At 55.9% G+C, this 57671-nt stretch carries 48 protein-coding genes and 2 pseudogenes (2 of these 50 only partly in view); 26 read left to right on the top strand and 24 right to left on the bottom strand.

The window, feature by feature from the left end:
• Positions 1-850: the 3' portion of a flavocytochrome c gene (locus tag AC6I8E_RS20505; RefSeq protein ID WP_312216202.1), read on the top strand. The gene continues 1931 nt to the left of window position 1, outside the view; 850 of the gene's 2781 nt are visible here — the last part of the coding sequence; its start codon lies off the left edge, out of view; the stop codon is at positions 848-850.
• 63 nt (positions 851-913) lie between these two features.
• Positions 914-1876: an FAD:protein FMN transferase gene (locus AC6I8E_RS20500; RefSeq protein ID WP_497824740.1), complete on the top strand. Its 963-nt coding sequence runs from the start codon at positions 914-916 to the stop codon at positions 1874-1876.
• Here AC6I8E_RS20500 and dcuR read toward each other — a convergent pair.
• Entirely contained in the window at positions 1870-2589 is a 720-nt protein-coding gene (gene dcuR, locus AC6I8E_RS20495) for a two-component system response regulator DcuR (protein WP_013196205.1), read from the bottom strand. The two genes, AC6I8E_RS20500 and dcuR, sit on opposite strands and share 7 nt — an antisense overlap.
• Entirely contained in the window at positions 2586-4220 is a 1635-nt protein-coding gene (locus AC6I8E_RS20490) for a sensor histidine kinase (protein WP_497824739.1), read from the bottom strand. The genes dcuR and AC6I8E_RS20490 overlap by 4 nt, the downstream gene beginning before the upstream one ends.
• Positions 4221-4525: 305 nt before the next feature.
• Between AC6I8E_RS20490 and mqo the strand changes: the two genes are divergently transcribed.
• The gene (gene mqo / locus AC6I8E_RS20485) at positions 4526-6175 is read left to right on the top strand and encodes a malate dehydrogenase (quinone) (RefSeq protein ID WP_313677314.1); all 1650 of its coding nucleotides are present in this window, start codon (positions 4526-4528) and stop codon (positions 6173-6175) included.
• Between the two features lie 71 nt (positions 6176-6246).
• On the opposite strand, the gene AC6I8E_RS20480 is transcribed toward mqo, so the two are convergent.
• Positions 6247-6558, bottom strand: coding sequence for a VF530 family protein (locus tag AC6I8E_RS20480; protein ID WP_041456564.1), 312 nt, complete (start codon positions 6556-6558; stop codon positions 6247-6249).
• A gap of 207 nt (positions 6559-6765) precedes the next feature.
• On the opposite strand from AC6I8E_RS20480, the gene AC6I8E_RS20475 reads away from it, so the two are divergent.
• On the top strand, positions 6766-8079 hold the full coding sequence (locus AC6I8E_RS20475; protein WP_013196209.1) for an MFS transporter: 1314 nt from the start codon (positions 6766-6768) through the stop codon (positions 8077-8079).
• A gap of 103 nt (positions 8080-8182) precedes the next feature.
• Here AC6I8E_RS20475 and AC6I8E_RS20470 read toward each other — a convergent pair whose 3' ends face one another.
• From AC6I8E_RS20470 to AC6I8E_RS20455, 4 genes are all read right to left on the bottom strand, one after another.
• Positions 8183-8317 (bottom strand): hypothetical protein, encoded by a 135-nt coding sequence (locus tag AC6I8E_RS20470; RefSeq protein ID WP_013196210.1) that lies wholly within the window; start codon positions 8315-8317, stop codon positions 8183-8185.
• A 703-nt stretch (positions 8318-9020) separates the two neighbouring features.
• A complete protein-coding gene (locus AC6I8E_RS20465) occupies positions 9021-10487 on the bottom strand; it encodes a pyridoxal phosphate-dependent decarboxylase family protein (RefSeq protein WP_013196213.1) in 1467 nt (488 codons plus the stop codon).
• Between the two features lie 14 nt (positions 10488-10501).
• A complete protein-coding gene (locus AC6I8E_RS20460) occupies positions 10502-11887 on the bottom strand; it encodes a diaminobutyrate--2-oxoglutarate transaminase (RefSeq protein ID WP_013196214.1) in 1386 nt (461 codons plus the stop codon).
• A 463-nt stretch (positions 11888-12350) separates the two neighbouring features.
• A complete protein-coding gene (locus tag AC6I8E_RS20455; RefSeq protein ID WP_013196216.1) occupies positions 12351-12935 on the bottom strand; it encodes a TetR/AcrR family transcriptional regulator in 585 nt (194 codons plus the stop codon).
• Between the two features lie 104 nt (positions 12936-13039).
• On the opposite strand from AC6I8E_RS20455, the gene AC6I8E_RS20450 reads away from it, so the two are divergent.
• Entirely contained in the window at positions 13040-13933 is an 894-nt protein-coding gene (locus AC6I8E_RS20450; RefSeq protein ID WP_497824738.1) for an ABC transporter six-transmembrane domain-containing protein, read from the top strand.
• A 104-nt stretch (positions 13934-14037) separates the two neighbouring features.
• On the opposite strand, the gene AC6I8E_RS20445 is transcribed toward AC6I8E_RS20450, so the two are convergent.
• Positions 14038-14787, bottom strand: coding sequence for an NAD-dependent epimerase/dehydratase family protein (locus AC6I8E_RS20445; protein WP_497824737.1), 750 nt, complete (start codon positions 14785-14787; stop codon positions 14038-14040).
• A gap of 304 nt (positions 14788-15091) precedes the next feature.
• Between AC6I8E_RS20445 and AC6I8E_RS20440 the strand changes: the two genes are divergently transcribed.
• Together AC6I8E_RS20440 and cspE are read left to right on the top strand one after the other, a co-directional pair.
• Positions 15092-16288 carry an MFS transporter gene (locus AC6I8E_RS20440; RefSeq protein WP_497824736.1) on the top strand — a complete coding sequence of 399 codons (1197 nt, stop codon included), beginning with the start codon at positions 15092-15094 and terminating at the stop codon, positions 16286-16288.
• Positions 16289-16711: 423 nt separating this feature from the next.
• Complete coding sequence (gene cspE, locus AC6I8E_RS20435) at positions 16712-16924, top strand: transcription antiterminator/RNA stability regulator CspE (protein ID WP_003855207.1); 213 nt, start codon at positions 16712-16714, stop codon at positions 16922-16924.
• A gap of 181 nt (positions 16925-17105) precedes the next feature.
• On the opposite strand, the gene lplA is transcribed toward cspE, so the two are convergent.
• Positions 17106-18122 (bottom strand): lipoate--protein ligase, encoded by a 1017-nt coding sequence (lplA, locus tag AC6I8E_RS20430; protein WP_497824909.1) that lies wholly within the window; start codon positions 18120-18122, stop codon positions 17106-17108.
• Positions 18123-18354: 232 nt separating this feature from the next.
• Between lplA and AC6I8E_RS20425 the strand changes: the two genes are divergently transcribed.
• From AC6I8E_RS20425 to AC6I8E_RS20405, 5 genes are all read left to right on the top strand, one after another.
• Entirely contained in the window at positions 18355-19266 is a 912-nt protein-coding gene (locus AC6I8E_RS20425; RefSeq protein ID WP_370425612.1) for a DMT family transporter, read from the top strand.
• Between the two features lie 145 nt (positions 19267-19411).
• Complete coding sequence (locus AC6I8E_RS20420) at positions 19412-20641, top strand: MFS transporter (RefSeq protein ID WP_497824735.1); 1230 nt, start codon at positions 19412-19414, stop codon at positions 20639-20641.
• Between the two features lie 26 nt (positions 20642-20667).
• Positions 20668-21729: a sugar phosphate isomerase/epimerase family protein gene (locus tag AC6I8E_RS20415; RefSeq protein WP_497824734.1), complete on the top strand. Its 1062-nt coding sequence runs from the start codon at positions 20668-20670 to the stop codon at positions 21727-21729.
• A 67-nt stretch (positions 21730-21796) separates the two neighbouring features.
• Positions 21797-22777, top strand: coding sequence for a LacI family DNA-binding transcriptional regulator (locus AC6I8E_RS20410; RefSeq protein WP_497824733.1), 981 nt, complete (start codon positions 21797-21799; stop codon positions 22775-22777).
• 163 nt (positions 22778-22940) lie between these two features.
• The gene (locus tag AC6I8E_RS20405; protein ID WP_013196226.1) at positions 22941-23666 is read left to right on the top strand and encodes a pirin family protein; all 726 of its coding nucleotides are present in this window, start codon (positions 22941-22943) and stop codon (positions 23664-23666) included.
• A gap of 40 nt (positions 23667-23706) precedes the next feature.
• On the opposite strand, the gene AC6I8E_RS20400 is transcribed toward AC6I8E_RS20405, so the two are convergent.
• From AC6I8E_RS20400 to AC6I8E_RS20385, 4 genes are read right to left on the bottom strand one after another with little or no spacing between them, the layout of a single operon-like run.
• Positions 23707-24528, bottom strand: coding sequence for an alpha/beta fold hydrolase (locus AC6I8E_RS20400; RefSeq protein WP_497824732.1), 822 nt, complete (start codon positions 24526-24528; stop codon positions 23707-23709).
• Positions 24529-24578: 50 nt separating this feature from the next.
• The gene (locus tag AC6I8E_RS20395) at positions 24579-26204 is read right to left on the bottom strand and encodes an MFS transporter (protein WP_497824731.1); all 1626 of its coding nucleotides are present in this window, start codon (positions 26202-26204) and stop codon (positions 24579-24581) included.
• The gene (locus AC6I8E_RS20390; protein ID WP_497824730.1) at positions 26191-26613 is read right to left on the bottom strand and encodes a DoxX family protein; all 423 of its coding nucleotides are present in this window, start codon (positions 26611-26613) and stop codon (positions 26191-26193) included. The genes AC6I8E_RS20395 and AC6I8E_RS20390 overlap by 14 nt, the downstream gene beginning before the upstream one ends.
• Before the next feature lie 2 nt (positions 26614-26615).
• Complete coding sequence (locus AC6I8E_RS20385) at positions 26616-28493, bottom strand: amidohydrolase (RefSeq protein ID WP_497824729.1); 1878 nt, start codon at positions 28491-28493, stop codon at positions 26616-26618.
• Between the two features lie 287 nt (positions 28494-28780).
• Between AC6I8E_RS20385 and AC6I8E_RS20380 the strand changes: the two genes are divergently transcribed.
• The 5 genes from AC6I8E_RS20380 to AC6I8E_RS20360 all read left to right on the top strand — a co-directional run bounded on the left by AC6I8E_RS20380 (position 28781) and on the right by AC6I8E_RS20360 (position 35981).
• Positions 28781-29473: a hydrolase gene (locus AC6I8E_RS20380; RefSeq protein ID WP_013196231.1), complete on the top strand. Its 693-nt coding sequence runs from the start codon at positions 28781-28783 to the stop codon at positions 29471-29473.
• Positions 29474-29535: 62 nt separating this feature from the next.
• Positions 29536-29757 (top strand): DUF1427 family protein, encoded by a 222-nt coding sequence (locus AC6I8E_RS20375; RefSeq protein WP_095707777.1) that lies wholly within the window; start codon positions 29536-29538, stop codon positions 29755-29757.
• A 2-nt stretch (positions 29758-29759) separates the two neighbouring features.
• Positions 29760-30014: a XapX domain-containing protein gene (locus tag AC6I8E_RS20370; RefSeq protein ID WP_013196233.1), complete on the top strand. Its 255-nt coding sequence runs from the start codon at positions 29760-29762 to the stop codon at positions 30012-30014.
• Positions 30015-30057: 43 nt separating this feature from the next.
• Positions 30058-30441, top strand: a complete 384-nt coding sequence (locus tag AC6I8E_RS20365; protein ID WP_033735675.1) for a response regulator transcription factor — start codon at positions 30058-30060, stop codon at positions 30439-30441.
• The gene (locus AC6I8E_RS20360; RefSeq protein ID WP_497824728.1) at positions 30441-35981 is read left to right on the top strand and encodes a trifunctional serine/threonine-protein kinase/ATP-binding protein/sensor histidine kinase; all 5541 of its coding nucleotides are present in this window, start codon (positions 30441-30443) and stop codon (positions 35979-35981) included. Before AC6I8E_RS20365 ends, AC6I8E_RS20360 begins: the two co-directional genes overlap by 1 nt.
• A gap of 28 nt (positions 35982-36009) precedes the next feature.
• Here the strand turns inward: AC6I8E_RS20360 and AC6I8E_RS20355 are convergent, their stop codons facing one another.
• Positions 36010-36630 carry a response regulator transcription factor gene (locus AC6I8E_RS20355; protein ID WP_013196236.1) on the bottom strand — a complete coding sequence of 207 codons (621 nt, stop codon included), beginning with the start codon at positions 36628-36630 and terminating at the stop codon, positions 36010-36012.
• Positions 36631-37439: 809 nt separating this feature from the next.
• Between AC6I8E_RS20355 and fdhF the strand changes: the two genes are divergently transcribed.
• On the top strand, positions 37440-40412 hold the full coding sequence (gene fdhF, locus AC6I8E_RS20350; protein WP_497824727.1) for a formate dehydrogenase subunit alpha: 2973 nt from the start codon (positions 37440-37442) through the stop codon (positions 40410-40412).
• The gene (locus tag AC6I8E_RS20345; protein WP_370422974.1) at positions 40412-40897 is read left to right on the top strand and encodes a helical membrane plugin domain-containing protein; all 486 of its coding nucleotides are present in this window, start codon (positions 40412-40414) and stop codon (positions 40895-40897) included. Before fdhF ends, AC6I8E_RS20345 begins: the two co-directional genes overlap by 1 nt.
• Before the next feature lie 16 nt (positions 40898-40913).
• Here the strand turns inward: AC6I8E_RS20345 and AC6I8E_RS20340 are convergent, their stop codons facing one another.
• Together AC6I8E_RS20340 and AC6I8E_RS20335 are read right to left on the bottom strand one after the other, a co-directional pair.
• Positions 40914-41324 carry a GFA family protein gene (locus AC6I8E_RS20340; RefSeq protein WP_013196240.1) on the bottom strand — a complete coding sequence of 137 codons (411 nt, stop codon included), beginning with the start codon at positions 41322-41324 and terminating at the stop codon, positions 40914-40916.
• Between the two features lie 157 nt (positions 41325-41481).
• On the bottom strand, positions 41482-42252 hold the full coding sequence (locus AC6I8E_RS20335) for a DeoR/GlpR family DNA-binding transcription regulator (RefSeq protein WP_497824726.1): 771 nt from the start codon (positions 42250-42252) through the stop codon (positions 41482-41484).
• A 123-nt stretch (positions 42253-42375) separates the two neighbouring features.
• Between AC6I8E_RS20335 and AC6I8E_RS20330 the strand changes: the two genes are divergently transcribed.
• Together AC6I8E_RS20330 and AC6I8E_RS20325 are read left to right on the top strand one after the other, a co-directional pair.
• Positions 42376-43527: an MFS transporter gene (locus tag AC6I8E_RS20330; RefSeq protein WP_497824725.1), complete on the top strand. Its 1152-nt coding sequence runs from the start codon at positions 42376-42378 to the stop codon at positions 43525-43527.
• Positions 43524-43910 carry a VOC family protein gene (locus tag AC6I8E_RS20325; protein WP_497824724.1) on the top strand — a complete coding sequence of 129 codons (387 nt, stop codon included), beginning with the start codon at positions 43524-43526 and terminating at the stop codon, positions 43908-43910. The genes AC6I8E_RS20330 and AC6I8E_RS20325 overlap by 4 nt, the downstream gene beginning before the upstream one ends.
• A 12-nt stretch (positions 43911-43922) precedes the next feature.
• On the opposite strand, the gene AC6I8E_RS20320 is transcribed toward AC6I8E_RS20325, so the two are convergent.
• The 4 genes from AC6I8E_RS20320 to AC6I8E_RS20305 form a co-directional block, all read right to left on the bottom strand.
• Complete coding sequence (locus tag AC6I8E_RS20320; protein WP_312216174.1) at positions 43923-44564, bottom strand: DUF1109 domain-containing protein; 642 nt, start codon at positions 44562-44564, stop codon at positions 43923-43925.
• On the bottom strand, positions 44551-45105 hold the full coding sequence (locus AC6I8E_RS20315) for a sigma-70 family RNA polymerase sigma factor (RefSeq protein ID WP_013196245.1): 555 nt from the start codon (positions 45103-45105) through the stop codon (positions 44551-44553). Before AC6I8E_RS20315 ends, AC6I8E_RS20320 begins: the two co-directional genes overlap by 14 nt.
• Before the next feature lie 71 nt (positions 45106-45176).
• Positions 45177-46418: a protein-disulfide reductase DsbD family protein gene (locus tag AC6I8E_RS20310; RefSeq protein WP_033785077.1), complete on the bottom strand. Its 1242-nt coding sequence runs from the start codon at positions 46416-46418 to the stop codon at positions 45177-45179.
• 24 nt (positions 46419-46442) lie between these two features.
• Positions 46443-47000 (bottom strand): peroxiredoxin, encoded by a 558-nt coding sequence (locus AC6I8E_RS20305; protein ID WP_033735696.1) that lies wholly within the window; start codon positions 46998-47000, stop codon positions 46443-46445.
• A 366-nt stretch (positions 47001-47366) separates the two neighbouring features.
• Here AC6I8E_RS20305 and AC6I8E_RS20300 point away from each other — a divergent pair, with 366 nt between their 5' ends.
• A complete protein-coding gene (locus tag AC6I8E_RS20300) occupies positions 47367-48575 on the top strand; it encodes an aldose 1-epimerase family protein (protein ID WP_497824908.1) in 1209 nt (402 codons plus the stop codon).
• A gap of 181 nt (positions 48576-48756) precedes the next feature.
• Positions 48757-48888 (top strand): annotated as a pseudogene (locus AC6I8E_RS20295) (type II toxin-antitoxin system ParD family antitoxin); the annotation flags it as partial.
• Between the two features lie 274 nt (positions 48889-49162).
• Here the strand turns inward: AC6I8E_RS20295 and AC6I8E_RS20290 are convergent.
• A pseudogene (locus AC6I8E_RS20290) lies at positions 49163-49611 on the bottom strand (NUDIX hydrolase).
• A 302-nt stretch (positions 49612-49913) separates the two neighbouring features.
• Here AC6I8E_RS20290 and AC6I8E_RS20285 point away from each other — a divergent pair.
• Both AC6I8E_RS20285 and AC6I8E_RS20280 read left to right on the top strand, forming a co-directional pair.
• The gene (locus AC6I8E_RS20285; protein ID WP_497824723.1) at positions 49914-50684 is read left to right on the top strand and encodes an ABC transporter substrate-binding protein; all 771 of its coding nucleotides are present in this window, start codon (positions 49914-49916) and stop codon (positions 50682-50684) included.
• A 34-nt stretch (positions 50685-50718) separates the two neighbouring features.
• Positions 50719-51792: a DUF2817 domain-containing protein gene (locus AC6I8E_RS20280; protein WP_497824722.1), complete on the top strand. Its 1074-nt coding sequence runs from the start codon at positions 50719-50721 to the stop codon at positions 51790-51792.
• 2 nt (positions 51793-51794) lie between these two features.
• Here the strand turns inward: AC6I8E_RS20280 and AC6I8E_RS20275 are convergent, their stop codons facing one another.
• Positions 51795-52568, bottom strand: coding sequence for a HalD/BesD family halogenase (locus AC6I8E_RS20275; protein ID WP_147788864.1), 774 nt, complete (start codon positions 52566-52568; stop codon positions 51795-51797).
• Between the two features lie 99 nt (positions 52569-52667).
• On the opposite strand from AC6I8E_RS20275, the gene AC6I8E_RS20270 reads away from it, so the two are divergent.
• A complete protein-coding gene (locus AC6I8E_RS20270) occupies positions 52668-53573 on the top strand; it encodes a LysR substrate-binding domain-containing protein (protein WP_061060795.1) in 906 nt (301 codons plus the stop codon).
• A gap of 107 nt (positions 53574-53680) precedes the next feature.
• On the opposite strand, the gene uca is transcribed toward AC6I8E_RS20270, so the two are convergent.
• Both uca and AC6I8E_RS20260 read right to left on the bottom strand, forming a co-directional pair.
• Positions 53681-57286, bottom strand: a complete 3606-nt coding sequence (gene uca / locus AC6I8E_RS20265; RefSeq protein WP_497824721.1) for an urea carboxylase — start codon at positions 57284-57286, stop codon at positions 53681-53683.
• A 110-nt stretch (positions 57287-57396) separates the two neighbouring features.
• A protein-coding gene (locus tag AC6I8E_RS20260) for an urea amidolyase associated protein UAAP2 (protein ID WP_013196260.1) crosses the window boundary here: on the bottom strand, positions 57397-57671 show its end. It continues 361 nt past the right edge of the window; only the last 275 of its 636 coding nucleotides appear in the window; its start codon lies off the right edge, out of view; its stop codon occupies positions 57397-57399.

Below are 57671 nucleotides of genomic sequence, written 5' to 3'. Positions count from 1 at the left end.
GGGCGTGAAAGTCGTCGATGAATATAACGACAGCCGTATCCTGAACGCTAAAAGCGTGATTGTGGCAACCGGTGGCTTCAGTGCAAACCGTGAGCTGGTGGTGAAATACCGTCCTGAACTCGATGGCTTTGTCACCACCAATCACAAAGGTGCGACCGGCAGCGGTATTGCGATGCTGGAGAAAATTGGTGCCGGTACCGTGGATATGAAGGAAATCCAGATTCACCCGACGGTTGAGCAGACCACCTCTTATCTGGTCTCTGAATCGATTCGTGGCGGCGGCGCTATCCTGGTCAGCCAGGCCGGTAAGCGTTTCTATAACGAAATGGAAACCCGCGACAAAGTCTCGGCGCAGATTATTGCTCTGCCAGAGAAGAGTGCCTGGATTGTGTTTGACGAGCAGGTGCGTATGAATAACAAAGCGGCTGATGAATATATCGCCAAAGGCTTTGTGGTCAGCGCGCCAACCGTGGCGGAACTGGCGGTGAAACTCAACATGAGTGAGCATCACACGCTGGAAGCGACGCTGGCCCGTTACAACAACTTCGTCATCATGCAGAAAGACGAAGATTTCGGTCGCCAGACTGCACTGCGTCATCCGCTGAGTGAAGCGCCATTCTACGCGATTCGTGTCGCACCGGGCGTGCATCACACCATGGGCGGTGTCACCATCGACACCACCACCGCGGTGCTGGACAGCCAGAAACAGGTGATTAACGGTGCCTGGGCGTGTGGTGAGGTGGTTGGCGGCATTCACGGCGCGAACCGTATCGGCGGTAACGCCGTTGCAGATATCATCATCTTCGGTATCCTGGCCGGCGGTAACGCTGCCGCCTACGCCCGACGTTAACGGTAGTCTCCGGCATCCGCATCCTGCGGGTGCCGGTTTTTCCCCTATAAAGCAGAGTCGCCTATGTTAACTGATGCGCGTGTCTATGCTTACTCCGCTGTACTAATGGGTTCGCCCATCCTGCTCAAACTCTTCGAAGACAACCAGACGCTAGCCGGACAGGTTTTCCGCCTGATCAAACAGCAGGAGAATCTCTTCACGGTAAATCGCGCGGCATCGGAAGTCATGGCGATTAACCACGCGGCAGGAGAGCATGCGGTGGTCGTCAGTCAGCCCGTGTTTGATTTGATCGCCTGTGCGCATGCGGTGAGTCTGTTGCCCGACAGCCTGTTTAATCTCGCTATCGGTCCGCTGGTGAAGTGCTGGAAAATTGGTTTTCAGGGCCACAGCGTTCCGTCAGAAGCCGATCTTCAGGCGCGCATGACGCTGATTAATCCGCAGGACGTGATCCTTGATGCTGCCACCCGCAGCGTGATGCTGGCACGGCCAGGAATGGAGATTGACCTGGGTGCCATCGCCAAAGGCTATATCGCCGACGTAGTCCAGGCCTTTTTGCGTCAGCAGCAGGTCAGCAGTGCGCTGATCAATCTGGGCGGCAACGTTCAGACGGTGGGCGCGCCGCCTGAAGAGGCGGGCTGGGCAATCGGTCTGAAAAAGCCGTTTGGTAAGGCCGATGCGCTAATCGGTGTCATCGGTGTAAATAACCGCTCGGTCGTGACGTCCGGTATTTATGAGCGCTATTTCGAGCTGGATGAGATCTGTTATCACCACATCCTGGATCCACAGACCGGTTATCCGCTGGATAACGAGCTGCTGAGCGTGACCGTGATTTCCGAGCGCTCGCTGGATGGCGACATCTATACGACGCTGCTGTACGGGCTGGGCGTTGAAAAGGGTATCGCCTGCCTGACCGACAAACCGGGCATTGAAGCTATCTTTGTGACCCGTGACAGGCAGATCATCTGCTCGTCACAACGTCACTTTTCGTTTCAGTTACTCGACACGGACTACCGGCTGGTTCACTGACAGTATTGTTTGAGTAAGGTGTGATACTCCGGCTGCAGGCGATAGCGGTAAACCGGACGACCCGTGACCCCATAGTGAATGCTGGTGAACAGAATATTAATCTGCGCCAGCCAGATAAGGTATTTGCGGCAGGAGACCCGGGAGATATTCACCTCGGTTGCGAGTTCATCAGTAGAGAACTCGGTGCCCGGATGCGCGTCGATCCACAGGCACAGCGTACGCAGCGTCTGCGGCGTTAAGCCTTTCGGCAAACGTTTCTGCTCGCTGGCGCCTGGCGGATTGCCATGCAACAGCTGATCGACGTCTGACTGCTGATAGAACTGTTGATTATCCATTAGCGACTTTTTCTGTCGCCAGCCGGTCAGCGCCTCTTCAAAGCGGGCAAACTGGAAAGGCTTGATCAGATAGTCCACCACGCCATAGTTGAGCGAGGTCTTGATCGTGGCGGCATCCGCCGCTGACGAGATGATAATCACGTCAACCGGGCGTCCGGCGCTGCGCAACTCCGGCAGCAGGTCGAGACCGTTTTCCTGCTGCATATAGATATCCAGCAGGATCAGATCAACCTGTGGTTCAGCCTCGGCCAGCCGCTCTTTAGCCTGCTGTAAGGTTGAGGCCGTGCCGCAGCAGGTAAAGCCTGGGATCTGCCCGATATAACAGCGATTCAGCTCGGCTACCATGGCGTCATCATCGACAACTAACACATTGATCATTGGGTTATCATTCCTCTCTCCCACGGAAGTTGCACAAAAAATTGGGTAAATACACCGGGTTCCGACTCAACACTGATATTACCGCCCAGGCTTTCGGTCTGTTGTTTGACCAGAAACAGTCCGACACCGCGATCGTCACCTTTTGACGAGACGCCGCGCTCAAAAATGGCGCTAAGCTGCGAGCTGCCGATGCCCGGCCCGTCATCACTCACTTCGCAGGCTAACCAGCCATTCTGATAATGCAGCATGAGGTGAATTTCCCCTTCGGTTTCCGGATCCAGCGCCTCAAGGGCATTTTCAATTAAATTGCCCAGCACGGTAATCAGAACTGCGCTCTGCTCCTCGCTGCCGCAGTCAGGCAGAAAGCTCGCCTCATCGATAATCAGCTGATGACCTTCATCGGTTACCCGATTGATTTTGCTGAGCAGGAAACCGGCAATGATCGGCGATTTGATCTTTTGCAGCAGCGAACCGATCTCCGTCTGATAGGCGTTAGCGGTTTTCAGAATGTACTCTTCCATCTGTGCATAATTTTTCATATGCAGCAGGCCCAGAATCACATGCAGCTTATTCATGAACTCATGGGACCGCTCACGTAACGCATCTACATAGTTTACCATGCCGTCCAGACGCTGCATCAGCTGGCTGATTTCGGTTTTATCCCTGAACGTCGTTACCGCGCCGATAATGCGGTCACGACTGCGCACCGGAACGGTGTTGCTGATCAGGATGCGATTACCCAGCGTCAGCTCCTGATCGTGCCAGGCTTTACCCGCATGCAGCGCATCCTGCTGATGGCGATGCATGACGCTCTCCTCAGCAATCAGGTCACCGCTTAACGGCATCCTGCGGGTGGTTTCATGCAGCAACTGCTGAGCCGCGTGGTTAATCAGGCTGACGCGTGACTGATCATCGACCGCAATCACCCCTTCTTTAATGGAATTCAGGATCGCCTGGCGCTGTTCAAACAGGCTGGAGATTTCGTGTGGCTCCAGCCCCAGCAGTATTTTCTTGAGTCGCCTGACCAGAATCAGAATACCCAGCAGCCCGACCACACCACCAAACAGGACGGTCCAGACGATATTCCAGCGGCTCTTTGCAATCTGGGCTGCCACATCATTCAGCGCAATGCCGATTGCTACCACGCCAATCTGCTGATGCTGTGCGTTATAGACCGGCGTAAACACCCGCAGTGCCTCCACCAGCACGCCATGATTGACCGCCACATTTTCCCGGCCACTCAGCGTGGGATAGATGTCATTGCCGACAAAATGTTTGCCGATCACCGCGGCATTGGGATGTGAAAAGCGAATGCCGCGCATGTCCGTCACCACCACAAACAGCAGGCCATTGCGTTTGCGCGCGGCTTCCGCCAGCAGCTGAATCTGGCTGCTGCCGTCTGGCAACAGTAACCCGCGCTGCACTTCCGGGCTGTCTGCCAGCGTTCGCGCCACCGCCATCGCTTTATCTTTAAGATGCGACTGGGCAAAGTTATCAATCTGAACGAAATAGAGCAGATGGACAGCGAGCAGCACGGTAACGATCACCGCAGTCATCATGAGGGTGGTCAGGGTACTGAGTTTCATGGGTCGTTTCGTCACGGCATGTCGGTTCTGTGGTTGGCTTGTCATCGATGTTCAGCACGGGTGGGGGATCGGCTGGAAACATACGCTAACTCACCGCATCAGTACAGTTTTAGCAGTCTGCGCGCGGGCGACAGCGCAATAACAATATTTGGGTTAGGGGATTGTATAATTCAAAGGACACCCTTAATGTGTGGTTAAAATATGTGAGCAATTCGGTAGCCTTTTGTAATTAAATTAAGACTAAATTGCTATTTTTAATTTTATAACTATTTTCACATTAACTCATAAATAACATTATTTTAAACTTTAAGGACTTTTTTTAACCAGTACCGTCTGAGCTGTAGATTAAAATGATGAATTCAAAGAAAGTTATTCCCACCCTTTCCCTCGCGGCCTTGTTAGTTTCTTCAGCCCTCCACGCTGAAACCTCACCAGAGAAAACCGATGTCCTGTTAATTGGCGGCGGCATTATGAGCGCCTCTATGGGCACCATGCTGGAAGAGCTGCAGCCTGGCTGGAAACAGATCATGGTCGAGAAACTGGATGGCGTGGCGCTGGAATCCTCTAACGGCTGGAATAACGCCGGTACCGGTCACTCTGCCAACATGGAGCTGAACTATACGCCTGAGCGTAAAGACGGCTCGATCGACGTGTCTAAAGCGCTGGAAATCAATGAAGCCTTTATGATTTCACGTCAGTTCTGGAGCTCTCAGATTAAAGAGGGCGTAATGCACGACCCGCGCTCTTTCATCAACTCAACGCCACACATGAGCTTTGTCTGGGGCGACAATGTCGACTTCCTGACCAAACGCTATGCGGCGCTGCAGAAAACTGCGCTGTTCCAGGGGATGAAGTTCTCTACCGATCACAAACAGATCGCGCAGTGGGCACCGCTGGTAATGGAAGGTCGTGATCCACAGCAGAAAGTGGCCGCTACCTGGACGCCAGTCGGCACCGACGTTAACTACGGTGAAATTACCCGTCAGCTGATCGGCAGCCTGAAGAAGAATGATAACTTCCGTCTGGAAACCTCATCGGAAGTGACCGACTTCAAACGTAACGGCGACAACTCCTGGCACGTCACGATTAAAGATGCTAAAAACGGCAACGAACGTGCGGTTGACGCGAAATATGTCTTCATCGGTGCAGGCGGCGGCGCGCTGAAATTACTGCAGAAGACCGGCATCCCGGAAGCCGATAACTATGCAGGCTTCCCGGTCGGTGGTTCTTTCCTTGTCACCGAAAACAGTGCTATCGCCGATCGTCATCTGGCGAAAGTTTACGGTCAGGCTTCAACCGGTGCACCGCCGATGTCCGTTCCGCATCTGGATACCCGTTATCTGGATGGCAAACGCGTCGTGCTGTTTGGACCGTTTGCGACCTTCTCAACCAAGTTCCTGAAAAACGGCTCGCTGTTTGATCTGCTGAGCACCACCACTACCCATAACATCGTGCCAATGACCGATGTGGGTATGGATAACTTCGACCTGGTGAAATACCTGATCGGACAGGTGATGCTGAGTGATGAAGATCGCTTCGAGTCGCTGAAAGAGTACTACCCGGACGCGAAGAAAGAGGACTGGAAACTGATTCAGGCCGGTCAGCGTGTACAGATTATCAAGAAAGATGCTGATAAAGGTGGCGTGCTGAAACTGGGCACAGAAATTGTGACCGATCAGCAGAAAACTGTGGCGGCTCTGCTGGGTGCTTCTCCTGGTGCATCAACCGCAGCGCCAATCTCTCTGAGCGTGATGCAGAAACTGTTCCCGGAAGAGTTTAAGTCACCGGAATGGCAGGCGAAGATCCACAAAATGATCCCAGGCTACGGTCAGAAACTGAATGATAACGTGCCGTTGCTGCAGCAGGTCTGGAATGAGACCGCAGCGACTCTGCAACTGACCACGCCGCCCGTGATCAACATGGAAGGCAAAACCGCAGACGCGCCGGGAGCACAGCCTCAGCAGGCTGCGCCTTCAGCGAAACACGACATGGCGCTGTAACAGCAGCCTGACGTGAAAAAAGCCCGCCCAGGTTTACCTGCGCGGGCTTTTTTATTGCTTCATTTTCGGTGTTACTCCGGCGTGTTCCCGCGCCACTTGCCCCACGGATCTTCAGCAGATGGCTGATCGGCTTCTTCAGCCGCTTTGTCGCGTGCTGCCGGTTGTGCGTTTAACGAGGCCAGATAGAGCGCTTCGACTTCAGCCCGCGCCCACGGCGTACGGCGTAAAAACTTCAGGCTCGATTTAACGCTGGGATCGCTTTTAAAGCAGTTAATGTTGATCCGTTTTCCCAGCTCTGCCCAGCCATACTGCGCGACTAAACTGTTTATCTGCATCTCCAGCGTGATGCCATGCAGAGGATCTTTTGAGGTGTGTGCGTTCATCATCTATCCGCCTGATTCATTCAATGCCGCGTATCCTGACAATCGCACAGCGGTTGTGCAAGAACTGAAGGTGAAAAAGAGCGTGTGGGGGTCTGCAACCGCAGATTTATGTGCCTGAAGTAACGCGACGGGCAGAAGTTTGCGCAGATGAGCAGCGATTGTGCTAATCATAAGCGACTGATGAGGCTTTAAAAAGGATCGCCTGCCATGTCTGCTCCTGCTGATAATCTGCTCTCTTCCGCCAGCCGAAAACGTGCTCTGCTTGCCGGTTCGGTCGGTAATTTCATTGAATGGTATGAGTTCGCGGTCTATGGCTTTCTGGCCACGGTGATTGCGCAGAACTTTTTCCGGCTGGAGGGCGAGTCCGCGCTGACCGGGTTGCTGCTGACCTATGCGTCGTTCGCCATCGCCTTTTTCTTCCGTCCGCTGGGTGCCATTGTTTTTGGCCGGATGGGCGATCGCATCGGGCGAAAACCCACCTTGATTTTTGTATTGATTATGATGACGCTGGCGACAGCCGCTATCGGTCTGGTTCCGACCTATGCCCAACTGGGTATCCTGGCTCCGCTGATCGTTACCAGTCTGCGTATCCTGCAGGGCCTGTTCGCGGGTGGCGAGTATGGCGGGGCGGTGTCGCTGATGACCGAGTTTGCACCACGCGGAAAGCGCGGTCTGTATGGCGCGTGGCAATCCTTTACCGTGGCGCTGGGATTACTGGCAGGTGCGGGCATAGTGGCACTGCTCTCCGTGCTGCTGACGCCAGAGCAGATGCTGAGCTGGGGCTGGCGCATCCCGTTCTTTATCGCACTGCCGCTGGGCGCGCTGGCACTCTGGCTGCGGGTGCAGATGGAAGAGACGCCCGCGTTTGTTCAGCAGCAGGCACAAACCCAGGAAAAAGTGAACGCCAGCCTTGGTGACACGCTGAAAACGATTCTGCTGGGCATCTGCCGGCTGATGGTGTGGTCGGCGGCAGGTTACACCTGGCTGGTGATCATGCCGACTTATCTGCAGGCATCGCTGCACACCGGATTTAACCAGGCACTGCTGATTGCGGTGATATCGAACCTCGGCTTTGCCGCCACCATTATCCCGGCCGGGATGCTGAGCGACAGGATTGGCCGCCGCGCCGTGATGGTCGCAGCGGCGGTACTGTTGCTGGTGCTCTCTCTGCCGCTGTTAAACGTTTTGCAGGCAGAGAGTACCGGACTGCTGCCCAAAGCGCTGGTGGTCTTTATCGCAGGTGGCGTGGTCGGATTGCTGGCGGGGCCAGGGCCCGCGATGCTGGCCGAGATGTTTCCGACGCGCGTGCGTTACACCGGGCTGGGCCTGGCCTATTCGCTCTCTAACGCGGTCTTTTCCGGCTGCGCCGGATTGATCATTACCAGCCTGATCAAAGAGACCGGTAATCCTGATATTCCCGCCTGGTATGTGATGGCGACTGCGCTGGTCAGTATTGTTGCGTTGATGACGCTGAATAAAGATGATCATTTGCGACTGCTGGATGAGCCGCCGTCACGCTAAGTTCTGTGAGCGGTAAAGGATAATCGGGCAGGCTGCCTGTGTATCAGGCTGCCTGTTAGCGTTAACGCCCGCGAGGGTGCAGGCGTTGGTTATTCAGAACAGATTAGCGATCCTGCGATGACGATAAACTGAAAACCTGATCGCGCGAGCGGACTTTATCAGCATGGTTATCGGCAATGATAATCACGGCCGCCATAATCAGACCCATAATAATGATGATTAATTTACGCAGCAGCATAAGCCATTACTCCTGTTGAATTAACTCACCCAGTGAATAGCCGTTATTGTGGCTTAATCAAAGAGGTAATTTGAATATTGGTCTATTATGGCTAAAAGGTAAGCGTTATTTTTTGATCGTGATGCGGTTTATCCATATAAGATGAAATAAAGAGTCTGTACGGGTTATATATTAAACGCGCGCTAAACAGAATCATTAAATCTGTCAGTTTCTCTTCCGGGCACCTTCTGCGCGTGAGGCCAGCTCTGCCTGTATACTCCGCACGTCACCCATGCCAACGGCTGCCTGCACCGGAATCTTCACATTGTCAGCCATCATGGGAACATTGCTAAAGGTAAAGATAATGCGGCGGGTATAATGCCGACCTCATCAAATACGGTAGCGACAATAATACCGGCACCAGCTTTCTCGACCTGCTGTGAATGGGTGACATCGGGCGTCAGCGCACGATAAATAATTAAATGCGGTGCTGTTTTAAGACGCTGAGTATTTCGGGATCACGCAGCTCATTGATTATTACTACCTCAACTTCGATTTTTTTACCGAATGGATCAGCCAGTACAAGATCTGAGATGAAGAGGCCATGTAACGGAACGGAGGGGACAGGGATGAACAGGTCATCATGATATTAAAAGCAAAGAGCGCGGCAGAAAAATAAAAAGGCGCCCTAAGGCGCCTCTGTGGTGTGAACCGATGTGATGAATTACACCAGCTGCTGTGCCGTCGTTTCCACCAGCGTCAGCAACACCTTGATATCTTCCAGCGTTACCGTTGGGTTCAGCAGGGTCATCTTCAGACAGGTGACGCCATCGTGCTCGGTCACGCCGACGTTAGCGCGGCCTGACTCCAGCAGGGCATCCCCGATGCGCTGGTTCAGCAGGGCGATATCCGCACTGCTGAGGTGCGCCAGATGCGCCGGACGATAACGGAACAGGACGCTGGCGAGCTGCGGTTTCATCACCAGCTCCAGAGCAGGCTGCTCTTCAACGTACTGTGCCACCTGCTGCGCCAGCGTCACACCGTGATCGATGATTTCGGCATACTGCTTCTGACCCAGCGCTTCCAGACCCATCCACAGTTTCAGTGCATCAAAACGACGGGTGGTCTGCAGCGATTTGGATACCAGATTCGGCACGCCCTGTGCTTCATCAAACTCCGAGTTCAGATAGGCCGCCTGGTAGCGCATCAGCTCATAGTGACGTGCCTCCTTCAGCAGGAAGGCACCGCAGCTGATGGTCTGGAAGAACTGCTTGTGGAAGTCCAGGGTAATGGAGTCGACCAGCTCAATGCCATCCAGATAGTCACGATACTTCTCTGAAAGCAGCAGCGCGCCGCCCCAGGCCGCATCGACGTGCACCCAGATGTTCTCTTCCGCCGCCAGCGCCGCGATTTCACGCAGCGGATCGATTGCACCGGCATCGGTAGTACCCGCCGTGGCAACGATCGCAAGGATGTTTTCGCCGTTAGCTTTAGATGCGGCCAGCTTCTGACGCAGGTCATCCATATCCATGCGGGCAAACTGATCACATTTCACCTGCGTGACGGACTGATAGCCCAGACCCAGCAGCGCCATGTTCTTCTGTACGGAGAAGTGCGCGTTCTCTGAGCAGAAGACTTTAATCTTCTTCAGATCGCCGGTTAAGCCATCCTGCTGAACAGAATGTCCCTGACGCGCAAACCAGGCGTCACGCGCCAGCATCAGCCCCATCAGGTTGCTCTGGGTGCCGCCGCTGGTGAAGACGCCCGCGTCGCCAGGCTGATAACCCACCTGGGTGCGCAGCCACTCAATCAGCTTCATCTCAATCAGGGTGGCAGACGGTGCCTGATCCCATGAATCCATGCTCTGGTTGGTGGCGTTGATCAGCACTTCCGCCGCCTGGCTGATGACCAGGCTCGGACAGTGCAGATGCGCCACACACTGCGGGTGATGCACCGACAGGCTGTCTTTGAGGAAATACTCAATGGCGCGTTCAATCGCGGCCTGGTTACCCAGGCCCTGAGGATTGAAGTCCAGCGTGATGCGCTCGCGCAGCTCTGCGACGGTTTTTCCCTGATACATCTCAGGTTGTTCCAGCCACTTAACGACGGCCGCGCTACTCTGGGCAATCGCCTGCTGGTAGGCCTCGGTACTCTGTGCTGAGGCCGCCAGAATCGGGTTTAACCGGGACATTGCATTCACTCCACTTAAACTGCTTTCACGCCAGCGGACAGCAGGGCGTTTTCAAATTTATCCAGGAACACGTCCAGTTCTGCATCTGTGATCAGCAGGGAAGGTAGCAGACGTAATACGCTGCCGTGACGTCCGCCACGCTCCAGAATCAGGCCGTTCTCAAAACATTTTTTCTGTACCAGCGCTGACAGCTCGCCGTCTGCCGGGAAGCTGCCCATGTGGTCAGCAGGCTCGTCAGGTTTCACCAGCTCGATGCCGATCATCAGACCCAGACCACGCACGTTGCCGATAACCGGGTAGCGCTGCTGCAGCTCGCCCAGTTTGCCTTTCAGCCATTCGCCCTGTGCCGCGACTTTGTCAGCGATGTTGTTATCTTTCAGCAGTTTCAGCGTGGTCAGGCCGGTAGCCATCGCCAGCTGGTTGCCACGGAAGGTGCCGGTGTGGTGACCCGGAGACCAGGCGTCGAACTCTTTCTTAATGCCCAGTACCGCCAGTGGCAGACCGCCGCCGACCGCTTTGGACATCACGATGATGTCTGGCTCGATACCCGCGTGTTCAAAGGCGAAGAATTTACCGGTACGGGCAATACCCGCCTGGACTTCGTCGATGATCAGCAGAATGCCGTGCTCTTTGGTCACTTTGCGGATGCGCTGCAGCCACTCAGCTGGTGCCGGGTTAACCCCGCCTTCACCCTGAACCGCTTCCAGAATCACCGCCGCAGGTTTGCGAACGCCGCTTTCAACGTCGTTGATCAGGTTTTCGAAGTAGTAGGTCAGCGCTTTCACGCCCGCTTCACCGCCAATGCCCAGCGGGCAACGATAAAGGTGCGGATAAGGCATGAACTGCACTTCCGGCATCATGCCGTCTACGGCTTCTTTCGGTGACAGGTTGCCGGTGACCGACAGCGCGCCGTGGGTCATACCGTGATAGGCACCCGAGAAGCTAATGATACCGGAACGACCGGTGTGCTTTTTCGCCAGTTTCAACGCCGCTTCAACGGCATCTGCGCCGGACGGGCCGGTAAACTGCAGGCAGTACTCTTTGCCCTGACCCGGTAATAACGAGAGCAGGTACTCAGAGAACTCATCCTTTAACGGCGTAGTTAAATCGAGAGTATGTAACGGCAAGCCGCTAGTAATGACATGTTGAATGCTCTGCAGAACGTCTGGATGGTTATGACCCAACGCCAGCGTTCCGGCACCGGCAAGACAGTCGAGATACTGATTATTCTCGACGTCGGTGATCCAGACACCCTGAGCTTTCGCAATCGCGAACGGCAATTTGCGAGGATAACTTCGAACGTTTGATTCAAATTCAGCCTGACGGGCTAAATAGGTTTCGTTGGTTGCGTTTAAGTTCTGTGCATTCAAACTATCAATACGGACTTTATCCGTCATCATATCTCTCCTACAACCGGGACGGGCGTAGCGTCACAGTTGAATAAATGAATTAAAATGGGTGGCTATGTGTAAAGCGCGGCCAATATAGGTGTTTTTCAGGTCCGACTCAATGATTAATTTTGTCGGCAGATAACACATTCTTTGCTATAGGAATCAATCAGTTGGTGGGTTTATGACCGCATGCATTATTGCCGCTACGCTAACGGCTTTCTAATAAATGGCGTAAAAACACCAGCTTACCCGTTTCACCAGGCGCTAAGTCAATGATTATAATCTGTGTAAACAGCTGTTTCCGGCGAAAAACGCTATCAAAAAGGGGGCTTTTCAGACGTAAAAAGCATAAGTCAGCTTAACTGACGAACTCGCATTTATAGCCGCTTAAAACTGCACGCTAATTAAAACAATAAACCTTTCTTTAACATTTAATTAATATATGGCGAAAGGTAAACCGTATTAAGCGGGATTAACGGCATGGCCCCAGGGCAAATTCAACAAACTGGTCGAGGTCTGTCATGGCTTCGCGAGCTTTGGACTCTGAAGGATTTATGGTCAGCAAATCCGCATAGCCGTTCAGCATGGCGCTGATTTGCCTGGCGGTGCGGGGAACATCATCACATCGCAGCGTGCCGTCGGTGACACCGTCACGAATTATCCCCTCCATCAGTGCCTGCCACACTTCAGTCATCTCTTCAGCCAGTGCAGCATAAGCAGCATTGTGCGCTGCCGTCTGCCAGAAAGAGGCGTAGAGCTGCCAGGTGGCATCCGGTGCACTCGGCAGATGGCTTTCAAACAGGGTATGCAGCCGCTGACGCGGTGTGAGCACGGCCAGTGTGTCGGCAAAACTTTCAAAATCGACCCGCATAAAGCGTTCCAGCGCCGCCAGGCAGAGTGTCTGCCAGTTGCTGAAGTAGTGGTAAATATGACTGCGTGAAATACCTACCGACTCGGTGAGTTCACGGGTGGTCACTTTTTCGATCCCTTTCTCAATAAACAGCACTATCGCTGCATCCAGGATTTTGGTTCTTAATACCTCAGCCGACTCTTTCATTATTCTCTCTATCACTGCCACGTTGACTTTGAGCAATTGCTCAAATAGACTGCTTTTCGTACTTGAGCAACCGCTCAAGAGTAACTCTATCAGAAACAGAAACTATGTCTTCCTCAAAAACGATCCTGCCCGTTGCGGCTCCCCGCAGCGCTATTCTGACATTAAAAATGCTTGGCCGCCGCCATAGCCGCAAGCTATTCCTCACGCTGCTACTGGTGGTGGCGGAAAACGTCATGTATCTGCTTTATCCGCTGCTGGCGGGCTTCGCTATCAACGCCATACTCTCCGGCAGGACCTGGCATGCGGTGCTCTATGCGGCGATGGTCTTTACCATGTGGGCCATCGGCGCAGCGCGGCGCAGTGTCGATACCCGTACTTTTGCCCGCATCTATGCTGAGCTGGCCGTGCCGGTGATTGTGGCACAGCGCAATGAAAAACATAGCGCGTCGACGATTGCTGCGCGGGTGGCGCTGTCTCGCGAGTTTGTCGACTTTTTCGAGAAGCATCTGCCGGTGCTGATTACTTCGCTGGCGTCAATGACCGGTGCGGCAGTGATGCTGCTGGCTATCGAGTTCTGGACCGGCGCAGGCTGTCTGGCGATCCTGCTGTTCTTCGCCTGTTTCCTGCCGGGATTTACCCGCAAGAACGATGCGCTGTTTGGCCGTCTTAACAACCGGCTGGAGAAAGAGGTGAGCTTTGTCAGCAACGCGAACGCCGCGTCACTGGGGCGACACTATGGCGTGCTTGCCAGTCTGCGGATCCGCCTCTCGGATCGGGAAGCGTGCGGCTATCTGGCCATCGGTAGCGTGGCGGCACTGCTGTTTGCGGTCACCATCGCGGTGATGTCGGGGCGTGGCAGCACCAATGCCGGTCATATCTATTCGGTAATGACCTATATGTGGATGTTTGCCATGAGCCTGGATGATGGTCCACAGCTGCTGGAGAAATATTCACAGCTGAAAGACATTGGTCGAAGGGTGAGTACTGGAACGCATTGATTGGCTCGATTCCGCTTCTGCTACGTCTGAATTCGGCTTCCGGCAGCGCTTAAGAGACCGCCGAACTTTCTGGCGGTCGTTCATCTTAAGCATGACGACCCGATTTAATAATCCAGTTCACCCGGCGCGAATGTTTTGAATGCGTTATCAGACGGCGTATAGCCCAGCACCTCACGCGTCTGGGTCAGATCAAAGCGCTTGAAGCGGTTATCGGAAATGCCATAGCCAATAAAGAAGGTGATGTTCTCTGCCTCGACCGCACCGGTCAGCAAGCGGACGGCATCATCCGGACTCAGCCATGCGCTGTAATCCCGCGCCGTGTGCAGGCTATTATCCAGTTTTGCTTCAAACGCTCCGATTCTCAGTGCCACGCAGCTCAGACCGTGCTGGCTGGCATAGAAAGCGCAAAGGGCTTCCCCATAACATTTGGTGACGCCATACAGATTTGCAGGACAGACAGCCATGCCGGGATGTATCTGAACATCTGTCGGATAGCCCTCAATAGTCTGCGCACTGCTGGCAAACACCAGACGACGACAGCGATGCTCTGCGGCAGCCTTCAGTAACCAGGTGGTGGAGAGAATGTTCGCGGGCAGCAGATCGTCGAAATTGGCCTGTGCATCAGGGATACCGGCGAGGTGGATGACGGTATCGACAGATTCTTCTGACAGTAAGCTCGCTGCCGCATCCGGTTGCGACAAATCCGCTGCGATAAACCGATGCGGGGCGGGGATCGCGTAGTCGGGCTCCCGCACATCCGTCAGGATAAAACGGTAGCGATTCTGGGTGGCTTCGAAGAACGTCCGGCCGATGCGTCCGCTGGCACCGGTAAGAAAAATCACTCTGGTCGTCATCTGCTGATTCCTGTTCAGTAACCTGTTAAATAAAGACGCGTTAACCGGTCAGTTAAGCAGACATTCCCGACTTAAGCCTGCCTGGTCTCTCTGGATTGTGAGCGGGCACATAACGATTCGCTCGAGCCCTGCACAGTGGAAGCCTGCCGCTGGCGCAGCCTTAACCGTGCGTCAGATCACAAAATGGGTTGCTTAGCGCGGCATGACTTTCTATAGTCAAACCGCTTCATCCGGACGGGAACACGTTCTGCTTTCTCCCGCCGGCTCACGTCAGCTTTTCAGTTCAGGCCATTGGGAATCAATTTTGTTAAGAAAAAATCATAAAACCGACGATGCCGGCTTTATCCGCTGGGCATTACTCGCTCTGGCGCTGGGCGGCTTTGGTATCGGAACCGGTGAGTTCATCATGATGGGCCTGCTGCCCGATGTTTCACGCTCTCTGGCGATCACCGAACCGCAGGCGGGCAACGCCATCGCCAGTTACGCGCTGGGTGTGGTGGTGGGCGCACCGTTTATTGCCGTCCTGGCAGCGCGGATGGCGCGTAAATCGCTGCTGCTGATCCTGATGGCGCTGTTCAGCATCGGTAATGTCGCCAGCGCAATGGCCGACAGCTATCACGGGCTGCTAATTGCGCGCTTTCTGACCGGGCTGCCGCACGGCGCTTATTTTGGGGTGGCCTCCCTGGTGGCGGCTTCACTGGTACCGATTGAACGGCGCGGCCGCGCGCTGGCGTCTCTGATGCTGGGCCTGACGGTCGCAACGCTGATTGGTGTGCCGCTGGGCTCCTGGATTGGACAGCTCTTCAGCTGGCACGTGGTATTCACCTTTGTGGGCGCGATTGGTCTTCTGACCTGCCTGCTGATTGGTCGCTATGTGCCTTACACGTCAGGCGATGCGGATGCACATCCGATGCGCGAACTGGGTGCGCTGAAAAACCCGCAGGTGCTGCTGACCCTGCTGGTGGGCGCGGTCGGCTTTGGCGGCATGTTCGCGATCTTCAGTTACATCGCGCCGACGCTGATTAATATCGCTGGCATCTCTCCTTCACTCATCCCATGGGCGATGGTGGCGTTTGGACTGGGAATGATCATCGGTAATCTGGTCGGTGGCCGTCTGGCTGATGGTGCGGTGCTCAACATTATTGGCTGGACGCTGTTATGGAACGTGCTGGTGATGCTGGCCTTCCCGGTACTGGTTCAGCATGTGGCCACCGGACTGCTGGCGACCTTCCTGATTGGCACCTGCTCGGTGCTGCTGCCGTCGTTACAGATTCGCCTGATGGATGTCGCCAATGATTCGCAAACGCTGGCGGCTGCAATGAACCATTCGGCGCTGAATATCGCCAATGCGATGGGCGCTTATCTCGGTGGCCTGACGGTGTCGCTGGGCTATGGCTGGATCTCCACGGCCTGGGTCGGCGTGGCGCTGGGTGTGGCCGGTCTGATGGTGTTTGTGATGACGGCGCGCCATGCTGCGCGTCAGCAGGTACAGCCAGCCTGACCGAAATAGTGCAGGGCGCAGCGACAGACATGGCCGCTGCGCCGCATTTGCCCGGACCTGTCGTATTATTTTTCTGCAACGCTGATGACTTCGCTTTAATTAATCTGACCGTTCAGCAATCATTATTCATCCGACAGCCCTGAAAATTGAAAAGGCTTTAAAAATCAATCAGAGCGCTCCGGACGTCTGGATGTTAAAATTAAATTAAAATAATGTTTGCTTAAGTCGCTCTGGCATGACTTAATAGCGACCTCGGTTTGGAACACAGACCTTATCAAAGCAGTTTTAGTAAAGCAGTCCTCAGTGCAAGCGATATCTCAAGATACCCCTTCTTCATGAGTCTCCTCCTAAAATCCTGGTAAGTAACCTTCTGGAAGACAGGCCATCTTCGCCACTTGTGGCTCATAAATTAAGGAAATATCGATGTCTAATAAAATGACTGGTTTAGTAAAATGGTTTGACGCGGGTAAAGGCTTCGGTTTTATCTCTCCTCAGGACGGCAGCAAAGATGTATTCGTACATTTCTCTGCAATCCAGAGCAACGATTATAAAACTCTGGACGAAGGCCAGCAGGTCGAATTTACTATTGAAAACGGCGCTAAAGGTCCTTCAGCGGCAAACGTAGTTCCTATGTAAGCCTCTGTTATCAATAACGCTTACAATCGCGATGACGGTAATAGCCTGAGCAGATAAGCCTGAATTGATAATAAAAAAACCCGCCTTGAGCGGGTTTTTTGCGTTTATGCCTGGCTGAATATATGCGCGATGTCTTCGTCCGCGACAGCGTTTCGCCGGGCCAGTCTCAGACTGAGCCTGTTCATCTTAAGCTTGCGATTAGCCACTGCTGCAGTTCTGTCAGCTCCGCCTGCTGTGCCGGAAAATCGGCAACCAGCTGACTCAGCACGTGCTCCAGTGCATCGGGCCGGTAAGTGACATTCTGCATTCGCTGGGCCAGCGCTTCGAGCGGTGCGGGAGCGAGGCTGTCGCTGAAAATCTGACAGCGGCTGATCACGCCGCGTTCGACATCGAAGTGAATCTCCACACCGCCCCAGACGAAACGCTGGTCCAGCAGATGCGAGAAGTCAGGTGCCTGACCGAAATTCCAGTCCCAGCTACTCTGCTTTGCGAACTGCTCAGTGAATCCAGGCAGGTCGGGCAGGGCATCTGGAGAGATCATCTCCGGCTCACACTGCTCGCCGAAATGTTCAAAAAATGCGTCCGTTACCGCGGAGCAGATCGCCTGATAGCTGATACCCGGCGTTAACTCCGTCAGATTGGCGACCCTGGCGCGTACTGACGTAATCCCTTTGGCCTGCAGTTTCTTCACATCAGGATTAAGGTAATCTGCCAGCCGGGAAAGATCGGCATCCATCAAAATAGTGCCGTGATGAAAACCGCGATCGGGTGTTTCACGATACGCAGACCCGGAGATTTTGCGCAGTCCGTCAGCGGTGTTCACCACTAAATCGTTACGGCCGGATGCTTCCGCCGGAACACCCAGCGCGTTCAGTGCGCGCAGGATAATAGCAGTTGAAACGCTTTTATCGTACTCCGGCTTGCCGGCCATAAAGGTAAAACAACAGTTGCCGAGGTCGTGAAACACCGCGCCACCGCCGCTGCTGCGACGCGCCAGACGGATGCCATCTTCCGCCATGCGCCGGGTGTTGCACTCTTTCCACGGATTCTGCGCCCGCCCAATGACCACCGTTTCCGCATTCCGCCACAGGAACAGCACCCGCTGGGTGGCGGGCATCTGCCGGAAAATGCACTCTTCGACCGCCAGGTTAAACCAGGGATCACTGGATTCCGATAACAGTAAACGCAGCGTGGACATCATGAACTCCCGTTCCATATGAGAAGCGGCCCATAAAAACAGGGCAGAGCGCAGAAGTCTACCAGCACGAACACGGACCCACATGCCTCTTCATGCCGTGATGCGGCGGCAAAAAAAGATAATCTGCCGTCTGCGGCGCAATCACGGCAGATTGCTGCACAGCATTGTGCCAGTATGTTGTCTGAGTCTGCTGATTTTACAGCTTATTTTCCCCACTGAGATCAAAAACCTTATGAACGCGTCCGCTGGCATAGCGATGAAGATCACAGCTGCGTTGAGCTCCACGCTGATGCTGGCCTGTGTAAAAGGACTGGATGGCGCAATCCCGGTCGGCGAAGTGATCTTTTTCCGCTCTGTGCTGGCACTGGTCCCGCTGCTTATCTGGCTGCGTTTCCAGGGCAGCGTGCTGGAGGGTATTCGCACCCGTAATATTCGTGGGCATTTTGTGCGCGGGCTGGCCGGAACCGGCGGCCTCTATTTCAGCTATCTGTCACTACTCTACATCTCACTGACCGACGCCACCGCGATTAACTATGCTGCGCCGCTGTTTACCGTGCTGCTGGCGGCACTGCTGCTGCGTGAAAAAGTGCGGCACCATCGCTGGGTGGCGGTCTTTACCGGTTTCAGCGGCATTCTGGTGATGTTTTCCGGGCATCTTTCGCTGACGCAGTCGGCGTCATTCTCGCTCTCCGCGTCGGCGGGCATTCTGCTGGCGCTGATGGCAGCTTTCTGTACCGCCTGCGCACTGGTCCAGATTCGGTTTCTTAACGGCAAAGAGAAGCCGGGTGCCATCGCCTTCTGGTTCGCCGTCACCACAGCGTTAACGTCGCTGATCACGCTGCCGGGCGGCTGGAAAGTGCCGCACGGTAATCAGGTAGCGCTACTGATAGGCTGCGGGCTGCTGGGCGGAATCACGCAGATTCTGATGACCCTGAGCCTGCGGTACGCTGAAGCCTCGCTGCTGGCGCCGTTCGATTACACCACGCTGATCTGGTCTGTCGCGGTGGGCTATCTGTTACTGGGTAATCTGCCGACTACCACTACGGTCATCGGTGCGGTTCTGGTGGTGTGCGGCGGCCTCTATTCAGTGCTTTATGAGCGCTACCGTTTTCGTAAATCGCGGTTAGCGGATATCACGACCTGAGCAGATGTCACATCACAATGCTGAATATTGAAAAGATGATAAAGTACTGTTACCAGTTTGTGATCGCGGCGAAAGAATAAATGCTTGTAATCGATTACTTTTAATTCCGGCTGAAAGTAATCGATTACTTATTCGTGAGGTTCTCATGATTGCAACGGTGCAGGTGAGTGCAGGTCAGCGGGTGCAGCATAAGCTGCTGGTGCCGCGCCTCTCTCTGATGATGTTTATGCAGTTCTTTATCTGGGGCAGCTGGTCGGTAACGCTGGGGCTGGTGATGACCCGTCACAATATGCCGTTGCTGATTGGGGATGCGTTTTCAGCCGGGCCTATTGCGTCAATTCTCTCGCCGTTTGTGCTCGGTATGCTGGTGGACCGCTTCTTTCCCTCGCAGAAAGTGATGGCCGTGATGAATCTGGCGGGTGCAGCGATTCTCTGGTTCGTGCCGCAGGCACTGATCGCAGAGAACGGCGCGTTGCTAATCGCCCTGTTATTTGGCTATACGCTCTGCTTTATGCCGACGCTGGCGCTCTCGAATAACATCGCCTTTCACAGTCTCGCCAGCAGTGAGAAGAGTTTCCCTATTGTCAGGGTCTTCGGCACCATCGGCTGGATCGTCGCGGGGATCTTTATCGGCGTGACCGGCATTGCGGACAGCGTCGTGGTGTTCCAGCTGGCGGCACTCTGTTCGGTCCTGCTGGCCATTTATAGCCTGACGCTGCCTCACACCCCGGCACCGGCTAAAGGTTTACCGTTAAAAGTCCGCGATCTCTTCTGCGCCGACGCCTTCGCCTTGCTGCGGCTGCGTCATTTCATGGTCTTTGCGCTGTGCGCCACCCTGATCTCCATTCCGCTCGGCACCTACTACGCGTTTACTGCCTCCTGGCTGGCGGATGGCGGTATCCGCGAAGTCAGCACGCTGATGTCGCTGGGCCAGATGTCTGAAATTGCCTTCATGCTAATCATCCCGCTGCTGTTTCGTCGCCTGGGTGTGAAGTACATGCTGCTGATTGGGATGACGGCGTGGTTTGTCCGCTATGCCCTGTTCGCGCTGGGCATGAGTGATGAGACGCGCACGCTGATCTACCTCGGCATTCTGCTGCATGGTGTCTGCTATGACTTCTTCTTCGTAGTGGGATTTATTTACACCGATCGGATTGCCGGTGAAAAGGTAAAAGGGCAGGCGCAGAGCATGGTGGTGATGTTCACCTACGGCATAGGCATGCTGCTGGGGTCGCAAATCTCCGGCGCACTCTACAACCATCTGGTGGCAGGTCACGCCAGCGCGCAGAGCTGGGCAATCTTCTGGTGGATCCCTGCGGTTGCCGCTGCGCTGATTGCGATTATCTTCTTCTTCTCGTTTAAATACCGTGATTAGGCGGTAGCGAAAAACAGGAGCTACTGATGAAAACAGTTAAGGGACCGGGCATCTTCCTGTCGCAGTTTATCACCTCGCAGCCGCCGTTTAATTCGCTGGCGGGTCTGGCGGAGTGGGCCGCCGCGCTGGGATATCGGGCGCTGCAGATCCCCTGCCATCAGCCCGCTATATTCGATCTTGAAAAGGCAGCGGTCAGCCAGAATTATTGCGATGATGTCCGGGGAATGCTGGCCGGTTTCGGACTGGAGATCAGCGAGCTGTCTACCCATCTTGAAGGGCAGCTGGTGGCGGTGAACCCGGTATACGACCTCGCATTTGATAATTTTGCGCCAGCAACACTGCGTGGCGATCCCGCCCGGCGCACCGACTGGGCTATCGCCACGCTGAAGCGTGCGGCGGCGGCCTCGGAAAAACTCGGTCTGCGCGCACACGCGACGTTTTCCGGCTCGCTTGCGTGGCCCTGGTTCTACCCCTGGCCGCCGCACCATGAAGCGCTGTTCGACGAGGCATTCACCGAGCTGGCCCGGCGCTGGCTGCCGGTGCTGGATGTGTTTGAGCATCACGGCGTTGACCTCTGCTATGAGATTCATCCCGGCGAAGACCTGCATGACGGCGTCACGTTTGAGCGTTTTCTGACGGAAGTGAATCACCATCCGCGCTGCAATATTCTGTTTGACCCCAGCCATCTGCTGCTGCAACACATCGACTATCTGCAGTTCATCGATCTTTACCATTCGCGTATCAAAGCCTTTCACGTTAAGGATGCTGAATATCAGCTTAACGGGCGCAGCGGCGTCTATGGCGGTTATCAGCCCTGGCTGGCCCGTGCCGGACGCTTTCGCTCGCCGGGCGACGGGCAGATCGACTTCAGTGGTATCTTCAGCAAGCTGGCGCAGTATGACTATGACGGCTGGGCGGTACTGGAGTGGGAGTGCTGCCTGAAGGAGGGCGAAACCGGGGCGCGTGAAGGTGCAGCGTTTATCCGTCGCCATATTATTCCCGTGGCTGACCGCGCGTTTGATGATTTTGCTTTAGCAGAGAACGCCCCATCGGTACGCCACCAGCTGGGTCTGGATCGCAACGCCTGAAATGGCGGTATGGATTCAGCGGATGAGCGGTGAGTCAGCTTTCACGCATTAAACCAGAGGGATCGCTATGTCTGTTCAGAAAATCGCCCGGATGGCGGGTGTTTCAGTTGCCACGGTTTCCAGGGTGCTGAATAACAGCGACAGCGTAAAACCGGCTAATCGTCAGAAGGTGCTCGCGGCTATCGAAGAAAGCCAATATCAGCCCAACCTGCTGGCTCGTCAGCTGCGCACGGCGCGCAGCTCGATGATTCTGGTGCTGGTTTCAGATATCTCTAACCCGTTCTGCGCCGAGGTGGTTAAAGGCATAGAGGCGCACGCCGAGAAAAATGGTTATCGCATCCTGCTGTGCAACTCGGGCGCGGAGATAGAACGCTCACGCTCCAGCCTGCAACTGCTCTCCGGCAAAATGGTGGATGGCATCATTACAATGGATGCCTTCAGCAAGCTGCCGGAGCTGAGTCAGCTGATAGGCGCGGCCCCCTGGGTTCAGTGTGCCGAACATGATGACACCGGCCAGGTCTCCTGCGTCGGTATTGACGATGATGTCGCTGCGCAGTCAGTGGTGCAGTTCCTTGCGGCGCGGGGACGTCAGCGCATCGCGTTAATCAATCACGACCTCCGCTACCGATATGCCCGTCTGCGTCAGCAGGGCTACACCCGCCAGCTCAAAGAACAGCACCTGACCTGGCAGGCGATTGCCTGTGCCAGTGAGTTAAGCTTCAGCGCGGGTAAAGCGGCGATGGAGCAACTGCTGGCGGACGAAACCGTTCCTGACGCAGTGTTTGCCGTGTCTGATACGCTTGCCGCTGGTGCCATGACGGCGATTCAGCAGGCGGGGTTACGGATACCCGATGATATCGCCGTGGTGGGGTTTGACGGCAGCGAACTGGCTGAAATGGTCTCACCGCCACTGACAACGCTGGCGCAGCCCTCAAAGGAGATAGGCCGTCGGGCCTGTGAACTGGTGTTGCAGAAAATCATGTGTCCCGATGCGCCTTCACAATGCGTGATCATGCCGGGTGAGCTGGTGGTTCGGGGCAGCAGCTAAACACGCGGCCCGCCTGCCATTCCCCCGTTTAACCACGCCTCTATTGTCCACCAAAAAGCGACAGTGATTGCCATTTAACGCCATTGTGTGACTCTCTTGTTTACTTATATGCTGTTTCCATCGAAGGGCATTCGCACTTCCCGAATCAACGAAGGGGCAGAATATGATTGAGCAAAGATTGTCAGAGCAACGTGGCGTGGGCGATCACGGCTGGCTGAATTCACGTCACACCTTCTCTTTTGCAAACTACTGGGACCCAAAACAGGCGGGCTTCTCCGATCTGCTGGTGATCAATGATGATCGTGTCGCTAAAGGACGTGGTTTCGGTGCGCATCCGCACAGCAATATGGAGATCATCTCTTATGTGCTGGAAGGCGCGCTGGAGCACAAAGACTCAATGGGCACCGGCTCGGTGATTGTTCCCGGCGATGTGCAGCTGATGAGTGCGGGCAGTGGTGTGACCCACAGTGAGTTCAACCACTCAGGTACTGAGGGCGTGCATTTCCTGCAAATCTGGGTGGTGCCTGCTGAGAAGAACACGCCGCCAGGTTATCAGCAAATCTCCGTCAGCGAAGCGGATAAACGCGGTAATCTGCGACTGATCATTTCGCCAGAGGGTGAAAACGGGGCGTTGCGGGTGCGTCAGGATATTCGCATCTACGCGGGACTGTTCCAGGGCGATGAGCAGCAGACGATCACGCTGCCGGACGATCGCTACGCCTATATTCATGTGGCGCGGGGCAGTGTCCGGGTCAATGGCCTGCAGTTTAATGCCGGAGACGGCGCGCGGGTCCGTGATGAGAAAACGCTGTCGTTCAGTCACGGTGACGGGGCAGAAGTGCTGTTATTCGATCTGCGTCCGAATGAAGTGAATCATCCAACCCGTTAAAAGGAAAACTGCGCGGCTTTCACCGCGCAGTTTTTTTTCATCACTGCGCGTTAAGAAACGCCAGCAGATCCTGATTCAGCTGATCCTGATGCGTTACCGCGAAACCATGCGGCGCATTGTCATAGACCTTGAGTTCAGCACCCTCAATCATCTCCGCCGCCACTTTGCCGGTGGATTCAAACGGCACGATCTGGTCGTTACTGCCATGAATCACCAGCGTCGGCACATTCACTTTCGCGACGTCAGCACGGAAATCGGTTTCCGCAAACGCGGTAACGCAGTCCACGGTACTTTTTAGCGAGGCCAGCAGCGCGATGTTCAGCGTCTGCGTCATCACGCCATCTGAAACGGTCTGTCCGGCGTTGGTGCCATAAAACGGGGTGGCGAACTCTTTGATAAACTGCGCGCGATCTTTGAGCAGACCCTCACGAATTCCCTCGAATACCGACATATCGACACCCTGGGGGTAGTCTGCCGTTTTGCCAAAGATGGGCGTAACGGCACCCAGCAACACCAGCGCCGCGACGCGATCGCTGCCGTAACTGCCGATGTAGCGGGTGACGTCGCCGCCACCCATGGAGAAGCCCACCAGCGTCACGTTCTGCAGGTCAAGATAGGTGATCAGGTCATTAATATCCGAGGCGAAGGTATCGTAGTCGTTACCGGTCCAGGGCTGATCGGAGCGACCAAAACCACGACGGTCAAACGCAATAACCCGATAGCCGTTATCGGCCAGGAATTTCATCTGGCTGTCCCACATATCGGCATCCAGCGGCCAGCCGTGGCTGAACAACACAGGTTTACCGGTGCCCCAGTCCTTGAAGTAGATTTGTGTGCCGTCGGTCGTTTTAAAGGTGCTCATGGTATTGCCCTCTGTATGACGTGATGGATAAAAAGTTGGTGTTACGCCAGTCACACTGGCGCCACCAGATAGCGAACCTCGGGTGAGCACTCGCCCTGATGAAAAGCGAAAACCCGCCGCTCTATTTTTTTGTCGTTAATAGTGTAGCGCTCTTTCTGACGCAGATGCTCGACCCAGGAGCCGACCACAAACGTCTCAACGAAAATGCCGGGCTGCAGGATATCTTCATAAAGTGACCAGTTAATGGCGCCACCGCGGCGTCTGACCCGTCGCATATCCTGCATGCAGACGGTAAAAGCGTGTGCATCATCAATAGTAATCCGGTATTCGTAATTCACCATAACCGGCCCGCGTTCGTGACGAATATCCAGCACAGGTGCATTGACGCCGTCACCGATCATGTCGAGATTAAGATCGGGATCCTGATCAAGTCGCCAGCGCCAGACGGTGCTGCTGGCCAGCACCATACTCAGTGCCGCGATACAGAGCGACAGCGAAATGCTGAAGTGCGACGCGAGCTGTCCCCAGAGTGCGCTGCCTGCGGTCATAGAGCCAAAGAAGACCGTCAGATAAACCGCCAGCGCACGCGCTTTCACCCACTTCGCCGCGCTGCGCTGTGCGCCAAGATTCAGCGTCGAAAGCACCGCTATCCAGGCGAAGCCGGTAAAGAACTCGAATGCATTCAGCAGCCAGAAGTGCCGCACAAAAGCCAGCGCCAGCATAGTCAGGGCAAAGATCAGACTGGCGAGCACCATCAGGCGATCGGAGCTCAGGCGACGACGCAGACGCGGCAGCAGTACTGCACCGGTAATCGCGCCGACACCGATGCAGGCCAGCATGATGCCGTAGCCACCAGGGCCAAGGCCGAGCTCTCGACGCGCCACCAGCGGCAGTAAAGCCCAGCCTGCGCTGCCAAACAGGAAGAACGCGAAGGTCCGCACCAGCACGTTACGCAGAACCGGTGCCGCATGCACGTAGCGCAGACCGGCACGCACCGCCGGGAAGAAATGCTCCGGCGGGAGGCGCTGCACACTCGGCTCCGCTTTCCAGCGCCAGAGCACCCAGGCGACGCCCAGTACAGACAACGCATTGAGCAGGAAGACCATCCAGGGGCCGGTGAATGAGAGGATCAGACCGCCCAGCGCCGGACCGATAGCGCGACTGATATTAATGCCGAGCGAGTTAAGGGCAATGGCTGGACCAAGTTCCTGTTTAGTTACCAGATCCGGTACGATCGCCTGGAAGGGCGGTGAACTCATGGCGGCACCCGCGCTCAGCAAAAAAGCAGCGCCCAGCAGCCCTTCAGGTGTCACATGGCCGGTCCAGGCCAGCACCGTCAGCCCGGCCGCGGCGATAAAGGTCCAGAGCTGGGAAAACAGCAGATATTTGCGGCGGTCAACGATATCTGCCATCACGCCCGAGGGCAGCGCGAACAGAAACATCGGCAGACTGCTGGCTGCCTGCACCAGCGCCACGGCCAGCGGGTCGGCACTCAGCGTCAGCATGCTCCAGTTCACGCCCACATCGTTCATCCAGGAGCCGATATTGGAGACCACGGTAGCGATCCACAGCATGCGGAACACCGGCTGGCGCAGCGGCTGTAGCGGTGAAACCTCACCTGAAGTCGTCTCAGGCGGTTCCTGATCGAGCTGGTGGATATCATTAACCTGTGCCATAACGTCTCCCCTGAGGTTTTGTCGCGCCGATGCGCCAGCCGCCAGGCCCGGTCAGCGCCAGCGTGGTAAAGATAATCAGCAGCAGCCAGCCGAATTGGCCTTCAGCCAGTGACCAGCCAGGGTGAACCACCAGCATCGCCACCAGCAGCACCGCGATGATCGGCAGGCAGGCAATCCGGGTTCCCCAGCCGATGATAATAAAAATCGGGCAGATGACTTCCGCCACGATCGCCGGCAACAGACTCATCATCGGTCCCAGCCCGAAGGGATCTTCGATTCGCGTCAGTTCTTCGCTGAAATGGAGAATTTTCGGCAACCCATGCACCTGCAACAGCAGCAGGCTGCCGGTCAGGCGCAGGAAGAACAGCCCCGCGTTGATGCGGGGCGAAAGAGCAATAGCGCTATTCATGATTAAAACGCGAAGCAGCTGCAGCCGAGCGCGCCCCAGAAGGCGTTATCTTCGGCGACCGGCACGCTGGAACCCCGCGCAATCTCATGCGAGTGTTGATGAACCCCACACGGACCGCTGCAGTGGTGGACGGCGGGTATCATGCCTGCCCGGCTCTGCGCAACCGGCGGGGCGCTGCGATAGTGACCCGGCACGTTTACCACTGGCGACCACTCAGGCAGGACCGGAATCGCGGGCGGTGCATCCACGCTGAACGAACCAGCGGCATAGACAATATTGCCATCCACCACGGTCAGCACCGACTCAATGCCTTTGATTTCTTCTTCCGGCACGCTGAAGAAGTCCTTGCTCAGCACGGCCAGATCCGCCAGTTGCCCGATTTTGATCTGGCCTTTTTTACCCTGTTCACTGGAGAACCAGGCGCTGCCCTGGGTCCAGAGCATCAGCGCCGTTTCGCGGTCAGGGCGGGCACTGACGTCATACATCTGCATGCCGCCCACGGTGCGACCGGAAACCAGCCAGTAGAGTGCGGTCCAGGGGTTGTAGCTGGCGACGCGGGTCGCATCGGTGCCGAGTCCGACCGGAACGCCGGTCTCCAGCATTTTCTGCACCGGCGGCGTGTGGCGGGTGGCTTCGATGCCGTAGCGCTCAGCAAAGTATTCCCCCTGAAACGCCATGCGGTGCTGCACCGCAATGCCACCGCCCAGCTCTTTAATACGATCGATATTGCGCTGAGTAATCGTTTCCGCATGGTCAAAGAACCAGTGCAGGCCATTAAACGGAATATCGCGGTTGACCTTCTCGAAGACATCCAGCATCCGGCTGATCGACTCGTCATAGGTCGCATGCAGGCGGAATGGCCAGCGATGCTCCACCAGATGCCGCACTACGCGCTCCAGCTCATCTTCCATACCGGGTGCCAGGTCGGGACGCGGCTCCAGGAAATCTTCGAAGTCAGCCGCCGAGAAGACCAGCATTTCACCTGCGCCGTTGTGACGGAAATAGTCGCTGCCCTGGCCTGGCGTCAGCATGTCCGTCCACTTCTCAAAATCTTCCAGTTCATGCCCCGGACGCTGCGTGAAGAGGTTGTAGGCGATACGCAGCGTCATCTGTTTTTTCTGATGCAGCTCAGCGATCACTTCATAATCTTCGGGGTAGTTCTGGAAGCCGCCGCCGGCGTCAATCGCGCTGGTCAGGCCCAGACGGTTCAGCTCACGCATAAACTGGCGGGTGGAGTTGATCTGCTGTTCCAGCGGCAACTTCGGGCCTTTCGCCAGGGTGGCGTAGAGGATCATCGCATTGGGACGGGCGATCAGCAGGCCGGTGGGATTGCCGTTACTGTCGCGCTGGATTTCACCACCCGGCGGGTTCGGCGTCTCTCTGGTGTAGCCAACCACTTTCAGTGCGGCGCGGTTGAGCAGGGCGCGGTCATAAAGGTGCAGCAGGAAAACCGGCGTGTCAGGGGCCGCTTCGTTGATCTCATCCAGCGTCGGCATCCGGCGCTCGGCAAACTGGAACTCGGTCCAGCCACCGACGACACGTACCCACTGCGGTGACGGGGTACGCAGCGCCTGTGCTTTCAGCATCCGCAGCGCATCGGCCACCGACGGTACACCTTCCCAGCGCAGCTCAAGGTTGTAGTTCAGCCCGCCGCGGATCAGATGCAGGTGTGAATCGTTCAGGCCCGGCACGGCGGTGTGGCCTTTGAGATCGATCACTTTAGTGCCGTCACAGTGATACTCCATCGCCTCTGCCAGCGTGCCCACCGCAACAAATTTGCCATCACGAATTGCCACGGCTTCTGCGACCGGATTGCTGCGGTCAACAGTATGAAATTTGCCATAGGTCAGTATCAGTTCAGCTTTACCCAGCGTAACCATAGATCCTCCTCAACGGGGTTGTCCAACTCAGCGCGGGACAGGAAGTGCCGCAATAAGCAGGGCACGAATAAGCCGGATTATGGTGAGCGGGCTGAGGGATCGTCTAGTTATACAGAGGGATACCTATACCTTCGTATAGTTATACGCAGAGATAATAGTTTGCCGTGGCACGTCGCCCTACACTGCGACCAGACAGCCAGCAGCAGGACAACAAACCTGCCCTGACCGTCTTTTTGCTCCGCGCCGGTTGGCGGAAATTCCGTTACTTAACCTCTATGGGTGAACGCATGTCCAACGCAAAGCTTGAAGTCCTCACGCCACATAACAGCCAGATTATCTTCATCGACCAGCAGCCGCAGATGGCCTTTGGCGTGCAGTCGATTGACCGTCAGGTGTTGAAAAATAATACCGTTGCGCTGGCGAAGGCGGCAAAAGTCTTCAATATCCCGACCATCATTACCACGGTCGAAACCGAAAGCTTCTCCGGTCATACCTATCCGGAGCTGCTGGATGTCTTCCCTGGTCAGGACATTTTGGAGCGTAGCTCGATGAACTCCTGGGATGACCAGAAAGTGCGTGATGCCCTGGCGGCGAACGGCAGGAAAAAAGTGGTGGTGTCGGGACTCTGGACAGAAGTTTGTAACAACAGCTTTGCCCTGTGCGCGATGCTGGAAGGCGACTACGAAATCTATATGGTGGCCGACGCGTCAGGCGGTACCACCAAAGAAGCGCATGACTACGCGATGCAGCGCATGATCCAGGCGGGAGTGGTGCCGGTGACCTGGCAGCAGGTGATGCTGGAGTGGCAGCGTGACTGGGCCAACCGTGACACTTACGATGCGGTGATGAACATCGCCAAAGAGCATTCAGGTGCCTATGGCATTGGTGTGGATTATGCCTACACCATGGTGCATAAAGCGCCATCACGTCAGAAAAGTGAACACCGTACTCTGGCACCGGTTCACGCGCCGGTCCGCTAAGGGTCGCTCTGCTGATCGGCACGCGCTGCCGGTCAGCAGACGGGCATCACAGGAGTCCGGTCATGAATCCTTTACTTCTTTCCCTGGCGGCAGGGGTGCTGATTGGCGTGCTGTACGGCCTGCTTAAGGTCCGTTCACCCGCTCCGCCTGCGATTGCGCTGGTGGGCCTGCTGGGAATGTTACTGGGCGGGGCGCTGGTGCAGGCGATGATACCTGCGGCGCATGCGACCGTCCTGCAGTCGCTCAGCGATCAGCCTGAAACACACCCGTTGCGGATAAGCTGAACATGTTGAAATCCTACATTATTTCTCTCACGGTGGGCCTGCTTGCCGGGGTAATCTATGCGTTGATTAACGTTAACTCTCCGGCTCCGCCGATTATTGCTCTGGTGGGGCTGTTCGGCATGCTGGTGGGTGAACAGGTCATTCCGCTGGCTAAACGTCTGCTTCGCCGTCAGCCGGTGACGCTGAAGTGGTTTCGCCATGAGTGTGTGCCAAAAATCAGTGGAACACCGCCACCCGATGGCGATAACACCCCTTAAGTCCTCGCGTACCGCACGGTGAGGCGTTCCGGAGAATAACGGCATGGCGCTGTCACAGCGTATTATCATTGTTGATGATGAACGCGCGGTCCGCAGTGGACTGAGCAATCTGTTGCACTCAGACGGCTACCCGACGCGCTTATATGAGTCCGGTGAAGCGCTCCTGAGCGATGACGATGCCCTTTCAGAGGCGGGCATGCTGATCATTGATGTCGGACTCAAGGGCATGTCCGGCTTTGAGCTGTTTGTTCTCCTGAAACAGCAGACAGAACTGCCCCCGGTCATCTTTATTTCGGCAGACCTGGATGACACTACCCTGTGGTATGCCATCGCCCTGGGTGCGGTCACGTTTTTGCGAAAGCCCATTGATGTTGATACGCTGCTGACACTGATCCGTTGCGAGTTATCCAGGGGAGAAGCCCGCTGATGAGCATGCTTTCGGTTAATGTCCAGGAAAGTGACGACGCAGGGATCGCGATTGACCATTTCGACACGCTGACGCCGCTGGCGCAGGATGGCTGTCTGCTCTGGATGCTGGCGCGCTGTCAGTCTGGTGAATCCATAATTATCGCCACCAGTCAAAGTGACGACGTCACCTTTCAGGCGACGCAGCGGCTCAAAAATGAGCGTGCGCTGGCAGGCTATCTTTCACCGCGCTGGGCAATCACCGCGACCGGCACCACCCGTTATCACAATCGTTATGCCCTGATTTATCCTTCGTTTCCGTTTCGAACGCTGGCTCACAATCTCGCCACGCCACCTGAACACATCGCTGACTTTCTGCAGGTTGCGTTGCAGCTTTGCTACACGCTCGGTCAGGCGCATCATCAGGGCATCGTGCATGGCGATATCAAGCCGGGCCACTTTTTTGTGACTGACGAGGGGCGCTTTCGCCTGGGCGGGTTTGGACTGGCCTCGCTGGCCGTGCAGTCGGCGGACAAAACCAGTCTGCGCGCTTCAGGCGGTACGCTGGCCTATATGTCTCCTGAGCATACCGGCCGCACGCCGCATCCGGTCAGCAGCCTCAGCGATCTCTATAGCCTGGGTGTCGTGCTGTATGAGTACCTGACCGGCAGACTGCCATTTGGCTCACCCGACGCGGGTGAAGCAGAGTGGATTCATCATCACATCGCTACCGCACCCCGGCCCGCCGATCAGGTCAGAGACGATGTGCCGCTGATGCTCTCGGTGATTCTGTTGCGTCTGCTGGCAAAGTCGCCCGCAGAGGGATATCAGACCGTGCAGGGACTGATGGCCGATCTGCGCCGCTGTCAGGCGACCCTCACTGCCGAAAACACCATTGCGCCGTTTACGCCCGGTCTGCAGGAGCGGTTCAGCAGCAGTTTCCGCCCCGAGACGCTGTTCACGCAGCATCCACAGGCGCGCGCATTACTGACCACGCTTGAGGCGGTCAACCGCAGCGGCACGCAGAGTCTGGTGATGCTGAGCGGGGCACCCGGTTCCGGGAAATCTGCCATCATCGCCTCTGCACTGAAAAACCTGCAGCACCGACAGATTCTGCTGGCCGCCAGCAAGGCCGATCAGCATTCGCCAGCCGCCCCCTATGCCGCAATCGCCTCCGCGTTTCGTACGGTCACGCTCTATCTGCTGGGTTTGTCAGCCCCGGAAGTCAGCAAATGGCGGGGGCGACTGCTGCGGTTACTGGGCGGATATACCGATTTAGCCATTGAGCTGGTGCCTGAATTAAAACAGCTGCTGAATATCCGGACGCTGCCGCCCGTGGTACGCCACGCCACGGACGCCCGCGAGCAGTTTAACCAGATGGCGTGTGCGCTGATTGAGGCTTTTGCCACGCCGGGTCGCCCGCTGGTGATGCTGATTGATGATGTTCACTGGGCAGATAATGCCACGCTGCAACTGCTGGAAACGCTGATCACTCGTAGTGAACATCGGCCTTTTATGCTGGTGCTCGCTTTCCGGGAGGGCGAATCGATGCCCTGTCCGATGATTGCCGGTTTTCTGCTGCGGATCAGAGAATCCGCGGCGCGGCTTGTGGCGCTGACGCCGCAGCCGCTCAGCGTGAAAAGCATTGGCCGCTGGCTGGCGGGGAGGCTGCATACCCGCCCCGGTGGCCATCGCGAACTGGCACAGATTATTTTTGACAAAAGCGGTGGTAATCCGCTCTCTGTGCAGGCGTTCTTTCGTCAGGCGGTGGACGATGGAGTCATCTACTTTCGTCAGAATCCGCTGAAATGGCATTACGACAGCCAGGCACTGATTGCGCGTCAGTACACCGACAACGTGGCAACGCTGGTGCTGAATCAGCTGGTACGGATGCCGGAGATAACACGGCAGTTGCTGGGCGATCTGGCCTGCCTGGGCGCCAGCGGCGAACTCTCCCTGATAAGTCATATCAGCGGGACGCCTGTTACACGGCTTCAGCAGCAGCTTGAACCTGCTGTCAGTGGCCGTTTTATCACCCTGACGGGCGGCAACTACGCCTTTACCCACGATCGGGTTCACAACGCGGCATTTTTACTGCCCGACCGCCGACAGCAACAGCATCTTCACCAGCAGGCGGCGGCCTGGCTGTCAGATGCGGTGATGACGGCGGATAACAGTGAAACACTGTTCCGGACGGTTTATCACATTGGCATGATTGCTGAACTGCCGCTGAGTGTCGCAGAGCGTGAGCGTTATTATCCGCTCTGTCTGCGTGCTGCACAGGGAGCGAAGCGTGCAGGGGACTACCTCTCGGCGCTGCGCTATCTGCGCACCGCCCAGCGGCTTAGCCAGCGGATGGTGACCGGTAATGACTTTATGCTGGGTCTGGATGAGGCGGAGTGCGAGTTTCTGCACGGTAATCTCAGCAACGCACAATCGCTCTGCACCCGACTGCTGCGTGAGCCTGGCACACTCAGTGAAAAATCCAGGGCTGCCTGTCTCTCCGCTGAAATTCATATGCGTCAGTCTGACAATCATCTGGCGCTGGAAACCGCACTCGCCTGGCTGGCAGTCTTTGGTGAGCATTTCAACCGCAATCCGGATGACGCAGAGATCGACGCCGCCTGGCTGTCGCTCAGGACGCGCATTGGCGACTCCCCGCAAGCGGCTTTTTCACGGCTGACGCTGAACAGCAATGCCGAAACGGAGTCGGTGCTGAACCTGATGGCCAGCACCATTTTTGTTTCCGCCTACGACTGCCCGCAGCTGCATCTGATGCTGGTCTGCCGGATGCTGGAGATGACGCTGGACCAGGGCATGACAGGGGCTTCTGCGTTTGGTCTCGCCTGGTTCAGCGTACTGACTGGCGACCGCTATCAGGCCTGGCAGTTTAGCTATGCCTGTGGCCGTGTGGCGCGAGAGCTGGTGGAAGAGCATAACTTTATCCGCTACAAAGCACGCACGCTGCTGCCACTGGATCAGGTGGGGATCTGGACACAGCCGCTGGAAGTCGCCGTGGAGTGTGCCCGCGAAAGTTTTCGCGTGGCGGTGATGCATGGCGACCGCTCTTTTGCCTGCCTCTCGCTGCGTCATCAGATCATGAATACGCTGACACGCGGCGATCACCTTGAGTCGGTGCTGACCTCCATTGAGCGTGGGCTCGCGTTTACCCGCAAATCCTATTATCCCGATGTCGAGAACGTGCTGGTGATGCAGAAGCAACTGGTGATGCAACTGCGTAACAGCAATGGATTCAGGGCAGAGGATCGTGTCACCTCTTTGCCGCTGGTGGCGGGCAGTGAGCCGGGGCCGATATCCGGCCCTAAAGCGATGGTGCGGTTCTGGGCCGGTCTCTATCGGGGAATGGCGCATTTCTTTGCGGCTGAATACCGGGAGGCGCTGCGCTGTTTTGAGGCGGTTCATCCGCTGATTAGCGCAGTGCCCGCTTATATCTATCTGATGGATTTTCATTTCTACAGCGCATTGTCACTGAGTCACCAGCCTGAAGCGGCTGACAGCAACGCGCTGCGCGGCCATCTCGATAAATTTGCTGACTGGGCAGACCTCAACCCCGCTCTGTTTGCAGACAAATATGCTCTGCTCAGGGCCGAGTGTGCGCGTCTTGATGGCAACACGGGCGAAGCGCTGCAGCAGTATGAACGGGCTATTCGTCTCTCCAGACAGGCGGGGTATCTGCACATTCATGCGCTGGCGAATCAGCTGGCAGGCCGCTGTTATAAGGCTTTGCAGCTGGATATCGCAGCAGATGCGTATATTAAAGCCGCAACAGGAAGCTGGGAGAACTGGGGTGCGCAGGCGATGGTGCGTCAGCTGGAGCAGCGCTATCCGCATCTGTCTGCGCCGCTGCAAAACAGCGCGCTGGCGACGATTCCGTTTACTCAGGATGCTGCGTTTTATGACATGGAGAGCGTGCTGACCGCCGTGCGCGCCCTGACGGAGGAGATCAACCTTGATCGGTTGATACATACCCTGATGCGAATGCTGCTGGAACGGGCCGGTGCTCAGCGCTGTCGGCTCATCCGGATTCTGGATGGCACCCTGCCGGAGACGCAGGCCTGGGCAGAGAGCATGGCAGAGGGGGTACGGGTGCAGATTGTCAAAGAGCGGCCTCTCGCCACCGACCTGCCTTTATCCGTGCTGTCAGCGGTGATCCGTACCGGTCAGGAGATACGCACCGGCAAGCCGGAGGCGTTCAGTCCCTTCAGCCAGGATCCCTATCTGGTGGCTTCGGGCGCAGCGGTGTTGTGTGTCCCGATGTTCAGGCAGGCCAACATGGTCGGGGTGCTCTATCTGGAGAATCGCCTGATGCCCGACGCGTTTACAGCTGAGCACTCCCACATCGTGAAAACCCTGAGTGCGCAGGCGGCCGTATCCCTGGAAAACGCACGGCTCTACGCGGAGCTGCTTGAGGAGAACACGCATCGGCGGCGGGTTGAGAAGCAGCTGCGAGCCAGCAAAACCTCGCTGATGCTCGGCGAGAAGATCAGCCATACCGGTACCTGGCGCTGGGAAGTGACAGAGGACATGATGATGGTCTCTGAAGAATATGGCCGTATTCTTGGCCTGCCAGCTGAACAAAAAGGGCTGTCGATGGCAGATTTTCTGACCCGCGTTCATCCCGATGATCACGCGTGCATCAGTGAACTGGTCACGCTTAGCGTCAGCCAGGGGCATAGTATGCAGGCTGAGTTCCGTGTGCTCCGGCCGGATGGGGAATGCCGCTATATCAAGGGTATCGGCGAACCAGTAGACAATTTCCCCGAGGTGAAAGAGTATTTCGGCACCATTTCGGATATCACTTTACAGCGCCAGGCAGAAGATACCGCGCGTATGGCCCAGGCGGATCTGGCTCGGGTCACACGGGCCACCACCGTCGGGCAGCTGACTGCTTCCATCGCCCACGAAATTAACCAGCCGCTGATGTCAATTGTGGCAAACGCCGGTGCCAGCCTGCGCTGGTTAAAGCGTGAGCCGTTGATGCTGGAAAATGCCAGCAGCAGTCTGAACGAGATTATTAAAGAGGGTAAACGTGCCGGAGAGATTATTCGTGGTCTGCAGGCGCTGACCCGCAATCATGAACCGAGCTTTGCGCCGGAAAACCTGCATCTGATCGCCCGTGATATTCTGGCGCTCTCCCGGATCGAGCTGGAACGGCGGGGCATTTCACTGGAACTGAAACTCAAAGCGGCCAGGGCAGATATTTTCTGCGACCGCGTTCAGATTCAGCAGGTGCTGCTCAATCTGGTCATCAACGCTATCGATGCCATGTCCGATGATTTACCGCGCGCGGCCCTGCTGCGACTCACCTCCGAGAATCCTACGGCTGACACGCTGCGATTTGAGGTGCTGGATAGCGGTTGCGGATTGCCTGATGGCGTGCGTGAACGGATCTTTGAGTCGTTCTACACCACCAAGAAAAGCGGCATGGGTATGGGATTAACCATCAGTAAAGGGATCATCAAAAAGCATTGCGGAGAGTTAGGCGCAGAAAACCGGCCAGAAGGCGGCAGCCGCTTCTGGTTTACGCTGCCACTGGAATAAGCGTGCGGGCCAGCTTCAGGTGCTGGCCTTAACGACGGCGGGTATGGTCAATATTGAGCCGCTCAGCTGCACGCACCAGATCGGTCAGCGAGCGCGCATTCATCTTCTCCATCACCCGCCGCTTGTGGACTTTAGCCGTAATCTCACTGACGCCCATTTCGGCGGCAATCTGCTTATTCAGCAGGCCACTGATCGCCAGCAGCATTACCTCGCTTTCACGCGGTGTCAGGGTCTGGTGCCGCTGGAATATCTCTCGCCGCTCCTCAGAGGACGCCATATTCTGTTCTGCGATGCGCAACGCTTCCGCTACCGCCTGCAACATACGATCGGGATCTACCGGTTTGGTCAGAAACTCATAAGCGCCGGTTTTCATCGCCCGCACCGTGACCGGAATGGTCCCGAAGCCGGTTAAAAAGATGGTGGGGATCGTGTAACCGCGATCGAGCAGCGCCTGGGCAACATCGAATCCATCTGCGCCGGGCAGATTGATATCCAGAATCAGGCAACAGGGAAGGGGAGGGATAGCATGAGTCAGGAAATCATCTGCCGATGAAAAAGAGATAACCGTGTAATCGTCGGCGGTGAGCAGATTACGCAATGCTGAAGTCACAGCAACGTCGTCGTCAACAATATATACAATGGGGTTCATAGGGACCTCATTCCAGCCAGAGTTTTACTGATAATTAAATTAAACATGACGCGTAAAGAGGCCCTGAACAGTGAGCATCCGGCAGGGTTATCAGGATATTACCATAACAGTTATCATTATCATCTTATAATTAACAGCATGTTAAAAATAAGATAAATTACTGATAGATATGATTAAATCGTGAGCGTTATTCTATGGTCTGAGCGTCGTTATTCCGGTCTGATGAGTATTGGACTGTAATCTGAGTGCCCTGTTTGTGCAATCAACGGAGCGCACCCTTGCAGCCAGCAGAATAGTGATCGCCATTCGCTGAAATAGTCCATAAAACTGCTCGCCGGATTAAATATTCCACGCTTTTTTAATGCCGTAATAAGTCCGTGCCAGTGCTTAATTCATCTCTGGAATAAGCGGCACGGTAACGGGCAATCAGTGGTTAATTTACTCCGGCACTAAGCAGTGCTGCGATGTCCGCGTCATACAAAAAAAAGGGTTGTTGCCCGCACTTGATAGTTACAACATACATAAATAGATTTATTAAACCCGACGATTAGCAGCCGGATGGTCATTGCTTAGCAACATAAGAGTTCTTTTTTGTCGTTCCCACCAGGCAGTCGTAAAAACCCCTGATTTCATCCGGTAAGAAGTCATTACATTTTAAAAAAGCCTTAACTGTCAGCGATTAACCTCAATAAGCGTAGCGGTATTCATGGCGCGGCTGATAATACTCACTACGCTTGGAAGACAACCCTTTCATTTCGGGGATATTTTTTCCAGCCCAGCGCTATCCGCCATGTCGTCATGAGGCTCATATGAGTGAAAATTACTGCACCATTGTTTTCAATGGTGAACGATTAAAAGGATTGGCTGATCAACCGCTTATCGATTTTCTGGATGCTCAGGGGAAAAAACTGCCTCATGTCTGTTATCACCCGGCGTTAACGCCGCTGCAAAGCTGTGATGTCTGTTGGGTCGATGCCAATGGCGAGCGGGTTCGTGGCTGTACGCTTCGTACCGAAGAAGGTCTGACGGTCCGGAGCGAGGGCAGTACGTTGAAAGCCGCGCAGCAGGAGGGCATGGATCGACTCCTTAATCGTCATGAGCTTTACTGCACCGTCTGCGAACATAATACCGGTGACTGTACGCTGCATAACGCAGTAGCCGATATGCACATTCCGATTCAGTACTATCCTCATCAGCCCAAGCCTTACGCGAAAGATCACTCCAATCCGTTTTACACCTACGACCCTGACCAGTGCATCTTATGCGGTCGCTGTGTCGAGGCATGCCAGAATGTCGAGGTCAACGAGACGCTCTCCATTGACTACACCCAGGCGCACCCACGCGTATTGTGGGATGGCGGCACCGAAATTGCCGGTTCCAGCTGCGTCAGCTGTGGGCACTGCGTTACGGTCTGCCCGTGCAATGCACTGCTGGAAAAAACCATGCAGCCCGATGCGGGACCGTTTACCGCCATGGATGAAGGGCTGAAGCGTCCGCTTATCGACTTTGTGAAAACGCTGGAAAACAGTATCGGCATGGAGCCAATTACCGGCGTGTCAAAAATTGACGTGGCGCTGCGTCAGTCTGAAATCAAACGCACCAAAACGGTCTGCACCTACTGCGGTGTGGGCTGCAGCTTTGAAATCTGGACCCGCGATCGCCATATCCTGAAAGTACAGCCGGTTGCCGAAGCGCCAGCCAATGGCATCTCCACCTGTGTTAAAGGCAAATTTGGCTGGGATTTCGTCAACAGTCCGGAACGCCTGACAACGCCGCTGATTCGCGAGAATGGCCGCTTCCGGCCTGCCAGCTGGGATGAGGCATTACAGCGGGTTGCTGATGGACTACGTGGCGTTGCGCAGAACTATGGCGGTGACGCGATAGGCTTTATCGGCTCCAGCAAGGCGAGTAATGAAGAAGCCTATCTGACCCAGAAAATCGCCCGCTTAATCTTCGGCACAAACAATGTCGATAACTCTTCCCGCTATTGTCAGAACCCGGCCACAGAAGGGCTGTTCCGCACCGTGGGCTACGGCGGTGATGCCGGAACGATTGAGGATCTGCAGCAGACCGATTTGATTGTGCTGGTTGGCAGCAATCTCTCCGAGAACCATCCGGTTATCGCTTCGCACATCAAACAGAGCCATAAACATCAAGGCCAGAAACTGCTGGTTGTCGATCCGCGCCGTCACGAAATGGCGGAACGGGCTGACTGTTATCTGCGCATCCGGCCTGGCACCGATCTCGTCTGGGCCTCGGCGATGGCGAAATATATGTTCGATCACGGTTATGCCGATGAGGCGTTTCTGGCACAGCGGGTTAATCAGGTTGAAGAGTACCGCGCCTCGCTCGATGTCTTTACGCTCGACTATGCCAGCGAGATCTGCGGCCTGAGCGAAGCCGAACTCACAGAGGCGGCGGAGATGATCGGCCAGGCGGGCAGCGCCTGTATCTTGTGGGCGATGGGGATTACCCAGCACAGCCACGGGGCCGACACCAGCACGGCGCTGTCGAACCTGCTGCTGGTCACCGGCAACTATGGCCGGCCTGGCACCGGTGGCTACCCTATGCGCGGACACAATAACGTGCAGGGTGCCAGCGACTTCGGCTGCCTGAGCAACCTCTATCCCGGCTATGAAAAAGTCACTGACGACGCGGTGCGGGAAAAATGGGCGCGTGCATGGGGCGTCTCTCCTGATGCACTCTCTGACAAGCCCGGCGCGGATAACTTCAAAATGGTGCAGGAGGCGGGAGAAGGCAAAATTCGCGCAATGTACATCACCGGCGAAGAGACCGCGTTTGCCGATGCTGATTCAGATAATGTGCATGCCGCCTTCAGCAGGCTGGAGTTTATGGTGGTTCAGGACATCTTCATGTCACGTACCGCTGAATTTGCCGATGTGGTATTGCCCGGTGCGCCCAGCGTGGAGAAAGAGGGCACGTTTGTGAACACCGAGCGGCGAATTCAGCACTTTTCCCCGGCCATGAAACCGCTGGGTGACTGTCGTCCAGACTGGCAGATCTTCACCGATCTTGCCGCGCGCCTCGGTCACCCGTGGCATTACCCGAATCCGGGCGCGATCATGGCGGAAGCAGCGGGTATTGCGGATATTTTCGCTGGCGTCAGCTATGAGCAACTGGTCGGCTGGCAGTCGCAGCTCTGGCCGGTCAATGCTGCAGGTGAAAGCACGCCGCGTCTCTACACGGAACGGTTCAATTTCCCGGATGGCAAAGCCCGGCTTTATCCGCTGAGCTGGCAGCCACCTGCTGAGCAGGAGGACGCAGAGTACAATCTGCTGCTGAATAACGGCAGGATGCTGGAGCATTTCCAGTCGATGAACCAGACCGGGCAGGGTGGCCGCATGATGTCGCTGTCGCCTAATGCCTTTGTTGAGATCTCACCGGAACTGGCTGCCTCGCGCGCGCTGACCGAAGGAGAGTGGGTGCGCATTACCTCAAGGCGCGGCTCGCTGGATGTCCCGGTTGTTATCACCGGGCGTGTAGCGGGTAACGTGCTGTTTATGCCGATTCATCATGGTAAGGATGGCGTCAACGCACTCACCGGCGAACATCACGATCCCGACGTCAACACACCGGCTTATAAAGAGCTTGCCGTGAACATGAAGCGAATCGAACGGCGGACGCAGCCCAATCCGCTGCCGTTACACAACTTCCGCCACGGCAGTCGAACCCCACTGGATCACCTGCCGATTGAACAAAAATGGCAGCAGGCTGGCTACCGTGAACCGCCTGAACACGTCGAAAAACCGGAGAAATTTTAATGGCAGAACGGATGAAATATCAGGTCACGCCGACACGCACCGAGCCGACCGCCCGCGAGGAGATGGATGATCTGCTTGAAAATCTCCACCAGCATGGCTTTTTGCGGCTGGCGAACGATCTGGTTAAGTCAAACAGTGAGGTGGGGAAAATTCTGGTCTCAGGTCTTAACCAGCCCGGCACCCAGAACGCGCTTCAGAACCTTTCGCTGCTGATGATGACGCTGGGCAGCGTGCCACCAGAGCGATTTAATCATCTGCTGCTGGCGGTTCGTGATGCCGCGATGGCGGTCAAACCGGCGCGCGATGAAGCGCGTCAGGACAAAGCCGCGCCGGGCATCCGCGGCATTATCCGGTTACTTAATGACGAGGATCTCTGGCGCGGGCTGCGGCCGATCTTCGCCGCGCTGGAGGTCTTCTCAAAGCAGATTGACCGTGAAGAGCAGAAGCCGATTACCCGCTTCAGTGGCAAGCCCACCCGCGAGTAACTCAGATTGCGATCGTTCAGGATTGTGTGGGGGTGTAGATCAGATGACCGGCTACACCGCCTGCACCGCCATCTTTAGGATGGTTGATGCCATCGGAAACTGGCACATCGGTGAAGTCAAAAGGTGAAACACCTTCTAAGCAGGCGACGTTAACCCCAAACTGATCGGGCTGCGAGCGGCTCTGGTGAAAGGTATAAATGCCGCAGACGGAGCAGAAGTAGTGGCCCACCTCTTTGCTGTTGAAGCGATACTCTGTGAGCTGTGCTTCACCCTGCGTCAGCTCGACCTTTGTCGCAAATACCACCACCGCGCCGCGCATCCGGCAAAACGAGCAGTTGCAGCGGCGCACGGTGTTGAATCCATCCTTCAGCGTTACCCGGTATGCCACTGCGCCGCAGTGGCATTGCGCTGTCATTTCAGTTTGCATCACGATCTCCTGTGTCATTTAACCCGCCAGCTTTCAGCCTACGCCAAAGCCGGAGGTTTGGCAGCATCAGAGTCCGGGGTGTCACCCATTCAGGCAGTTCGAACCGTGCCTGTTTTTTAAATCAGACCACAATCCGCAGTTCTCCATCGTTCCTGGCTCAGACGGTGATAAGCGTGATCTCTTCAACCGCAAAGGCATCAAGCAGGATTTTATCAAGCTTCTCTTCCACCACCAGCGTTGAAATGTCACGGCATTTCGCCACGCTGAACCGCGCCACAGCGGGGATTTTATCTGCCGTCAGCCCGACAATAACCTGATTGCTCTGGGCCATGGCGACTTTCTTGAATTCACAATCCGCATAGTTAAAACCGGTCAGCCCGGCTTCAGGACTCATGGCGCAGCCGCCAATAAATGCCTGATCGAAAAGTATCCCCTGAATCTGGTTAATCGCGGTTTGCCCGACTGCGCCGCCGGTGCTTTTTTGTATCTGCCCGCCCAGCATGATCACCTCTGCGACAGGATGATTGATCAACAGCGCGGCGATATCGGGCGCATTGGTGACAACCGTCAGACTCAGCTCAGGCGGAAGCGCCTTTGCCAGCGCCAGATTGGTGGTGCCGGCATCAATGAAGATACAGCTGCTGGCTTTCACCAGACTGGCACAGCGCTGCGCGATCAAGGCTTTTGCTGCATGATCGTGCTCTTTTCGGCTGACAAACGTGCCTGCACCCTGCAACTGTAAAACTGCGCCGCCATACACTTTTTTGCATAAGCCCTCTTTACTGAGTTCATGCAGATCGCGGCGGATCGTGTGCTCAGACACTGCCATCTGCCGGGCCAGATCCACGCAGACCACACGACCATTCTGCTGCAGGATCTCACGAATCAGGGCTTGCCGCTGCTGCGGGAAAGCTGCATAATCGAGCATGTAGACTCCAGAGTGTTCATAAACGAGCTATAGTGAGCATGATCGTTCACTTACCGGCAGGGTGTCAATAGCGGCTAATCGATACGCTTACTTTGTCTCTCAAGCATCTGATTAAGGATCGTAATGGCTAATAACGTCTCATCCGCTCAGGCAACGCGCATCATCTTTTTTCTGGCCGGATTTATTACTGCAACCTGGGCCGTGATTGTGCCTTTCGCGCGTGCTAATACCGGCGTTAATGAAGCACAACTGGGCACGTTACTGCTCTGTCTGGGCGTCGGTGCCTTGATCGCAATGCCGGTGACGGGCTGGCTGACCAGCCGCTTTGGCTGCCGCCGGGTGATCCTGGTTGCCGTTGCGCTGATCGTTATCAGTACACCCTGGCTGGCGGTGCTTAGCGATCCGCTGCTGCTGGCGCTGGCATTACTGATTTTTGGCATCGGCATCGGGGTGACCGACTGCGCCATGAACATTCAGGCGATCCTGGTGGAAAAGCAGGCTGCGAAACCGGTGATGTCCGGCTTTCACGGCATGTACAGCTTGGGCGGCATTGCGGGTGCTGGCTTTATGACGCTGCTGCTGGCGATGGGTTTTAGCGTGCTGACCGGCTGCTTACTCGCGGTAGCGGCGGTGATTATCATGACGCTGGTCAGCGTATCGGGTTTACTGACTTACGCCAATCCCGCTGAAGGCCCGGTGTTTGCAGTTCCGCGTGGTAGCGTACTGATTATCGGCATCATCTGCTTTGCAGTCTTCCTGACCGAAGGCACCGTGCTGGACTGGAGTGCGGTCTATCTGACTGATGTCCGGGCCATTCCGGTCTCACTGGGCGGGCTGGGTTATACCTGCTTTGCTGTGGCGATGACGGTGGCGCGCCTGACCGGCGATCGCATCATCTCGTCGCTGGGTCGTCTGCCTGTGGTGCAGGGTGGTGCACTGGTTGCCGCAGCAGGCATGGCGATGGTGACCTTTATCGCCTTCTGGCCGCTGGCACTATTGGGTTACACCCTGGTCGGTGCAGGCTGCGCCAATATCGTGCCGGTGATGTTTTCTGCTGCCGGACGTCAGACGGTGATGCCGCAGGCGGTCGCCATACCGGCTATTACCACGCTCGGCTATCTGGGCGTGCTGAGCGGACCCGCCGTCATTGGCTATGTGGCGCATTACACCCATCTGGGTTTCTCATTTTCACTGATCATGGCGCTGATGCTGGTCGTTGGCGCGGTTTCTCTAACCCTTAACCTGGGCCACAACACGGCAAAGAAAAACAGATGAAAATCGCCCACGTCGCACTCTGGACACGTCACCTTGAGGTACAGCAGCAATTCTGGCGCGAGTGGTTTAACGCGGAGAGCAATGCGCGCTATAAAAGCCGGAACCGTCCCGGCTTCGCCTCCATCTTTATGCAACTGGAGCAGGGCGCAACCATTGAGCTGATGACCCTGCCCGATTTGGCAGAGGGACAGCCGGGCAGGGAAGTCACTGGCTGGGCACACATAGCAATAAGCATCGGTAATGAGCAGCAGGTTGATGAGATGGCCGCCAGAGCGGTAGAGAAAGGGATTCTGGTCGCGGCACCGCGCCGCACGGGTGACGGCTATTATGAAGCGATTATTCGCGATCCGGATGGAAACCTGATTGAGCTGGTCGCAGAGTAATTAACAAAGCCATTATGCGCCCAGTCGGACCCAGCGGCGTCCTGCCAGCACCGTCAGCACCACAATGGTAATGCCTGCCGCAAGATGCATGGAAAAATCGAGCATATGCAGATGGGTTTCATGGCACAGCGACAGCAACATCGATGAGGTAAACGCACTGCCACAGCCGCTCAGCGCCAGGCTGCGCGCGGGATAGAGCGAGCGGGTGCGTTTCAGGGTGATGACGGACATCAACATCATCGGTACGCCGGCCGACAGCATAAACAGATAGCAGTGTATCCCTTCACCAAAGCGGCTCGCGCCCGCAGGCGGGGTCTCAGGTGACATGTTTATCACATTCAGCCCCAGCCACATCAACGCCAGCAGCAGTGGCCAGCGCAGGCTGACGGGTTTTCGTCCTGCGATACTCAGCGTAAAGGCTGCCGCCAGCGTGCTGCCCGCAATAATAAGAGAGAGCAGTACGGCGACAAATGCCAGCCATGCGCCAGGCTGGCTCCAGTCAGTAAACCTGCTGTGAAACGCCCAACTGGTCAGTGCGCCACAAGGCAGGGCGAGCGCGATCCAGCCCGCAACGCGCCAGGCGGTGGGCCAGACACGCTGCACCGGCTGGGCAGACTGGCTGAGCTGATCGATTAACTGGTCATGATTTCTCATGATGACCCCGTCCATATTTTCGAAGATTGACCATTGCGCGATGCAACAGGGATTTAACGGCAGAGAGAGACTGATTGGTTTCAGCGGCTGCCTGCGCCAGGCTCTGCTCGCGCAGATGCACGGATTCGACGATCTCCCGCTGACGTAGCGGAAGGGTGTCCAGATAGCCTGAGAGGATATCGGGATCGGCTGAGGCTTCTGCACTTTCAGCGGGCCGCTGCTGCAGCGCCTCATCATCCTGAACCTCCTGACGACGTCCATGCTGGCGCAGCGCGTCAATCGTTCGGGCAGAAGCAATAGCGGCCACCCACGGCAGAATCGGGCGCTGCGGATCGTAGGTATGCCGCACCCGATGGATTGCCAGCAGCGTATCCTGAATCACATCCTCAACCAGCACCTCATCACCGATTTTTCTGCACACCAGTGCCCGGATGGCCGGAACCATCGCTTTAAGTAACTGGTTATAGGCTGCTCTGTCGCCCGCCTGCGCCCGGGCCATTAAGGCTGGCCAGTGCTGCGCGCGTTGATCAGTGTCTGACATCAGTCATCAGCAGATCAGCACACTGTCGCCGTGTACTGATACCGGAGCAGAAAATCGTTTCATCAATCGTCTCAGGTTTTCTTTCCTTTTTCCGTTGCCTGATCCAGCGCTGAAATCACGATACCCGGCGTCAGCACCTGCGGGAGTACCACCGGTTTGCCGCCATCAGCCGGGTAGACCACGTAGAGAGGTAATCCACCGCGTCCGAAATCACTCAGCGCCTGTTCAACATCGGGATTGTATTTAGTTGAGTCCGCGACCATGTAAATGGTGCTGGTACGCGCCATGGCCGCTTTTACCGCCTGCGTCGACAGCGACGTGCGATCGTTGACCTGGCAGGTAATACACCAGGACGCGGTAAAGTTCACCAGGATAGGCTTACCCTGACCTTTAATTGCATCGACATTCTGTGGCGACCAGGCCACCGCGGCAGCGGCCGGTGAGGCGGCTTCCGTCTCAGCCGGTGCCGTGGCAAAACTGTTCAGATTCAGTAACGGTACTACGACCAGCGCCAGAAAGAACGCGGTGGCAACATGCAGTACCACATGACGCTGTCCCATCATACGGCGTTTCTGCGCCATGCCATACAGCCAGGCAGCAAAACTAAACAGTAAACAACAGGCCAGAATCGCGGCCAGGGCCGCCGATCCTGCCTGACGTTCCAGTACCCAGATCAGCCAGCCCACCGCTCCCAGCATCGGAAACGCCAGACCCTGTTTCAAGGTGATCATCCAGGCACCGGGCTTTGGCAATATTCTCGCCAGAACCGGGAAGAATGAGATCAGGGTAAAGGGTGCAGCAAAGCCCAGCGCCAGCGATATAAAGATCACCACACTGACCAGCGGAGGCTGGGTCAGCGCATAGCCTACCGCGCTGGCCATAAAGGGCGCGCTGCAGGGGGTGGCGACGATGATGGCCAGCGCCCCGGTCAGGGCTGAACCAACCAGTCCACCGCGATCGCCGCCCACTTCGCCGACCCGCTGGATCGACAGTCCGACTTCAAACAGACCGAGCAGGTTCAGTGCTGAGCCGAGCATCACCAGAATCAGTGCGGCGATAACCAGCGGCGATTGCAGCTGAAATCCCCAGCCCACCGACGCACCGCCCGCCCTGGCCAGCAGCAATACGGCGGTCAGAGCAACCATCGTCACCACGACACCAAGCAAAAAGGCCAGACCTTCTGCACGGGCGTGTGAGGGCGATTCGTGATGGCGGATCAGGCTCAGTGCTTTCAGCGAGATCACCGGAAACACGCAGGGCATGAGGTTCAGAATAATGCCGCCCAGGAAGGCGGCTGCAATCGCAGTCAGCATGATGTACCTGCTCAGATGATGAAGTTATGCCGGATTGGCCTGGCGATATTTTTTAACGGCATCCATCGCTTTCTGGATATGCGTATCAGGATTTTTATCGGTGAAGCTCAGCAGGATTTTGCCGTCCGGCGCAATCACATACGAGGTGCGGTCTGAGACTTTCTGACCCTTCATCTCCATTGTGCTCTTATATTCTTCGGCAACTTTGGCACCCGGATCGGCGGCAACGGTAAATTTGTCACGGCACTCCAGCTGCGAGAATTTAGCAATCTGATCGGTATTACCGGCGGTGACACCAATGACGGTCGCACCCTGCTTTTTGAATTCATCGGTCGCTTCAGCAAAGTCATGCGCTTCAAGCGTACAACCCGCACTGAACGCCGCCGGGAAGAAGTAAAGAACAACCGGGCCTTTCTTCAGCGCCTGCTGTAATGAGAAGGTGGTCGATTTACCCGCCAGCGCGGCGTCGAGTTTAAAATCCGGTGCTTTTTCACCGACCTGTAACGCCGCAAAAGCGGATGTTGCCGGAACACTCAGTGCCAGCAGCGTAGCGACGGCCAGGGTTTTCAGGGTGTTTTTCATTGGCGTGACTCTCTCCATTAACGAGCAGACGGGGTTGTCTGACGTCTCTTTTCTAAGGTTCGTTTAAAACGGGAAAAAGTTGCGCGATTTTGAAATTTTTTTAACGTTTTTTTAAGAGGACGTTGATTAGGGATTGACGATTTTCGTTGCATGGCGAGCTGAATCGAGTACAGCTCATGAGTCTGTGACGCGAAAAATACGTCGTGGTTATTCTTTGTTGAACAAAATTTATGTGATTTAACCCGCAATAATGTTGTTAAAAAGCACCGGTTTTCTGGCAGGTGAGCATCGTCACGTTTCTGGTCAGCGTCAGACAGTAGATTCCATTTATGGAATGAAAAAACGATTCAGCAAATGAGGCGGATGATGAAGATTAAACTGGCGTTAACAGTACTGGCGGTTCTGGTTTCAGGTTCAGCAGCGGCGAAAACCTGGGTGCTGACGAGTGCTGAACAGGGCACCGAGCAGGGCAACTGGCAGATTTCCAGCAGTGAGCTGAAATTCCAGGGGAAGCCGTTCAGCATTGAGCAAAAAGTGCTTCATGGTGGCAAGCAGGAAGGCAGTAAAATCATCACCATCCACAGTCAGGATGGCCTGACCATCACACTTAGCCCGACACGCGGCATGAACTTACTGCGCGTTGAGGGCTTTGGTTCTCGTATGGGATGGGATTCACCGGTGAAAGAGGTGGTTAATCCCGCTTATATCAATCTGGAAAGCCGCAACGGTCTGGGCTGGCTGGACGGATTCAACGAGATGATGGTGCGTTGTGGCTATGAGTGGACCGGACATCCGGTTACCGATCAGGGCCGGATTTACACGCTGCACGGTAAAGCAGGTAACACGCCGGTTTCGCAGCTGGAAGTTGAAGTGGCTGATGCTGCACCGCATGAAATCCGTATTCGCGGCCTGATTAAAGAGAGCACCTTTAAGAAGACGAATTTGCAAACCATGACCGAGCTGCGCTATGTGCCGGGCAGCAACAGTTTCAGCCTGCATGACGTGTTAACTAATCACGCTGACTATCCGCACGATTATCAGATTATCTATCACAGCAACTTCGGCCAGCCTATTCTGGAAGAGGGCGCCCGTTTCCTGGCCCCGATGTCCGGCATCAGCCCGTTCAATGACTATGCAAAAGCCGGGTTAAAAGAGTGGCAGACCTACAAAGCTCCGACCAAAGACTTTGATGAGATGGTATTCAACATCAAGCCACTTTCCGACAGCAATCACCAGACCGTCGCTGCAGTGATTAACAAAGCCGGAAACAGCGGCGCATCGATCCAGTTTGATACCCGTCAGCTGCCGATGCTGACCTTATGGAAAAATACTGACACCCTTAAACAGGGCTACGTGACCGGCATCGAGCCAGGCACCAGTTACGCCTATCCGGTCACCATTGAACGCGAGCAAAAGCGCGTCAAGCAACTGCAACCGGGCGCCAGTACGGCATTTGACCTGACGTACACCTTGCTGCACAGCAGCGAACAGGTGAATGACGTTGAGAAACGGATTAAGACTATCCAGGGTGAAACGAAAATAGATGTAAGCGAGACGCCGATAGCTAAGGAGTAAGTGGCTTAAAACCCCGACAGCAGTCGGGGTTTTTGCTATTAAGTTCAGAACGTTATGTATTTTAGCCACTACGCTAAGCAGACAAATCAGTAGCGGACCGTTAAGCCTGAAGTTGATGAAGAAGTGTTACTCTGAAATACTAACAGTTATTAACTGATAGTAATCCGGCGGGAGCAACAACATGCCAACCAGCGTAGCACTAACACCTTATTTTGAAGCGTTCATCCGTGAACAGATCGAAAGTGGACGATATAACAACACGAGTGAAGTGATCCGTGCCGGTCTGAGAGCACTGGAAAAATGCGAACAACAGAAAGGTCTTTCCAGAAAGATATGGAATGCCTGAGCGATATAATCATGAAGATTAGTTGCGATACATACTCAGCGTTTAAGCAAAAGTGAAAGGGGGAGTTTACTACGCCACTGGACATGAGCTCGATAGCTTATTTAACATAAGATAGATTGTGCGCATTTAAAGTCTTTGATTGGCCGTTTCACGTGATTTGCTGAAAAATCGGCTATGACGCCTCTGGTGCGGCGCTTTTGACCTGAGCCGTTGATTGACAGGCCCGGAGCCAGAAGATATTTTATAACTCATCCGGTATTGAGCAGATATCAGGAATGTTTGAGGGATAAACGATATCGTCAGTATTTATCAGTTCATTCAGATCCCACCAATGATAATTGGCAATGACTGTTTTTCATTATCGGTCCATCCGCCAGTACTGATATTTTCATCACCTGTTTTAATTAAATAAAATCGCTCATGTGCCAGAACTACCTCACCGCTGGGGAGCGTCATTTCAAAAGTTCTCTCTGTTAGCGGTTGCCCCACCGAATCAACGTTAATACCTGTTTCTTCCCTGAGTTCCCTGAGGGCTGCCTGCTCAAACGTTTCTCCTGTTTCCACGCCTCCACCGGGCGTTGCCCAGTATACTCTGCCTGCCAGCGCATCACTTTCATGCCTGAATCTGAATAATAAAACCTGATTGAGAGCGTTCATGATCAGTAAACGTGCAGATTTACGGGTACGCACTGGACAACTCCTTTTTCACATACGATGTAAGTCAGTGTAACTGATTTAGCATGTAACAATAAAACAGAGTCGAAGCTAAATTAATTACTGCTTTCAGGTTCCCGTTCCGGACCTTTCAAGCCCTCCATCCCATACCAGGTTAGTATTAAGCAAAATTTAACGCCGTATCAATAATTCGCACAGCCCCTTAATAACATAAGATTTTACTCTGGAAGAACGCGGTTTATTCGCTGGCAGCAAAACAGGCCGCATGTTATTAAATTTAAATGTCGTGCTTAATTTCACCTGTCGGGAAATAAAATATGAAAAAGAGCGTATCCCTTGCATTACTGTTTTCGCTTACCGCGTTCACCCAGGGTGCCCTGGCCCAGCAGACACTGCGCTTTGGCGTTGATCCGACGTTCCCGCCGTTTGAATCTAAAGCGGCTGATGGGTCGTTACAGGGCTTTGATATTGATATTGGCAACGCCATCTGCGCGCAGGCAAAGGTGAAGTGCCAGTGGGTGCAGATGGGTTTTGACAGCAGCATCCCTGCCCTTCAGGCGAAGAAATTTGACGCCATCCTGTCGGCAATGTCGATGACCGACAAACGTCGTCAGCAGGTGGCATTCAGCGACATGTTGTACAACACCCCGAGTGCCCTACTGGCGCCAGCGGCCAGCAAGCTGACGACCGACGTTGCCTCATTGCGCGGTAAGACGATTGGTGTGGCTCAGGGCACCATCCAGGAAACTTACGCCAAAACCAAATGGGAGTCGCAGGGCGTCAAAATCGTCTCTTATCCTAATCAGATGGAAGTCTACCCGGATCTGGTCGCCGGACGTCTTGATGGCAGCCTGGCGAATGCGGTCTCTGCTGAACAGGGATTCCTCACCACATCGGAAGGCAAGCCGTACGCCATTAAAGGGACACTGGTAGATAAAGTCATCTTTGGTGATGGTGTCGGTATCGCGTTACGCAAAGGCGATGAGGTAAATCTGAAGATGATCAACACGGCGCTGGCAGAGATCCATAAAAACGGCACCTACGATCAGCTGACCAAAAAATACTTCAAATTCAACGTTTATCCGTGATGCGGTTCGCGCGCCGCATCGCAGGAGGCTGAACATGGCATTACCCGATTACCGCGCTCAGCGCGCACGCTTTCTTACCGCTGCGCAGAATAAAGGCGCAGAAATCACCTCTCACCCTCACCCACTCCCTGGCCAGCAGGGTGAAGCGCTGTATACGGATGTGGCACGGTTGGGACCCGCCACGGCATCACGTCTGATGCTGGTGGTCTCCGGTACGCACGGCGTTGAAGGCTATTATGGTTCGGATTGTCAGATCGCCTGGCTCGATGCGCTGGATGAAATAGCATTACCCGCTGACACCGCGCTGCTGCTGGTTCACCTGCTCAATCCGTGGGGAGCAGCCCATTTACGGCGCGTAAACGAAGACAATCTCGATCTCAATCGTAACTTTATCGACTTCAGCCAGCCCCTTCCGGCTGACCCGGATTATGCGCAATGGCACGGAATCTATCATGGCGACCGTGCCAGTGCGGATCGGCAATTAGCTGAGGCACTGGAGGACCAGAGCTGGCAGGCAGTTAAACGCGTGGTGGAAGCCGGACAATATACGTTTGCGGATGGGTTCTTCTTCGGCGGACACCAGCCCAGCTGGTCTCACCTTACGATGAAGGCGATCATCGACCAGCATCTCTCGGTTGCAAAAACCATCCTCAGCTTTGATCTGCACACCGGAGCCGGCGCGTGGGGGCATCCGATGCTGCTGTCCATTGCAGAGCAGCGTTATGCTGCTCATGAGTGGGGCAAAACTATTTATGGTGAGTGGCTGACCGTATTGTTGACGGGTACAGGACGTGACAGCGTAACCGGTGTGACCGCCACCGCAACGGGATATCTGTCGCAATACCTGCTGAGTTCCCTTCCTGACACACTGATATTGCCGTTAGTGGTGGAATGCGGAACCTACGAGGCAGAGGATATGCACAGGCGGGTGCGTGAAGATCACTGGCTCCATCTCACTGGCGATCCCGCCAGTGCGGCTGGCCAGACGTCAAAACAGCAACTGGTCGAGGGATTCTGGCCTGAAGATGCGGACTGGCGTGCGTTAGTGGCTTTCCGCACGCAGCAAATCTTTCAGCGCGGCTGGCGTGCCCTTACGGACACGCCCTGATTTTATAGTCTGCCGTAAAAGGTCATTCGGGCTGTTTCTGACAGCGCGATATCCGGCTGAGTATTGTAAGCCAGCACAGCCAGCATCCGCGTGACCTCGCCTTCGGTCGGCGTCACGCGATGCAGGGAGTTACGGCCGCGAAACAGCACCAGATCGCCAGCATCAATCTCCAGCGCGTCAACCGGCTGGCGCGCGTCCAGTACCGCGTCGACACCGTCGAAGTTCATCTCACCGGCATCGGCATCACGCAGATCCTTCACATACTCAAACACGCCGCCCGCCAGCGGTTTCTGGACCAGTAAGGTGATAGCAAAGGAGGAGTTGTCGAAGTGCCAGCCCAGCTCCTGGCCGTCAGACGCATAGTGCAGGTTAATCGACGAAAGCGGATCGGCATAAGGATGGAGCGCTTCCTCTGCCAGCACATCGCATAGGAAATGTTTAAACAGGTCATCGTTATAAAGCTGGCGCAGCGGCGAGTCGGCAGCGATAACATCATCTGTAATGCATCCTTTGGTGCTGAGCACATCCCGGTTACGCGGGTGATCCGCGCTGAACGCTTCATCCGGCTTCATCAGGTAGACATTGTGTTTGCTGCGGGTGTGATAGGCCAGATGACGCCGGGCATTGCCCTCTTCAATAATCGCCTCCAGAGCATGAGGTTGTAAAAACTGACGCAGTACCAGCGCGCCGGCGTGGTTTAACTGCTCACGACAGCGCTGACGCCAGTCATGATCGGCCAGCGGATGAAGATCGAGACGAACGAGGGATCCAGACATAGCAACATTTCTCATGATGGGCAGGTGTGATGTTACTCTACCTGTCGCCTGCCACGCAGCGTAACGATAAAAACTTACTGCCCTGATAAGGAAGAGTTAATGCCTGCCCAATTGCCAAGGTTGCCCAAAATCAGCGTCATACAGTCCTTTAAAGTGGCCGCCGAACTGGGCAGCCTGGCAAAAGCTGCCGCCCAGCTGGCTTTGACCCCGGCGGCGGTCAGCCAGCAGATCCGCCAGTTGGAGGAACAACTCGGCAGCGCGCTGTTTCTGCGCACGCAGAGCGGCGTGATGCTGACCGAAACCGGCAAAGAGTATCTGCGCTATGTCACCGAAGCTTTTGATATTTTGCACCTTGGTCAGCAGAACATCCGCCATGCGGCCAGCGCCCCAAAACTCACGATTTACGCACTACCGGCGCTGGCGTCGAAATGGCTGCTGCCCGAACTGACCTACTGGCGCGATCGTTGCCCGGATATCGATCTGTCGTTACATGGCACCCATTCACCGGTCGATTTCACGGCAATGCCCGCCGATTTCGTAATCTGCTTTGGTGAAGATCGATACCCGCAACTGGATAAGATCAGATTGTTTCAGGATGAGGTGCTGCCGGTGGCCAGTCCGTCTCTGCTTCGACGTTTGACGCCGGAAACGATCTTAAGTCAGGCGCCGCTGATCCACCTCGACTGGGGTAATGAAGGACGATTTCTGCCAGACTGGCAAAGCTGGTTTCAGGCAAAAGGCATGGATGAACCGCTGCCGCAGCCCGCATTCAGCTTTAACCTGACCTCACTGGCGATTGATGCGGCGGTTGCAGGTGTGGGGCTGTTGCTGGGACAGCGACGCCTTATCGCGCCAGAGCTGGCGCGTGGCGATCTGGTGGTGGTGGATGATCTTTGCCTGCCTCTGAGCAAACCCTATTTCCTGGCGTGGCCGCAACGCACGCTGAGTCAGCCTGGCAGTGAAGCGATGATCGGCTGGCTAAAAGAACTGGGCGCGCGGTGCTGATACCCGGCTGCTGTGATGCATGTTGCCTGCGCCCGCCAGCAATCTGCCGCTGACGGGCGCAGCGGCATTCAGCATGACCTTATCCGGCTGGTCGATTGTGATCGTCGTTACGCATTATCTTCAACGATTACCGCCACACGTTGCCCTGCACGTACTGCGCTGCCTGGCTGGACGCTGACCTGCTGAATAATGCCGCTGCACGGGGCCAGAAGTGGGATCTCCATCTTCATCGACTCCAGCACCACCAGGATATCCCCTTCCCGCACCCGGCTGCCCGCGGTCGCCTGCACCTGCCAGAGATTGCCGGATATCGGACTTTCAACCCCCTGCTCGCCCGGCTGCAGCGGCGCGTCGCCGCCTTCTTCCGCTACGTCTTCCTGACTGTCGAAATGGGCCTGGCCGCTGGCTATCCAGCGGTCACGTTCCGCATTGAACGCACTTTGCTGATGCTCACGAAACTCGCCGATACTCTCCGCTTCACGCGCAAGGAAGTTCTGATACTCTGCTAGCCGCAGCGTGCTGTGCTCAATGCGCAGCGGATAGCGACCCAGTGGAAAATCGCGACGAATCTGCAGCAGTTCTTCGGCGGAAACCGGATAAAAACGGATCTGATCAAAAAAGCGCAGCAGCCAGGGCTTACCGCCAAAATCGGCCACTTCGTGATATCGGTTCCACATCTGCAGAGTGCGGCCCACAAACTGATAGCCGCCAGGCCCCTCCATGCCATAAACGCACAGATAAGCGCCGCCGATGCCCACTGAGTTTTCCGCCGTCCAGGTGCGGGCCGGATTATATTTCGTCGTCACCAGCCGATGACGCGGATCCAGCGGCGTGGCAACCGGCGCGCCAAGATAGACATCGCCCAGTCCCATGACCAGATAGCTGGCCTCAAACACGGTGTTCCAGACGGCCTGCTCATCCGGCAGATCGTTTATCCGGCGGATAAACTCAAGGTTGCTCGGGCACCAGGGCGCGTCCGGACGCACGGTGGTCATATATTTTTCGATCGCCTTCTGACAGGCGGGATCGTCCCAGGAGAGCGGCAGATGGACAACACGTGTCGGCACCTGAAGGTCGTCACTCATGCAGACCCTCTCCCACTCACCGCGCACCCACGCCAGCAGTACGTCTGGCGTCAGCGTCTCCGGCTGGAAGTGGATTTGCAGCGAGCGAATGCCCGGCGTGATATCAGTAATGCCGTTGCGGGATTGCGTTTCCAGCGCCTGCATCAGGGCGTGAATGCGAAAGCGCAGTACCAGATCCAACTCCGGCTCGCCTGCCTCCAGCAGCAGATGCGTATCGCCAGAAAGCCGTGCCACCAGACGTTTATCCGCCTCGCCGCAGGCCATTATTATCGGCGACATCAGCGGCGCAGGCTCCCAGTGAATCTCCTGTGGCTGTAGCGTGGTCAGCTCGTTGCGACGTCCCTCTGCCAGTCGCCGTGCCGTCGGGATATCCACCGGAACAAACTGCACTTTGTCACCCGCTTTGAGCTGTCCCAGTTGCCAGAGATCCGCTTCGATCACCGTCGCCGGGCAGACGAACCCGCCGAGACTCGGGCCATCCGGTCCCAGGATGACCGGCATATCACCGGTAAAGTCGACCGCGCCAATGGCGTAAGGGTTGTCATGAATATTCGAGGGGTGCAGTCCCGCTTCGCCGCCGCTGTCGCGGGTCCAGATCGGCTTTGGCCCGATCAGGCGCACGCCTGTGCGGCTGGAGTTAAAATGCACTTCCCATTCTGTGGCAAAGAACGTCGCCATATAGTCAGGCGCGAAGAACTCCGGCGCGCCGTGGGGACCGTAAATCACGCGCAGCGTGCGAACCGGCGCGAGATCGGTGCGCAGCGCATCAGGCAATTCTGTTCCGGCTGTGTTCGTAGTCCGCGGCGCGAGATGCAGCACATCGCCGCTGCGCAGCGCACGACCAGCGTGTCCGCCAAACTGACCGAGGGTAAAGGTACTTTTGCTGCCTAAATAGTCCGGCACCTGAATACCCCCGCTCAGGCAGAGATAGCTTCTGACGCCCTCGCCACGCATCGCGCCCAGCTTCAGCGTTGATCCCGCTGGGAGGGTAAACACAGTGTCCATCGCCTGTTCAACGCCATCCAGCGTGACACTGAGCGGCGCGCCGCAGACCACCGCCTGAATCGCCGTGTTAAATTTCAGGGTGGGCCCGTTCAGGGTGATTTCCAGCGCAGCGTCACCTTCTTCATTTCCCAGCAGACGGTTACCGAGACGCAGGGCGCGATCGTCCATCGGCCCCGACGGCGGCACACCAACCGCCCAGTATCCCAGTCGTCCAGGATAGTCCTGCACGCTGGTCTGGGTGCCGGCACTCAGTACCTCAACGGTGGCCGCCTGATAGCTGAGCTGCTCCAGGCAGCGGGTCCAGGGTTCACCCGCCGTAAAGGGCGCAAAGGCTAAAATCTGCTGGAGATAGCGGCGGTTGGTTTCAACGCCATAAAAACGGGTTTCTGCCAGCGCCTGTGCCAGGGTGGCGATAGATTCTTCGCGCGTAGCGCTGAAGGCAATCACTTTTGCCAGCATCGGGTCAAAGAATGGCGGGACTTCGCATCCGGCCTCCACCCAGCGGTCGATGCGCAGAGTTTTACCGTCGGATGCCGGGAAATGGACTTCAGTTAACTGTCCGGGTGAAGGCTGGAACTGCCGTCCCGGATCTTCTGCATAGATGCGCGCCTGCACGGCATGGCCCTGTGGATTCAGCGTGGCGGCTAATGCGCTCAGCGGCGGAAGATCACCTGCCGCCAGCTCAATCATCCATTTCACCAGATCCACGCCCCAGACCTGCTCTGTTACGCCATGTTCAACCTGCAGGCGGGTATTCACTTCAAGGAAATAGAACTGTAGTGCTGCGCTATCGTAAACAAATTCAACCGTGCCCGCGCTGCGATAGTTCACCGCTTTCCCCAGGGCGATAGCCGCCGAGCAGAGCGCTTCGGCCATGCCAGCTGGCAGATTCGGCGCAGGCGTCTCTTCGATCACTTTCTGATTACGTCGCTGAACCGAGCAGTCGCGCACGCCCAGCGCGATAACCTCGCCCTTTCCGTCACCGAAAATCTGCACCTCAAGATGACGGGCACGTTCGATATATTTTTCGAGAAACACCCCTGCGTCGCTGAAGTTGTTCTGGCCGAGACGCTGTACGGTTTCAAACGCGTCTGACAGTTCATTCGCATCACCGCAGACGCGCATGCCAATGCCGCCACCGCCCGCCGTGCTTTTCAGCATCACCGGATAGCCGACACGCTCTGCGGCGCGGCGGGCTTCGCTGACATCCGCCAGCAGCTCACTGCCCTCCAGCAACGGCACGCCTTCAGCCTTCGCCAGCGCGCGGGCCGTATGTTTCAGGCCAAAGGTCCGTAACTGCTGCGGCGTGGGACCGACAAAAATCAGACCGGCGGCCTCGCACGCTTCCGCAAAGGCGGCGTTTTCGGAAAGGAAACCGTAGCCAGGATGGATCGCTTTTGCCCCGCTCTGCTGCGCGGCAGCGATGATTTTTTCCGTCACCAGATAGGTTTGTGCGGCCGGGCCTTCACCCAGGCTCAGCGCCTCATCCGCCTCGCGGATATGCAAGCTGCTCAGGTCGGCTTCGGAGTAAACGGCGACGCCTTTCACCTGCATGGCACGCAGCGTGCGAAGGATGCGACAGGCGATCGCGCCGCGATTAGCAATCAGTAAGGTATCAAACATAGGCGAACTCTCAGGGATGCGGGTCGTCCCGCAAAATTCGATATTCCCTGGGGCCGTCCCCGGGGCTGACCGGCACTAAAAAGGTGGCCAGAGAAGTTCATAGGGCTGGCTCAGTTCCACACCAGCACTTCGGCGGGCGTCGGGTTCCAGCCGTTGCAGGGGTTATTCAGCTGCGGACAGTTGGAGATCAGCACCATTACGTTGCATTCGGCTACCAGGTCGACATATTTTCCGGGCGCAGATAAGCCGTCTTCGAAGGTCAGACCGCCTTCAGGCGTGACCGGAACGTTCATGAAAAAGTTGATGTTGGCGCCGATATCCCGCTTGTGCAGACGGCCATCATGCAGACAGGCGCACAGGAAGTTATCCCGACAGCTGTGCATGT

It is taken from the genome of Pantoea sp. X-Soil-YNGN-785 (genome assembly GCF_059730585.1).
Note: the sequence above shows the minus strand (reverse complement) of the source record. Positions and strands in the feature narration are given on the sequence as shown.

Coding starts and splice junctions, on each gene's coding strand:
- AC6I8E_RS20470 (WP_013196210.1), bottom strand. CDS start 8,317: ATGCTGCTGCGTAAATTAATCATCATTATTATGGGTCTGATTATGGCG.
- AC6I8E_RS20450 (WP_497824738.1), top strand. CDS start 13,040: ATGTCTTCCTCAAAAACGATCCTGCCCGTTGCGGCTCCCCGCAGCGCT.
- AC6I8E_RS20315 (WP_013196245.1), bottom strand. CDS start 45,105: ATGTCAGACACTGATCAACGCGCGCAGCACTGGCCAGCCTTAATGGCC.
- AC6I8E_RS20490 (WP_497824739.1), bottom strand. CDS start 4,220: ATGACAAGCCAACCACAGAACCGACATGCCGTGACGAAACGACCCATG.
- AC6I8E_RS20405 (WP_013196226.1), top strand. CDS start 22,941: ATGATTGAGCAAAGATTGTCAGAGCAACGTGGCGTGGGCGATCACGGC.
- AC6I8E_RS20330 (WP_497824725.1), top strand. CDS start 42,376: ATGGCTAATAACGTCTCATCCGCTCAGGCAACGCGCATCATCTTTTTT.
- AC6I8E_RS20355 (WP_013196236.1), bottom strand. CDS start 36,630: ATGAACCCCATTGTATATATTGTTGACGACGACGTTGCTGTGACTTCA.
- AC6I8E_RS20445 (WP_497824737.1), bottom strand. CDS start 14,787: ATGACGACCAGAGTGATTTTTCTTACCGGTGCCAGCGGACGCATCGGC.
- lplA (WP_497824909.1), bottom strand. CDS start 18,122: ATGTCCACGCTGCGTTTACTGTTATCGGAATCCAGTGATCCCTGGTTT.
- AC6I8E_RS20335 (WP_497824726.1), bottom strand. CDS start 42,252: ATGCTCGATTATGCAGCTTTCCCGCAGCAGCGGCAAGCCCTGATTCGT.
- AC6I8E_RS20465 (WP_013196213.1), bottom strand. CDS start 10,487: ATGTCCCGGTTAAACCCGATTCTGGCGGCCTCAGCACAGAGTACCGAG.
- AC6I8E_RS20455 (WP_013196216.1), bottom strand. CDS start 12,935: ATGAAAGAGTCGGCTGAGGTATTAAGAACCAAAATCCTGGATGCAGCG.
- AC6I8E_RS20360 (WP_497824728.1), top strand. CDS start 30,441: ATGAGCATGCTTTCGGTTAATGTCCAGGAAAGTGACGACGCAGGGATC.
- mqo (WP_313677314.1), top strand. CDS start 4,526: ATGATGAATTCAAAGAAAGTTATTCCCACCCTTTCCCTCGCGGCCTTG.
- AC6I8E_RS20310 (WP_033785077.1), bottom strand. CDS start 46,418: ATGCTGACTGCGATTGCAGCCGCCTTCCTGGGCGGCATTATTCTGAAC.
- AC6I8E_RS20410 (WP_497824733.1), top strand. CDS start 21,797: ATGTCTGTTCAGAAAATCGCCCGGATGGCGGGTGTTTCAGTTGCCACG.
- AC6I8E_RS20480 (WP_041456564.1), bottom strand. CDS start 6,558: ATGAACGCACACACCTCAAAAGATCCTCTGCATGGCATCACGCTGGAG.
- AC6I8E_RS20380 (WP_013196231.1), top strand. CDS start 28,781: ATGTCCAACGCAAAGCTTGAAGTCCTCACGCCACATAACAGCCAGATT.
- dcuR (WP_013196205.1), bottom strand. CDS start 2,589: ATGATCAATGTGTTAGTTGTCGATGATGACGCCATGGTAGCCGAGCTG.
- fdhF (WP_497824727.1), top strand. CDS start 37,440: ATGAGTGAAAATTACTGCACCATTGTTTTCAATGGTGAACGATTAAAA.
- AC6I8E_RS20500 (WP_497824740.1), top strand. CDS start 914: ATGTTAACTGATGCGCGTGTCTATGCTTACTCCGCTGTACTAATGGGT.
- AC6I8E_RS20270 (WP_061060795.1), top strand. CDS start 52,668: ATGCCTGCCCAATTGCCAAGGTTGCCCAAAATCAGCGTCATACAGTCC.
- AC6I8E_RS20385 (WP_497824729.1), bottom strand. CDS start 28,493: ATGGTTACGCTGGGTAAAGCTGAACTGATACTGACCTATGGCAAATTT.
- AC6I8E_RS20475 (WP_013196209.1), top strand. CDS start 6,766: ATGTCTGCTCCTGCTGATAATCTGCTCTCTTCCGCCAGCCGAAAACGT.
- AC6I8E_RS20345 (WP_370422974.1), top strand. CDS start 40,412: ATGGCAGAACGGATGAAATATCAGGTCACGCCGACACGCACCGAGCCG.
- AC6I8E_RS20400 (WP_497824732.1), bottom strand. CDS start 24,528: ATGAGCACCTTTAAAACGACCGACGGCACACAAATCTACTTCAAGGAC.
- AC6I8E_RS20340 (WP_013196240.1), bottom strand. CDS start 41,324: ATGCAAACTGAAATGACAGCGCAATGCCACTGCGGCGCAGTGGCATAC.
- AC6I8E_RS20320 (WP_312216174.1), bottom strand. CDS start 44,564: ATGAGAAATCATGACCAGTTAATCGATCAGCTCAGCCAGTCTGCCCAG.
- AC6I8E_RS20425 (WP_370425612.1), top strand. CDS start 18,355: ATGAACGCGTCCGCTGGCATAGCGATGAAGATCACAGCTGCGTTGAGC.
- AC6I8E_RS20365 (WP_033735675.1), top strand. CDS start 30,058: ATGGCGCTGTCACAGCGTATTATCATTGTTGATGATGAACGCGCGGTC.
- AC6I8E_RS20420 (WP_497824735.1), top strand. CDS start 19,412: ATGATTGCAACGGTGCAGGTGAGTGCAGGTCAGCGGGTGCAGCATAAG.
- AC6I8E_RS20460 (WP_013196214.1), bottom strand. CDS start 11,887: ATGATGACGGATAAAGTCCGTATTGATAGTTTGAATGCACAGAACTTA.
- AC6I8E_RS20395 (WP_497824731.1), bottom strand. CDS start 26,204: ATGGCACAGGTTAATGATATCCACCAGCTCGATCAGGAACCGCCTGAG.
- AC6I8E_RS20415 (WP_497824734.1), top strand. CDS start 20,668: ATGAAAACAGTTAAGGGACCGGGCATCTTCCTGTCGCAGTTTATCACC.
- AC6I8E_RS20390 (WP_497824730.1), bottom strand. CDS start 26,613: ATGAATAGCGCTATTGCTCTTTCGCCCCGCATCAACGCGGGGCTGTTC.
- AC6I8E_RS20300 (WP_497824908.1), top strand. CDS start 47,367: ATGAAGATTAAACTGGCGTTAACAGTACTGGCGGTTCTGGTTTCAGGT.
- AC6I8E_RS20375 (WP_095707777.1), top strand. CDS start 29,536: ATGAATCCTTTACTTCTTTCCCTGGCGGCAGGGGTGCTGATTGGCGTG.
- uca (WP_497824721.1), bottom strand. CDS start 57,286: ATGTTTGATACCTTACTGATTGCTAATCGCGGCGCGATCGCCTGTCGC.
- AC6I8E_RS20370 (WP_013196233.1), top strand. CDS start 29,760: ATGTTGAAATCCTACATTATTTCTCTCACGGTGGGCCTGCTTGCCGGG.
- AC6I8E_RS20280 (WP_497824722.1), top strand. CDS start 50,719: ATGGCATTACCCGATTACCGCGCTCAGCGCGCACGCTTTCTTACCGCT.
- AC6I8E_RS20285 (WP_497824723.1), top strand. CDS start 49,914: ATGAAAAAGAGCGTATCCCTTGCATTACTGTTTTCGCTTACCGCGTTC.
- AC6I8E_RS20275 (WP_147788864.1), bottom strand. CDS start 52,568: ATGTCTGGATCCCTCGTTCGTCTCGATCTTCATCCGCTGGCCGATCAT.
- cspE (WP_003855207.1), top strand. CDS start 16,712: ATGTCTAATAAAATGACTGGTTTAGTAAAATGGTTTGACGCGGGTAAA.
- AC6I8E_RS20325 (WP_497824724.1), top strand. CDS start 43,524: ATGAAAATCGCCCACGTCGCACTCTGGACACGTCACCTTGAGGTACAG.
- AC6I8E_RS20305 (WP_033735696.1), bottom strand. CDS start 47,000: ATGAAAAACACCCTGAAAACCCTGGCCGTCGCTACGCTGCTGGCACTG.